Annotated in this window: 61 protein-coding genes (1 of these 61 cut by a window edge); 46 read left to right on the top strand and 15 right to left on the bottom strand. The window is 52.8% G+C overall.

Annotation, left to right across the window (positions count from 1 at the left end):
• Both CCE92_RS04450 and CCE92_RS04445 read left to right on the top strand, forming a co-directional pair.
• On the top strand, positions 1-2,684 hold the 3' portion of the coding sequence (locus tag CCE92_RS04450; RefSeq protein ID WP_088006318.1) for a dynamin family protein. The gene continues 898 nt to the left of window position 1, outside the view; the window shows 2,684 of its 3,582 coding nt (coding positions 899-3,582); its start codon lies off the left edge, out of view; the stop codon is at positions 2,682-2,684.
• Positions 2,633-3,616, top strand: coding sequence for a sulfurtransferase (locus tag CCE92_RS04445; protein WP_241535872.1), 984 nt, complete (start codon positions 2,633-2,635; stop codon positions 3,614-3,616). Before CCE92_RS04450 ends, CCE92_RS04445 begins: the two co-directional genes overlap by 52 nt.
• Positions 3,617-3,686: 70 nt before the next feature.
• Here the strand turns inward: CCE92_RS04445 and CCE92_RS04440 are convergent, their stop codons facing one another.
• Positions 3,687-4,991 (bottom strand): hemolysin family protein, encoded by a 1,305-nt coding sequence (locus tag CCE92_RS04440; protein WP_277621513.1) that lies wholly within the window; start codon positions 4,989-4,991, stop codon positions 3,687-3,689.
• A 252-nt stretch (positions 4,992-5,243) separates the two neighbouring features.
• Here CCE92_RS04440 and CCE92_RS04435 point away from each other — a divergent pair, with 252 nt between their 5' ends.
• From CCE92_RS04435 to CCE92_RS04425, 3 genes are read left to right on the top strand one after another with little or no spacing between them, the layout of a single operon-like run.
• Positions 5,244-6,782: an amidohydrolase gene (locus tag CCE92_RS04435; RefSeq protein ID WP_088006334.1), complete on the top strand. Its 1,539-nt coding sequence runs from the start codon at positions 5,244-5,246 to the stop codon at positions 6,780-6,782.
• Positions 6,782-6,988 carry a hypothetical protein gene (locus tag CCE92_RS04430; RefSeq protein ID WP_241535870.1) on the top strand — a complete coding sequence of 69 codons (207 nt, stop codon included), beginning with the start codon at positions 6,782-6,784 and terminating at the stop codon, positions 6,986-6,988. Before CCE92_RS04435 ends, CCE92_RS04430 begins: the two co-directional genes overlap by 1 nt.
• Positions 6,985-7,485, top strand: coding sequence for a cupin domain-containing protein (locus CCE92_RS04425; protein ID WP_088006315.1), 501 nt, complete (start codon positions 6,985-6,987; stop codon positions 7,483-7,485). Before CCE92_RS04430 ends, CCE92_RS04425 begins: the two co-directional genes overlap by 4 nt.
• 42 nt (positions 7,486-7,527) lie before the next feature.
• On the opposite strand, the gene CCE92_RS04420 is transcribed toward CCE92_RS04425, so the two are convergent.
• Entirely contained in the window at positions 7,528-8,172 is a 645-nt protein-coding gene (locus CCE92_RS04420) for an SDR family oxidoreductase (protein ID WP_088006314.1), read from the bottom strand.
• 124 nt (positions 8,173-8,296) lie between these two features.
• Here CCE92_RS04420 and CCE92_RS04415 point away from each other — a divergent pair, with 124 nt between their 5' ends.
• Entirely contained in the window at positions 8,297-9,307 is a 1,011-nt protein-coding gene (locus CCE92_RS04415; protein WP_088006313.1) for a S66 family peptidase, read from the top strand.
• A 47-nt stretch (positions 9,308-9,354) separates the two neighbouring features.
• On the top strand, positions 9,355-9,849 hold the full coding sequence (locus CCE92_RS04410; RefSeq protein ID WP_162287808.1) for a GNAT family N-acetyltransferase: 495 nt from the start codon (positions 9,355-9,357) through the stop codon (positions 9,847-9,849).
• Positions 9,850-9,955: 106 nt separating this feature from the next.
• On the opposite strand, the gene CCE92_RS04405 is transcribed toward CCE92_RS04410, so the two are convergent.
• The 4 genes from CCE92_RS04405 to CCE92_RS04390 form a co-directional block, all read right to left on the bottom strand.
• Entirely contained in the window at positions 9,956-10,987 is a 1,032-nt protein-coding gene (locus tag CCE92_RS04405) for a PQQ-dependent sugar dehydrogenase (RefSeq protein ID WP_088006311.1), read from the bottom strand.
• A gap of 20 nt (positions 10,988-11,007) precedes the next feature.
• Positions 11,008-11,337, bottom strand: a complete 330-nt coding sequence (locus tag CCE92_RS04400) for a hypothetical protein (protein ID WP_088006310.1) — start codon at positions 11,335-11,337, stop codon at positions 11,008-11,010.
• A 97-nt stretch (positions 11,338-11,434) separates the two neighbouring features.
• Positions 11,435-11,824, bottom strand: coding sequence for a ribonuclease HI family protein (locus CCE92_RS04395; RefSeq protein ID WP_088006309.1), 390 nt, complete (start codon positions 11,822-11,824; stop codon positions 11,435-11,437).
• Complete coding sequence (locus tag CCE92_RS04390; protein WP_088006308.1) at positions 11,776-12,516, bottom strand: queuosine precursor transporter; 741 nt, start codon at positions 12,514-12,516, stop codon at positions 11,776-11,778. Before CCE92_RS04390 ends, CCE92_RS04395 begins: the two co-directional genes overlap by 49 nt.
• Before the next feature lie 142 nt (positions 12,517-12,658).
• On the opposite strand from CCE92_RS04390, the gene CCE92_RS04385 reads away from it, so the two are divergent.
• Positions 12,659-12,856 carry a zinc-finger domain-containing protein gene (locus tag CCE92_RS04385; protein WP_088006307.1) on the top strand — a complete coding sequence of 66 codons (198 nt, stop codon included), beginning with the start codon at positions 12,659-12,661 and terminating at the stop codon, positions 12,854-12,856.
• Between the two features lie 33 nt (positions 12,857-12,889).
• On the opposite strand, the gene CCE92_RS04380 is transcribed toward CCE92_RS04385, so the two are convergent.
• Positions 12,890-13,453 carry a GNAT family N-acetyltransferase gene (locus tag CCE92_RS04380; protein WP_088006306.1) on the bottom strand — a complete coding sequence of 188 codons (564 nt, stop codon included), beginning with the start codon at positions 13,451-13,453 and terminating at the stop codon, positions 12,890-12,892.
• Positions 13,454-13,630: 177 nt separating this feature from the next.
• Between CCE92_RS04380 and CCE92_RS04375 the strand changes: the two genes are divergently transcribed.
• Positions 13,631-14,857: an ATP-grasp domain-containing protein gene (locus tag CCE92_RS04375; RefSeq protein WP_088006305.1), complete on the top strand. Its 1,227-nt coding sequence runs from the start codon at positions 13,631-13,633 to the stop codon at positions 14,855-14,857.
• A gap of 20 nt (positions 14,858-14,877) precedes the next feature.
• A complete protein-coding gene (locus tag CCE92_RS04370) occupies positions 14,878-16,845 on the top strand; it encodes a hypothetical protein (protein ID WP_088006304.1) in 1,968 nt (655 codons plus the stop codon).
• A gap of 56 nt (positions 16,846-16,901) precedes the next feature.
• Here CCE92_RS04370 and CCE92_RS04365 read toward each other — a convergent pair whose 3' ends face one another.
• Complete coding sequence (locus CCE92_RS04365) at positions 16,902-17,108, bottom strand: cold-shock protein (protein ID WP_088006303.1); 207 nt, start codon at positions 17,106-17,108, stop codon at positions 16,902-16,904.
• A 245-nt stretch (positions 17,109-17,353) separates the two neighbouring features.
• Between CCE92_RS04365 and CCE92_RS04360 the strand changes: the two genes are divergently transcribed.
• From CCE92_RS04360 to murG, 21 genes are all read left to right on the top strand, one after another.
• On the top strand, positions 17,354-17,989 hold the full coding sequence (locus tag CCE92_RS04360; protein ID WP_088006302.1) for an HD domain-containing protein: 636 nt from the start codon (positions 17,354-17,356) through the stop codon (positions 17,987-17,989).
• On the top strand, positions 17,986-19,860 hold the full coding sequence (locus CCE92_RS04355) for an ABC-F family ATP-binding cassette domain-containing protein (RefSeq protein ID WP_088006301.1): 1,875 nt from the start codon (positions 17,986-17,988) through the stop codon (positions 19,858-19,860). The genes CCE92_RS04360 and CCE92_RS04355 overlap by 4 nt, the downstream gene beginning before the upstream one ends.
• A gap of 23 nt (positions 19,861-19,883) precedes the next feature.
• On the top strand, positions 19,884-21,011 hold the full coding sequence (locus CCE92_RS04350; protein ID WP_088006300.1) for a conserved virulence factor C family protein: 1,128 nt from the start codon (positions 19,884-19,886) through the stop codon (positions 21,009-21,011).
• 143 nt (positions 21,012-21,154) lie between these two features.
• The gene (locus CCE92_RS04345) at positions 21,155-21,457 is read left to right on the top strand and encodes a hypothetical protein (RefSeq protein WP_088006299.1); all 303 of its coding nucleotides are present in this window, start codon (positions 21,155-21,157) and stop codon (positions 21,455-21,457) included.
• Between the two features lie 123 nt (positions 21,458-21,580).
• Positions 21,581-21,778: a hypothetical protein gene (locus CCE92_RS04340; protein ID WP_088006298.1), complete on the top strand. Its 198-nt coding sequence runs from the start codon at positions 21,581-21,583 to the stop codon at positions 21,776-21,778.
• A 44-nt stretch (positions 21,779-21,822) separates the two neighbouring features.
• Positions 21,823-22,242 (top strand): hypothetical protein, encoded by a 420-nt coding sequence (locus CCE92_RS04335; protein WP_088006297.1) that lies wholly within the window; start codon positions 21,823-21,825, stop codon positions 22,240-22,242.
• A 94-nt stretch (positions 22,243-22,336) separates the two neighbouring features.
• A complete protein-coding gene (locus CCE92_RS04330) occupies positions 22,337-22,774 on the top strand; it encodes a BrxA/BrxB family bacilliredoxin (protein WP_088006333.1) in 438 nt (145 codons plus the stop codon).
• A complete protein-coding gene (locus CCE92_RS04325; protein ID WP_088006296.1) occupies positions 22,771-23,541 on the top strand; it encodes a class I SAM-dependent methyltransferase in 771 nt (256 codons plus the stop codon). Before CCE92_RS04330 ends, CCE92_RS04325 begins: the two co-directional genes overlap by 4 nt.
• Before the next feature lie 247 nt (positions 23,542-23,788).
• Positions 23,789-24,388: a YpjP family protein gene (locus CCE92_RS04320; RefSeq protein WP_338152456.1), complete on the top strand. Its 600-nt coding sequence runs from the start codon at positions 23,789-23,791 to the stop codon at positions 24,386-24,388.
• Positions 24,389-24,446: 58 nt separating this feature from the next.
• A complete protein-coding gene (locus tag CCE92_RS04315) occupies positions 24,447-25,391 on the top strand; it encodes a thymidylate synthase (protein WP_088006294.1) in 945 nt (314 codons plus the stop codon).
• 11 nt (positions 25,392-25,402) lie between these two features.
• Positions 25,403-25,909 (top strand): dihydrofolate reductase, encoded by a 507-nt coding sequence (locus tag CCE92_RS04310; protein WP_088006293.1) that lies wholly within the window; start codon positions 25,403-25,405, stop codon positions 25,907-25,909.
• Positions 25,910-26,001: 92 nt separating this feature from the next.
• Positions 26,002-26,841, top strand: coding sequence for a fatty acid kinase binding subunit FakB (gene fakB, locus CCE92_RS04305; protein ID WP_088006292.1), 840 nt, complete (start codon positions 26,002-26,004; stop codon positions 26,839-26,841).
• Between the two features lie 12 nt (positions 26,842-26,853).
• Positions 26,854-27,660 (top strand): GDSL-type esterase/lipase family protein, encoded by an 807-nt coding sequence (locus CCE92_RS04300; protein WP_241535869.1) that lies wholly within the window; start codon positions 26,854-26,856, stop codon positions 27,658-27,660.
• Positions 27,660-28,235, top strand: a complete 576-nt coding sequence (locus CCE92_RS04295) for a YpmS family protein (protein WP_088006291.1) — start codon at positions 27,660-27,662, stop codon at positions 28,233-28,235. Before CCE92_RS04300 ends, CCE92_RS04295 begins: the two co-directional genes overlap by 1 nt.
• Positions 28,236-28,251: 16 nt before the next feature.
• Positions 28,252-28,782 (top strand): peptide-methionine (S)-S-oxide reductase MsrA, encoded by a 531-nt coding sequence (gene msrA, locus CCE92_RS04290; RefSeq protein ID WP_088006290.1) that lies wholly within the window; start codon positions 28,252-28,254, stop codon positions 28,780-28,782.
• Entirely contained in the window at positions 28,779-29,204 is a 426-nt protein-coding gene (msrB, locus tag CCE92_RS04285; RefSeq protein WP_088006289.1) for a peptide-methionine (R)-S-oxide reductase MsrB, read from the top strand. The genes msrA (CCE92_RS04290) and msrB overlap by 4 nt, the downstream gene beginning before the upstream one ends.
• 51 nt (positions 29,205-29,255) lie before the next feature.
• Positions 29,256-29,471 carry a YozE family protein gene (locus CCE92_RS04280; protein ID WP_088006288.1) on the top strand — a complete coding sequence of 72 codons (216 nt, stop codon included), beginning with the start codon at positions 29,256-29,258 and terminating at the stop codon, positions 29,469-29,471.
• A 68-nt stretch (positions 29,472-29,539) separates the two neighbouring features.
• Entirely contained in the window at positions 29,540-30,244 is a 705-nt protein-coding gene (gene deoD, locus CCE92_RS04275) for a purine-nucleoside phosphorylase (protein ID WP_088006287.1), read from the top strand.
• 48 nt (positions 30,245-30,292) lie between these two features.
• A complete protein-coding gene (locus CCE92_RS04270; RefSeq protein ID WP_088006286.1) occupies positions 30,293-31,873 on the top strand; it encodes a lmo1851 family serine protease in 1,581 nt (526 codons plus the stop codon).
• A gap of 100 nt (positions 31,874-31,973) precedes the next feature.
• Positions 31,974-32,237, top strand: a complete 264-nt coding sequence (gene yoyC / locus CCE92_RS04265) for a protein YoyC (RefSeq protein WP_088006285.1) — start codon at positions 31,974-31,976, stop codon at positions 32,235-32,237.
• 76 nt (positions 32,238-32,313) lie between these two features.
• Complete coding sequence (gene murG / locus CCE92_RS04260; RefSeq protein WP_088006284.1) at positions 32,314-33,396, top strand: undecaprenyldiphospho-muramoylpentapeptide beta-N-acetylglucosaminyltransferase; 1,083 nt, start codon at positions 32,314-32,316, stop codon at positions 33,394-33,396.
• Between the two features lie 17 nt (positions 33,397-33,413).
• On the opposite strand, the gene CCE92_RS04255 is transcribed toward murG, so the two are convergent.
• Positions 33,414-33,962, bottom strand: a complete 549-nt coding sequence (locus tag CCE92_RS04255) for a GNAT family N-acetyltransferase (RefSeq protein ID WP_088006283.1) — start codon at positions 33,960-33,962, stop codon at positions 33,414-33,416.
• Positions 33,963-34,524: 562 nt separating this feature from the next.
• Here CCE92_RS04255 and CCE92_RS04250 point away from each other — a divergent pair.
• From CCE92_RS04250 to CCE92_RS04225, 6 genes are all read left to right on the top strand, one after another.
• Positions 34,525-37,320, top strand: a complete 2,796-nt coding sequence (locus tag CCE92_RS04250) for a 2-oxoglutarate dehydrogenase E1 component (protein ID WP_088006282.1) — start codon at positions 34,525-34,527, stop codon at positions 37,318-37,320.
• An 81-nt stretch (positions 37,321-37,401) separates the two neighbouring features.
• Positions 37,402-38,667 (top strand): 2-oxoglutarate dehydrogenase complex dihydrolipoyllysine-residue succinyltransferase, encoded by a 1,266-nt coding sequence (odhB, locus tag CCE92_RS04245; protein ID WP_088006281.1) that lies wholly within the window; start codon positions 37,402-37,404, stop codon positions 38,665-38,667.
• A gap of 332 nt (positions 38,668-38,999) precedes the next feature.
• Positions 39,000-39,590 carry a DedA family protein gene (locus CCE92_RS04240; RefSeq protein WP_088006280.1) on the top strand — a complete coding sequence of 197 codons (591 nt, stop codon included), beginning with the start codon at positions 39,000-39,002 and terminating at the stop codon, positions 39,588-39,590.
• A 54-nt stretch (positions 39,591-39,644) separates the two neighbouring features.
• Positions 39,645-39,842, top strand: a complete 198-nt coding sequence (locus tag CCE92_RS04235) for a DUF6501 family protein (RefSeq protein ID WP_088006279.1) — start codon at positions 39,645-39,647, stop codon at positions 39,840-39,842.
• A 61-nt stretch (positions 39,843-39,903) separates the two neighbouring features.
• Positions 39,904-40,761, top strand: coding sequence for an ATP-binding protein (locus CCE92_RS04230; RefSeq protein WP_088006278.1), 858 nt, complete (start codon positions 39,904-39,906; stop codon positions 40,759-40,761).
• 9 nt (positions 40,762-40,770) lie between these two features.
• Positions 40,771-42,624, top strand: coding sequence for a vWA domain-containing protein (locus CCE92_RS04225; RefSeq protein ID WP_088006277.1), 1,854 nt, complete (start codon positions 40,771-40,773; stop codon positions 42,622-42,624).
• Between the two features lie 66 nt (positions 42,625-42,690).
• On the opposite strand, the gene CCE92_RS04220 is transcribed toward CCE92_RS04225, so the two are convergent.
• A complete protein-coding gene (locus tag CCE92_RS04220; protein WP_088006276.1) occupies positions 42,691-43,869 on the bottom strand; it encodes a toxic anion resistance protein in 1,179 nt (392 codons plus the stop codon).
• A complete protein-coding gene (locus tag CCE92_RS04215; RefSeq protein ID WP_088006275.1) occupies positions 43,847-44,539 on the bottom strand; it encodes a 5-bromo-4-chloroindolyl phosphate hydrolysis family protein in 693 nt (230 codons plus the stop codon). The genes CCE92_RS04220 and CCE92_RS04215 overlap by 23 nt, the downstream gene beginning before the upstream one ends.
• A 176-nt stretch (positions 44,540-44,715) precedes the next feature.
• Between CCE92_RS04215 and CCE92_RS04210 the strand changes: the two genes are divergently transcribed.
• The 3 genes from CCE92_RS04210 (at position 44,716) to CCE92_RS04200 (ending at position 46,024) form a co-directional block, all read left to right on the top strand.
• On the top strand, positions 44,716-45,012 hold the full coding sequence (locus CCE92_RS04210) for a DUF1033 family protein (protein WP_088006274.1): 297 nt from the start codon (positions 44,716-44,718) through the stop codon (positions 45,010-45,012).
• A gap of 204 nt (positions 45,013-45,216) precedes the next feature.
• Positions 45,217-45,417, top strand: coding sequence for a cold-shock protein (locus CCE92_RS04205; protein ID WP_077589397.1), 201 nt, complete (start codon positions 45,217-45,219; stop codon positions 45,415-45,417).
• Positions 45,418-45,547: 130 nt separating this feature from the next.
• Positions 45,548-46,024, top strand: coding sequence for a YkvA family protein (locus CCE92_RS04200; RefSeq protein WP_088006273.1), 477 nt, complete (start codon positions 45,548-45,550; stop codon positions 46,022-46,024).
• A gap of 51 nt (positions 46,025-46,075) precedes the next feature.
• Here the strand turns inward: CCE92_RS04200 and CCE92_RS04195 are convergent, their stop codons facing one another.
• The 4 genes from CCE92_RS04195 to msrA (CCE92_RS04180) all read right to left on the bottom strand — a co-directional run bounded on the left by CCE92_RS04195 (position 46,076) and on the right by msrA (CCE92_RS04180) (position 48,932).
• Complete coding sequence (locus CCE92_RS04195) at positions 46,076-46,354, bottom strand: hypothetical protein (RefSeq protein WP_144390973.1); 279 nt, start codon at positions 46,352-46,354, stop codon at positions 46,076-46,078.
• 3 nt (positions 46,355-46,357) lie between these two features.
• Positions 46,358-47,959 carry an ABC-F family ATP-binding cassette domain-containing protein gene (locus tag CCE92_RS04190; RefSeq protein WP_088006271.1) on the bottom strand — a complete coding sequence of 534 codons (1,602 nt, stop codon included), beginning with the start codon at positions 47,957-47,959 and terminating at the stop codon, positions 46,358-46,360.
• Positions 47,960-48,081: 122 nt separating this feature from the next.
• The gene (locus CCE92_RS04185; RefSeq protein ID WP_088006270.1) at positions 48,082-48,315 is read right to left on the bottom strand and encodes a protein YuzH; all 234 of its coding nucleotides are present in this window, start codon (positions 48,313-48,315) and stop codon (positions 48,082-48,084) included.
• Positions 48,316-48,401: 86 nt separating this feature from the next.
• Positions 48,402-48,932: a peptide-methionine (S)-S-oxide reductase MsrA gene (gene msrA / locus CCE92_RS04180; protein ID WP_088006269.1), complete on the bottom strand. Its 531-nt coding sequence runs from the start codon at positions 48,930-48,932 to the stop codon at positions 48,402-48,404.
• Positions 48,933-49,069: 137 nt separating this feature from the next.
• Between msrA (CCE92_RS04180) and CCE92_RS04175 the strand changes: the two genes are divergently transcribed.
• The 6 genes from CCE92_RS04175 (at position 49,070) to CCE92_RS04150 (ending at position 55,934) form a co-directional block, all read left to right on the top strand.
• On the top strand, positions 49,070-50,008 hold the full coding sequence (locus tag CCE92_RS04175; protein WP_088006268.1) for an LCP family protein: 939 nt from the start codon (positions 49,070-49,072) through the stop codon (positions 50,006-50,008).
• Between the two features lie 17 nt (positions 50,009-50,025).
• Positions 50,026-51,213, top strand: coding sequence for an AI-2E family transporter (locus CCE92_RS04170; protein WP_088006267.1), 1,188 nt, complete (start codon positions 50,026-50,028; stop codon positions 51,211-51,213).
• A gap of 58 nt (positions 51,214-51,271) precedes the next feature.
• Positions 51,272-51,691 (top strand): sporulation protein, encoded by a 420-nt coding sequence (locus tag CCE92_RS04165; protein ID WP_088006266.1) that lies wholly within the window; start codon positions 51,272-51,274, stop codon positions 51,689-51,691.
• Between the two features lie 142 nt (positions 51,692-51,833).
• Entirely contained in the window at positions 51,834-53,171 is a 1,338-nt protein-coding gene (locus CCE92_RS04160; RefSeq protein WP_088006265.1) for an MATE family efflux transporter, read from the top strand.
• A gap of 218 nt (positions 53,172-53,389) precedes the next feature.
• Positions 53,390-54,937, top strand: coding sequence for a collagenase (locus tag CCE92_RS04155; protein WP_088006264.1), 1,548 nt, complete (start codon positions 53,390-53,392; stop codon positions 54,935-54,937).
• A 277-nt stretch (positions 54,938-55,214) separates the two neighbouring features.
• Positions 55,215-55,934: a 3-ketoacyl-ACP reductase gene (locus CCE92_RS04150; RefSeq protein ID WP_088006263.1), complete on the top strand. Its 720-nt coding sequence runs from the start codon at positions 55,215-55,217 to the stop codon at positions 55,932-55,934.
• Positions 55,935-56,089 lie beyond the last annotated feature (155 nt).

Below are 56,089 nucleotides of genomic sequence, written 5' to 3'. Positions count from 1 at the left end.
CGGACGAGTGGGAGCGGCGGGACGAGATCCGCCAGAAACAGGAGCGGCTCCGGGACAGCCGTGAACTTGCTGATTTCAGCGAATGGCAAGCTTCTTTCGCTAAAAAAAGGAATGAATTGCTCAATAATGCGACGATCACGCCTTACGAAGTGCGGGAAGCGCTGGAAAGTGTATTGGAGGCAAGGCAGCCTGATTTCAAGGTGGGCGTCCTGTTCGCCGGGAAAAAAACAGAAGAAGAACGGCAGCGCAGACAGCGTGTGCTGTCCGAAAAACTGCAGTCGGAAGTCAAGAAGCAGATCGAACCCCATATGAGGACGCTCATGAAGCGGCAGCTGAAGAATGTGGGGCTCTTGACGGACGACAGGGCGCTGGCCATCGAAGAGATGGATTTTGAGGTTCCTGGAGACACGATGGAAGAAGCGATCCCTGACCAGGCGGCTGTAAACGGGACGGCTGTTTTGAATACCGGCAGGCAAATCACCGAGAACATCCGGAGGTGGTTCCGGAAACAGACGGACCGGTGGGCGTCCGGTCAGGAAACAGCGTTCAGCGCGCTGCCGGCAGACAGTGTGGAAACGGAAGTCCAACAGCAGCTGCTGGAGCAGAAAACGCTGGCCATCGCGACCCTGGAAGAGACCGAGGCACGGAACACGGCCGTCGAGCGTTCCCTGCGGGCTCCTCAGCCGTCGGAACTGAAAGAGGCTGAACACCGGTCGGCAGAATGGCGGCGTGAATTCACCGGAATGGAAACCGGAGCAGTGGAGTTCCAGCCATCAATGCTGGAGCAGAAGCTTCAGGAAGCGGTGCCGGAAGAAGCCGGTCAGCAGGCGGAAGAGAAATATGATGAGAAGAAAATCATCAGGAAAGCACAGGAAACGGCGGAATCGGTGTCGGAAATCAAAGGCTTTGCTGAGGCCGCCCGCTATCTCGAGCGGAAGGCCGAGGGGCTGCGGGACAAGGAATTCACCGTTGCGCTGTTCGGCGCGTTCAGCGCGGGGAAATCCTCATTTGCCAATGCCTTGTTAGGGGATAAGGTACTTCCGGTATCCCCGAATCCGACCACTGCCGCCATCAATAGGATCCGTCCTGTTACGGATAAAGACAAACATGAAACGGCCAGCGTCCATTTAAAGACGGAAGCCATGCTCACTGAAGATGTCCGGCGTTCGTTCTCAGCCCTCGGCCGGGAAGTCGGGACGCTGGATGAAGCTTATGAACTCGCAGGGTCGGACTGGTTTGCGGAAGCTGATCAGCATAGTGTCCATCAGTCGTTCATCAGTGCGTTCAGGGAAGGGTACAGCCGTTTCAAAGGGGAACTCGGTGAAACTGTGACGGTCGGCCGCCCGGAATTTGTGAAATTCGTCTCGGAAGAAGCCCGAAGCTGCTTCGTCGAATCCGTCGATTTCTATTACGATTCACCGCTGACCCGGAGCGGCGTCACGCTCGTCGATACGCCGGGAGCCGACTCCATCAATGCCCGGCATACCGGCGTAGCGTTCAATTACATCAAGAATGCCGATGCCATTCTTTTCATCACCTACTATAATCATGCATTCGCGCGCGCAGACCGCGAGTTCCTCATCCAGCTCGGGCGAGTCAAAGACGCCTTCGAAATGGATAAAATGTTCTTTTTGGTGAACGCCATCGACCTGGCTGAAGATGAGGAAGAAAAGGAAGCCGTCCTAACCTATGTCAGGAACGAACTGCAGCGGTTCGGTATCCGGTTTCCGCGGCTTTCCGGTGTTTCGAGCAAAGGGGCACTGGAAGACAGAAACGCTTCAGGTTTTCCTGAATTTGAAACCGATTTCCATCAATTCCTGGATGGTGAACTGAAAGGTCTTGCACTGCGGGCCCTTCAAGAAGCCACCGGCAATACCATCAGCCGTCTGAAAAACTTGATCCGGCAGACCGAACGCAATGCTTTGAGAAAAGATGAGCGGCTGGCGGAACTCCGGGAAATGGAACAGGCGGTCCGGAAGCAGCTGAGTTCTTCGGCCGCACCAGCCATGACAAAAGAAGCGGAAAGGGAACTGTCAGAGCTGCTCACTTATGTAAAACAGCGGGTGTTTTACCGGTTCGGTGACTTCTTTAAAGAAGCGTACAACCCTTCGACGTTCAACGGAAAGCCTTCGAACGAAGCGCTGCGCATCGCTTTGGAGGAGCTGATCGGGATGACCGCTTTCGATCTGCGGCAGGAGGTCCGGGCGACGGCGCTCCGGATGCTCCGTTTCGCCGGCCAGCGATTCGATGATAGATTCCGGGAAGAAGCGGAAAAGCTGCAGGCGGTGAACAATGATTTTTCATACACGCCGTATGAGACGTCCGATGCCGATGTGCCGGAGCCGGGCTGGCCGTTCCGGAATGCGGATTATTCCGGAGCGAACCGGCTGTTCCGCGGAACGAAAGACTTCTTTGAACGCAATGGCAAAGAAAAAGTCAAAACCGCGCTGCTGGAGAAACTGGAGCCGGATACCGGCAAGTTCCTTGTAGAGGAAAAGCGGCTGCTTCAGAACTGGATCGCCAACTGGATCGATCATGAAGCGGAAGGTCTCCGGCATCATCTTCTCAGGCAGTCGGTGGAGGCGATAGAAGCGGAACGCTCGCTGCTGAACGAGCAGGAGAAATTAACAGAATGGAAGAAGATCCTGGCGCAGCTGGATCAGGAAAGGGTGATGCAGTCATGACAGTTTGGACCGATTCACTTGGAAATAACAGGACGAAATGGATCGATGCACGGTTCGATCTGTCAGAACCGGATGCCGGCCGGCGGATGTTCGAAAAAGAACATATTAAAGGCGCGGTGTTCTGGGATCTCGAGAAAGATTTGTCGGATATGGCAGCTGAAGGCGGCCGCCATCCGATGCCATCGGATGACCAGCTGACCGCTCTTATCCGGCGGAGCGGATTAAACGAAGAAGATGAAATCATCATCTATGATCAGGGCGGCGCTCCGTATGCCGCCCGCGCCTGGTGGCTCCTGAAGTATGCCGGGTTCCCGAATGCGGCCATCAGCCGCAATGGTTTTGAAAAACTGAAAGCGCTGGGTGCGGAGACGACTTCGGAAATGACGGTTCCGCAGCCTTCGGAAACTGTGCCGGTTTTCAACAGAGCGATCGAGGCTGACCGGGAAGATGTGAAAGAAGCGGTTGCCGGCAGGGAGGAGACGGCCCTGATCGATGCCCGTTCAGAAGAACGGTACCGGGGCTTCCATGAGCCGATCGATCCCGTAGCCGGAAGGATTCCGGGAGCGAGGAACTTTGACTGGTCCCGGCTTGTTGAAGAAGGGGAATTCCGGGAGAATCCGGATTTCACAGGTGTGATCGTGCCGCATGAAAAGGCGATCCTTTATTGCGGCAGCGGCGTGACGGCCGCCGCTTTGTTCGCTGCAATGACAGAAGCCGGGCATGACAACATTAAGCTTTATGCGGGCAGCTATTCGGACTGGATTTCAGACGAAACGAACACGGTTGAATTTGACCGGCCTGCCCATCCGGAAGCGGCGGATGACGAAACAAAAGCCCTGCTCGGCCGGCTGATCGCTGAAGGTTACAGCGGTGAAATGCTGATGAAGAAGTTCGAATATGAAAAAACGCAGCTTAATAAAGAGGAAGATTAGGCTTGGCAAGCGGGATGCTTGCAGGCTATCCATAAAAAAACCGGCTTCCCGCGGAGGGAGCCGGCTTTTTCTAATCGGTTTCGTGATCATCAGCAGGATTCAGATCCTGTTCAGTCCGCATCATGAGCACCTGGATGATGGTATGGTTGTCCTTTTCCTGGACGGTGAAGGTGTGGGTACCCGTCGTGATGGATTCGCCTTCAGAGATTTCTGTATCATAAGCCTGCATCCAGCCGCCGATGGTGTCGATATCTTCACTTTCCTCGAATTCCACACCGAAACGCTCTTCCAGTTCTTCAAGGAGCACACGGCCGCTCAGCATGTAACGGAAAGAATCGATCTCGCGGATGTCCTCGATTTCATCATCATCGAATTCATCGCGGATATCCCCGACGATCTCTTCCAGAATATCCTCCATTGTAATCATCCCCGCCGTGCCTCCGTACTCATCGATGATGATTGCGACATGGACCCGGTTCTGCTGCATCGTCAAAAGGACGTCCTGGATGGGGGCATTATCATGAATGAATGGCAGATCGTGCACGACCAGGCAGGCAGTGAGATCCTCGCGGTACGTATAAAGCGTCAGCATTTCTTTGACGTTCACGAAACCGATGATGTCATCCTTATCCCCTTTTTCAGTCACCGGATAGCGGGTGAACTGGTGTTCCCGCAGCTCTTCCAGCAATTCATCATGCGTCATATCGAGCGAGATGACCTCCATTTGTGTGCGCGGCAGCATGATATCTTTGGCCACCCGTTCATCGAAGGAGAAAATGTTCTGCATATATGAAAGCTCTGTCTGGTTGATTTCCCCACTGTTGTAGCTCTGCGTCATGATGATTTTCAATTCTTCTTCCGAATGGGCTTTGCCGTGCCCTGCCGGTTCAACGCCGAACGCCCGAAGGACGATGCGGGCAGAACCGGACAAAATCCAGACAAAGGGCGCCATCAGTTTCCCCGTCACGTAAAGGGGGCGGGCAAGGGCGAGTGTGACCCGCTCGGCGTGCTGCACGGCCATAGACCGCGGGGCAAGTTCACCGAACACCACGAAAAAGAACGCGACGCATACGAATGAAATCAGGAAGGCCAGCCATTCTGCCGCTGAATCACTGAAAGCCAGATCCTCGAAGAAAGAAAAGAGGAGGACTTCCACCGCTTCAGCACCGATCCAGCCAAGGCCCAGCGCTGTAATCGTGATGCCGAGCTGGCAGGTGGATAAGTAATGGTCCAGATCCGCCATGATTTTCTGCACGAGCCGAGCCGGTTTGCTGCCTTCGGAAGCAAGCTGCTCAATCCGTGACATCCGAACTTTGACGACTGCGAATTCCGCGCCGACAAAAAAAGCTGCAAGCATGATAAGAAAAATAACCAATACAATGTTCCATATCTGTATACTGTCCAATCGGGTCCCCGGTCAGCCGGGGTTCACCTCCGCAAATTCGTAATGAAACCAGTATACCGTATTCGTGAAAACGTTGCCAATGGAGGAACGGATTTTCTGGCAGAACCGGGTTTGGAAGAATAGCCAGGTTGTATAAAAAGCCGGATGGCCGTATAGTAAAACGTGAAGAAGAAGTAGGAGGGAACTGCATTGGAACTGTGGCACAACGGAACGATTTATACTATGAATAAAGAAGGCGAAACCTCGGAGGCGGTCCTTGTCAATGACGGAGTCATTGCGGCAATCGGTTCATACAGCGAGCTGAAGCCGCAGGCCGACAGAGAAATCGACCTGGAAGGGAACGTCCTGTATCCCGGATTTGTGGACAGCCATCTCCACCTGATCGGCCACGGCCAAAAACTGCTGCAGCTCGACTTGTCAAAAGTGCAGAGTTCGGCTGATATGAGAGATCGGCTCGTACAGGAGGCAGGGAAACTGGCGCCGGGTGAGTGGCTGATCGGCGACGGCTGGGATGAGAATAATTTTCCGGACCGGAAAATTTTCCACAGGCAGGAACTCGACGAAATCACAGAATCGCCGATGGTGCTCCGTCGTGTCTGCAGACATGCGCTTTTGGCGAACTCCGCCGCGCTCGAACTGGCGGGTATTACGGATCACACAGAAAATCCGGATGGCGGCCTGATCGTGAAAGATGCCGATGGCCAGCCGACAGGCTATCTGCATGACGCAGCACAGGAAATCATGCTCGCGGCAATGCCGGAACCGAGCCTGAACGAATTGACCCGAGCGGTCGACACAGCGGTGAAGGACATGCTATCGCTCGGTCTGACAGGTGCCCATACGGAAGACATGGCCTATTATGGCGCATATTCCCGTCCGCTGGAAGCGTTCAAGAATGTCATCGGGGAGAATTTGAAATTCCGGGCTCATCTCCTGCGCCATCACGCGGTTTTCGAGGAAATGGAACAGCATGCGGTCTACAAAGAGCCTTTCATCGATCCAGGCCCGATGAAAATATTCGCGGACGGTGCACTCGGCGGCCGGACAGCGCTGCTGACAACCCCTTACACGGACGATCCATCTGCAAGCGGAGTGGCGATCCATTCACCGGACGGATTGCGGGAACTCGTGGCCAAAGCACGCCGGTATCAGGAAGCGGTCGCAATCCATGTAATCGGTGATCTGGCACTCGAAATGGCGCTGGATGCACTGGAAGCGCATCCGGTGCCTGCAGGAAAGCGGGACCGGCTCATCCATACGGTCGTGGTGCGGGAAGATCTCGTCCAGAGGATGCAGAAGCTTGATTTGGCTCTTGATCTGCAGCCCCAGTTCGTTTCATCGGACTTCCCATGGGTCATGGAACGGCTCGGCAATGAACGGCTCGAATGGTCCTATGCTTGGAACCGGCTGATCAACAGCGGGCTCATCTGTGCCGGCGGATCGGATGCGCCCGTCGAAGACGTGGATCCGCTGCTCGGCATCCATGCCGCTGTCACCCGGCGGAGAGCAGGAGAATTGCACGAGGGATATATGCCGCAGGAAAAATTGTCCCGGTTCGAGGCGATCAGGCTTTATACGGCCGGAAGTGCCGGTGCGATCAGGAAAGAGGACTCCAGAGGGAAAGTCGCACCCGGATTCGATGCGGATTTTACCGTTCTGGACCGGGATCTGTTCAAAGTTGAAGAGGATGATATCCTGAAGGCGGAAACTATCCTAACGGTCGTCGACGGGGATGTCATGTACCGGAAAGGAGAAAAATGATGGAGACACCTGAACAGATCATCACCCTGCTGCGGAAGGCGGAAAAACATGGGGCGGATTTGAAAAGTCCAAAGTCGGTCGTCTCATACTGGCTGACGCTTGGCGAGAAAGAGAACATTCTCTGGTTTTACAAGCCAGGGACGATTGAATTCGATTTCGATAAATACGAGCAGGCTGTCAAAGACATGAAAGCGGTCGGGGAATGATAAGGGAAAGTGCGCCGACGGCCAAGGACTGGATCCGTCACCTCGGAATGGAACGTCATCCGGAAGGCGGCTACTACAGCGCGTCATTCGCCGCTGAAGATTTTATTCATCCGAAAACTCATGGCGGCAGCCGGAAGCTGTACACGAGCATTTATTTTCTTCTGGAGCAAGGCGATGTCTCCCGTTTCCATCGGCTGAAGTCGGACGAACTGTGGTATTTTCACGCGGGAAGTGCGCTGACTGTGCACAGGATCTCACCGGATGGCAGGCTTCTTTCGGAAGCGCTCGGACTGGATATCCAAAGCGGCGAGCGGCCGCAGCTTCTTGTCCCGGCAGGAGACATTTTCGGCTCTGAACTGTCAGATGATGGTGCTTATGCGCTCGTCGGCTGCATGGTGTCGCCCGGCTTTGACTTTGCGGATTTCGAACTGTTCAATCAGCAAGAGCTGCTTACCAAGTTCCCGCAGCACGGGCCGGTCATCCGGCGGCTGACATAAATAGAGGCTGACTCCGATTTCAGGAGTCAGCCTCTATTTTGCTTATAGTTTCGCCAGCGCGTTTTCGATGCTGTCGTTGCCGGTGAGGAGATCGAATGATTTATTGTACGTTTTTTCGTTCTCCAGCGAGTGGAGCAGGACGCGTGCCACATCCTCACGCGGAATCACACCGCGGTCAAGATGATAAGCGGCGGACACTTTCCCTGTGCCTTCGTCGTCTGTCAGACCGCCGGGCCGGACAATCGTATAATTGAGGCCGCTCGCCCGAAGGATGTTATCCGCGTGGTGCTTTGCCACGTAGTATGGCGCCATCTCTTCTGTCCAGTGTTCGCGCCGGTCCGCAAATATGGCACTGACCATGATGAACCGCCCAGTGTTAAGACGGCCGGCAGCCTCGATCGCTTTCGCGGCTCCGTCCAAATCGATGAGGAGGGTTTTATCCGGTCCGGTATGGCCGCCGCTTCCTGCAGTGAAAACGACCGCATCCATCCCTTCCATTGCAGAAGCGAGATCTTCCACGCTTCCTTCCAGGCTGGCGACCACCGATTCCACGCCCAGTTTGTCGAACTTCTCTTTCTGTTCTTTTTTCCGGATCAGCGCTTTCGGCGTATGCCGTCCGTCTTCAGCGAGCATTCTGACGAATTGCCTGCCGATTTTGCCGTTGGCCCCGATAACTAGAACTTTCATTTCCCATCAGACTCCTCTCCATTGAATTCCCCTGTACTTTACCCTTCAAAATTCGAAGATAACCTTCCGGAATTCTGTCCGTTCTGTATAATGGAGAGAAAACCGAAACAGGCGGGTGACAATAATGATCAAGTATCCGGACAGACGGCTGCAGACGGTCGGGGTGACCGCTCCTTCTTCAGGGGTGCCTGAAGCGCTCCATCATTTGATCCATGACTCGGCTGTCCGTCAAAATAAAAGAGGCCTGGCTGTTGTGGCAGGAGAGACGGTGTGGACACAAAAACATGCAAAATCAGCAGCAGCCCGAAAACGGGCAACGGAACTCCATACCATGCTCAGCGATGACTCCATCGATTTCATCATGCCGCCATGGGGCGACGAATTGCTTCTGGAAATGCTGGAGTTTTTGGATTTCAGCAGCATTCCGAAGAAATGGATCCTCGGCTACTCCGATGTCAGCGCGCTTTTACTGGCAATTACACTCCGCACAGGCATCGCGACCGCCCATGGAACAAATTTCGTGGATATCCGGGGAGAGAAGATGGACGAAACGACCGCCCGGTTTCTGGACGTGCTGCAGACAGCTCCGGGAGAAACAGTCGGGCAGGTCTCTTCCGCACGGTATCAAAAGGAATGGCGGCACGACGCACCGTCGGATTCCGTGTTTCATTTAACTGAAAAGACCGAATGGAAGACAATTTCCGGCAAAAAGGAGGTTTTCGAAGGACGGCTTTTGGGCGGCTGCATCGATGTGATCCGTCATCTGGTCGGAACTCCTTTCGGCGGCGTCGACGCATTCAGGAACAGGCATATTCCGGGAGACCCGGTAGTCTGGTATTTGGAGAATTGCGAGCTGACGACCACTGATCTGAAACGTTCACTTGTCCAGATGAAGTATGCCGGCTGGTTCGAAAACTGCACCGGGATTTTGTTCGGCCGCAGCGCGGCAAATATGCCGGTGGGAGACTATACGTCGCGGGTGGTTTATGAAGAATTGGCTGAGGATTTGGATATACCCGTCGTATTCGACATTGATTGCGGCCACCAGCCGCCGCAGTTGACGTTCGTCAACGGGGCATGGGCGGAAATCGATGTGGCAGACGGGAAAGGGATTGTACACCAGACGTTCCGCTGACTGTTCTGTTTTGGAACGGATATTTTTGGAGAAAGGCAGGGGGGAATATGCAAATAAGAATGCTGGGACCGGATGATGCGGAACGGTACTTCGCTCTGCGGCTTGAAGCGCTCGAAAACAATCCTGAAGCGTTTGCGACAACTCTGGAAGACGCAAAGAAGACCACTTTTGAAAAATACCGGGACCGCTTGTCCTCACCGTCTTCCGCGACGATCGGCCTGTTCGACGGCGCGGATCTGGTCGGCAATGTCACGGTGCGCAAAGAGACGATACCGAAAATGGCGCACCGGGCAACCTTGCTGGCCATGTATGTAACACCACGGAAACGGGGGAACGGTTCCGGTCGGAAGCTCGTGGAAGCGGCGGTCGCACTTGCTTTGGAAATGGAAGCTGAACAGTTGTATCTTGCTGTCGTTTCAACGAACGAAGCGGCAAAACAGCTGTACCGCAGAAGCGGCTTCGAGAAATTCGGAACGGACCGGCGGGCGATGAAACATGAAGGCCGCTATATCGATGAAGACCTGATGGTGAAGTTTTTATAGAAAAAGAGCGCCGGAAACTGTTCCGGCGCTCTTTATTGCCCGTTTACTGCCGAAAAGGATCTGTTTACTACCCAACCTTCCTTATTTACTACCGAATCTCACTTGTTTACTGCCAAACCATCGGAACAGCGATCAGTTTATCGTCATCCGGCGATGGATGGCCGCGCCCGTCCGTGTTGTTCGTGATGAAGTACAGCGTATCACCGGAAATCAGCACATCGCGGTCCCTGCCGAACCCTTTGATGGATGCCGTCACTTCTTTGCCGTCGAGGTTCAGGAAATGGATGGCGCCGCCGCGCAGTGTCGCGATGATCAGTTGCCCGTCAGCGGCGGCCATACCGCTCGGTGCCCATGTCTCGTCGGGGCCGGTCGTGAAAAAGGGAGTCTCATATCCATCTTTTGTCTCTTTTCCTTCAATCACCGGCCAGCCGTAATTCCGGCCTTCAAGGATCCGATTGATTTCGTCATTGGCGGACTGTCCGTGTTCGGATGCATACAAGGCTCCTTCGTGCCAGGCGAATCCTTGCGGGTTCCGATGGTCGGCGGAATAAATGCTGAATCCGCCTTCCGGATCCATTTTAAGGATCTTGCCGTTCAGGACATCCGGATCCTGGGCAAGGCCTGCCGATGAAGCATCCCCGATGGAAGCGAAAAGTGTGCCGTCCGGGCTGATGGCAAGCCGCCCGCCGTGATGGACTGGACCGGTCGCCACACCGTCCAGATGGACGTCCGTTTCATGCCAGGTACCGTCCTTCAACGTGAGGGTGACGATTTTGTTGAATGACCGGCCGTCCTGTTCATACACATAATAGGCGAATGCTTCCCGATTTTCATCGAACCCCGGCTTCAGGACGAAGCCGAGGAAGCCTGCTTCTGCCGCATCGGATAGCGGATTGGCGAAGCGGACCGGCTGACGGACAGCAGAACCGTTTTCTTCCACAAAAACGACAGCGCCTGTGCGTTCCGAAATAAAGAAGCCTTCATCATTTTTATTGAGTTGCCAAGGCACTTCAAGGTTTTCGGCCAAGACGGCAGCTCCCGGTCCTGCAGCTGGATCTTCTGGATTTTCCGCTGGTCCGGACGGCTGCATGGTACAGGATGACAGCAGCAGAGCGATCGCCATAGCGGCAGTTCTCATCGCTTTTCTCCTCCCGGAAATCAGTCTTTTTGGGCTTTTTTCGCCGGCATGGCAAGATCGAGTATGACGAACAAGAGCGTGACGGCCAGCAGGCCATTCACCAAGGCTTCGCTGAAGAGCCGGTCCCGGAGCATGAGGGCGACAGTCAGCGCATAAAAGGAAACGTGAGCCGCGCGTGCCGTCCATGGATAGACGTTTCGCGGATAGCGGAGGCGCGACAGCCGGAACGCAAAGAAGGCTGACAGGATGATGATATACGTGATCAGGCTGAACGTTTCCGTATAAACATTCAGCAGCAAATAAATGACAAGAGGGATTACATACAGCAGCGAGAATTTCACTTTCAGCACCTCAAATTCATTCCAATGGATTTCTATTTCATTTTATCAGACTGAGAGCGGCATACGAATGAAAAACCCGAACCACGAGGTCCGGGCGGGTGTTCTGTTACTTATGGGCGCGGAGTGCTTCTTTTGCCAGCGCATCCGCCGCGCGATTCTCAGAATCCGGGATCCACTTGATGAAACAGTAGTCGAACGTTTCCGCCAGCGCGAGCGCTTCCGCGAGATAAGGCTGGAATTTCGGGTTTTTCACACGGCCGCGTTCGAATGCATCCACGGCGACTTTTGAATCCGATTTGATGGAAACCATGCCGGTGGTCAGCTTTGCGGCTTTCCGCAGTCCGAGAACGAGCGCCTTGAATTCTGCTTCATGGTTGTCCATCTCACCGAGATATTCGCCCATTTTCAGTTGGTGGCCTTCCCCGCGGATGAAAATTCCGGCAGCGCTTACTTGCGGAGTTCCGGCTGTCGCTGCATCGGTGAAGAGTTCAAGCATTTGTCCACCTGCTTTTCTTCTTGCGGCGTGATTTTTTTCGCCAAGTATCCGAACGGCGTGTCAAGTGCCGCCACGATGAATTTCAAGATATAGGTCGAGATGAAAATCTGGAGCCAGACATTGAACGGAAAAGTCCCATAGAACGCGATGACTGTGAAAATGAGGGTATCCAGCAGCTGGCTGATCATGGTCGATCCGTTGTTGCGGATCCAGAATTGGCTGTCTTTCGGAAAAAGTTTTTTCAGGAGCGTGAAGATGTGGACATCCAGCAGCTGGCTCGCGATATAGGCGATCATGCTGCCGAGCGCAATCCGCGGGATGAGTCCGAATATCGTTGCCAGTGCTCCCTGGGCAAAGTCGCTTTCCGCCGGCTGGAACTGCAAGGCGAACTGCATGGCGATCATCATGATGACAAGCGATGAAAAACCGAGCCAAACCGCTTTCTGCGCGTCTTTCCGGCCGTACTTCTCGTTAAGGATATCCGTCGCCAGAAACGTCGATGCATACAGGCTGTTCCCCAATGTGGCGGTAAGGCCGATGATTTCGATGGTTTTGGTCACTTGGATGTTCGCAAGAATGGTCGAAATGGCCACCCAGGCGAACAGTCCGGTGCGCCCGAATAACCTGTACATGACGAGCAGCGCCGTGAAATTGAGCAGGGCAAAACCAAGCCCCCAGAACTCATTGAACATAAAAAAAGCCTCCTGTAGTTTTGATAACGCGGGAGTTTGCGAACCGCGGCGAACCGTTCTAAAGTGTATAGAATGTTGGAATGAAAGTCAATCTTGTAGTAGAATGACAACATTATACTTTTTTCGCTTTAGGGGTGAAGGGTTGAATAAACGATCGATTATCGCTGAAATAGATGAAATGATGGAAATGTATTGTGATGGCTGTTTCGTCAAGCGGCAGCTGCGGGAAGATGAAGGGAAGAAAGCTGCTCACCGGTTCTGCATCGAATCCTGCACCGTCGGGCGTCAGCTCCAGTTCCTCGGCGGCGAACTGAACAAGGCCACCTCAGATAACCGATGAAAAAAGCCTGGACTTAACTGTCCAGGCTTTTCATCATCTCGGTTTTTCGGCGTTTTCCAGTACACGGAGAACTTCTTCGGCCGTCTGCGGTTTTTTCCCATAGTGGCGCTCGGATTCATAAGCATGCACTTCTTCGTATGCATCCCGCATTTTTTCAAGTACAAACTCCTCCGATACCGGCTCGGGCGCCCAATAAAAGATGTCCATTTCGCTCCGCTCTTCTGTCTGCGGGTGTTGTCTCACATAACTGATGGACGGAGCTTTCTGGAAACCGTTGTTTTCATAGAAACGCACCCGTTTCGCGGAGGCCGGGTCGTTTTCAGAAATCGGATCCACTTCGGCAAGCACAAGTTTCCCTTTTTTCTTCATTTTGTGGATCAGCCGGCTCCCGAGTCCGCTGCCGCGGGCCGAGCTGTCGATCAGGACATAGTCGATGAACACGTAATCCGGCTTTTCAAAATAAACCATCGTATGCTGGTCACTTTTATCCAATTTATACTCACCGGATTTATCCTCGAATAGTCCTTCCATATGGCTTTCTTTTTTCATTTCACGTGCAGGGAAATAGCCTCTGAGGTGTTCAAACCAAGTATTCATGTTTCTTTTTCATCTCCTTTCGAGAGAATGAAGTCTGAAAATGCTCTCTATTTATTTTATAACCGATTTTGGGAAGGGGGAAACACGGTCCTTCCATGTTTGAACCCGGCGGTGCGAGGCTATAGGAATAAGGATAACTAAATTTCGAAAAATTCGATTAAGAAAAGGGGAATGGAAATGGCTCAGACAAATGATAATCAGCAAAAAATCGCGATTCTCGGCTGGAGCCTGCAGGCGATTGAAGCGGCTGACAAACTCGGCCAGCCGTTTGTCGTTGTCAGCACGCCGGAATTCCAGACGTTCGCGGATGAAAACGATATCACTTTCGTCGCGTGGGATTTCGACCGGCTGAATGAAGGATCGGATGAGTTGTACGAAAAACTGAACGCGCTGAACACGAAAGTCGCCGTACCGATTTATGAAGAAACGGTGGAATGGGCAGGTGCGCTGAATGCCCGGTTCTTCGATGATCCGCGGATATTCAACCGCTCTCTGCTCCTGCGTGATAAAGGGCTCATGAAACGGAAAGCCCAAATGGCAGGAATCAAAGTTGGGGTATTCGAGGAAGCCCACGATAAAGATGACATTTACCGTTTCATGAAGCGGGTAAATGAAGCACTCATCAAAGTGCACGGGGACCCGAATGACCCGATTCACATCAAGCCGCTCAACAAAGCGGGAACGGTCGGTCATATGGTGATCCGCGACGCTTCGGACATCGACAAAATCAATGAATCCGATTTTCCGTATTTGATGGAAAGCCACTTGGATGGCCAGGAATTTTCAGTGGAAGCCTTCATTTTTAATGGCAAAATCAAGTTTTTGAATATCACGGAATATGTCCGGCTCGGCTATTCGAACTTCGTGCCGGCGTCCCCGGAACTTGAGAAATACCGGCCGCAAATACACCGGGAAGTGCAGCGGCTCGTCGACGCGTTCGAGATCCAGTACGGTGTCATCCACCCCGAATACTTCATCTCTCCGGACGGCACGCTGAACTTCGGCGAGGTGGCGGCGCGGGTGCCGGGCGGCCATATCTTTGAACTGATTGAACGGTCGTACGGTTTCAGTCCGTTCCAGGCACAGATCCTGTGCAGCGATCCGACCACACCGGAAGAAGAAATCGATGCATTCTTCCCAGAGGAAGTCACATCGTCGAAAGGCTATTCCGGAAGTCTGATGGTGTATCCGCGGGTGCGGCTTATAGAACGGCTGGAAGTGCCGGATGAGCTGAAGAACGATCCGTACTTCCTCAAACATGACCTGTTCCTGCCGAATACGTCGAAAGTCGCCGATCGGGTCGGCTTCGGAAACCATTACGGCACGCTATTCTTTTTCGGGGATGACAGCAAGCGGATGCACGACCTTCTGAAAAAATACGAGGAATACGATTTCTATCATTAAACCGGTTTGGAGGTAATTGAATGGAGACGGAAGAAAAAACAGTTATCGAGAAAAAATTCCAGCAGGCACTCCAGACGCTGAGTGAAGCCCGGCCATTCGCAAAAAGCATGTACCAGACCGAAGTGTTCCAGCTGGCGACCGAACTGGCGGCGACTGAGGAGGGGATTGCGGCGCTCTCCGCCTATGCGGACCGCTTTGATAAAGCGGGCGTATTCCACAGCGGGCCTTGGGCCGATGCCTCCAAACTGGAGCCTCAGTTCGTCGGCGGTTCTCTCCGCGTTCGGGGCGTCAACTCGATCGTGGAACTGATGAGCGAATTGCGGATGCTGTCCATCGCGGAAGGGCGTTACAGCCATCCGGATATCCCGGCCGATGATGCGGCGGATTTCCTGAATGAAGTGCTGGCGCTCAATTTGGATCTGCTATTCCCGGCGGAGACGGAAGAAGCGAGAGTTTCAGGCGGGGAGCATATCGAGCGGGCCGAGCGGCTGTTCCGCTTCCTCGGCAGCAAGCTGTCCTACAAGGCGGTAGCCGAGCAGATCGTCGATGAAATCGAACGGCTGTCGGTCCAGAGGCCGATCATGGTCGAGCGGATCCTCACGATGATTTCCACGGCGTCTCAAATGCTGGATGAGAACATTGATGAGGCCACCAAGGCGAAACTCCTCGCGTTCGAAACGGCGAGCCGGACCCCGACACCGCTCAGCGAAAAGCATCCGGAACCGAAAGAATACAGGCGTCATCTGATGGAAGCGGATGAAACGATGCTGCGGGAAGAAGCGGCCGCTTTCGCTTCCTCCATGGAAAAGTATGGACTGGTTGCGCCATCGGCTGCGGTGTTCATCCGCTATTTAAATCGGAAGCACCCGGACCTCATCCCGGAAATGCTGGGACTAAATGACGTCGGTTCGGCAAGCTATGAAGCGAATCAGGAGCTCATCAGGGATTTGATCCAGCTGGCGGTGCACCCGCAGACGAGCAAAGTGATTTATGGGCTGTCCCGCATGCTCGACCGCGGTGTGCTGACTCAGGAGACACTTTTACCGGCCATCCGCCGGTTGCTGGAAATCGATATCCTGCCTGAAGTGAAGAAGACGCTTATGAAACCCGAATTCCGTAAAGGAGGCATCACCGCGAACGGCATCCTTGTCGGCGGGGTCATCAGCGTCCTCGGCCAGCCGCTCGGCATCGGTCAGGGGATGAATCCGACGTGCCAGTCGGCAAGAGGCATTTCCCTATGGGCGCAGTTCGGCATCGGCCAGCTTCTTGAATATATCGCACGTGCGGTACGGGATAACGACATTGATATGGTCTTCGAAGGTGAGCCGGTCCACTCCAGCACGATTGAAGGCGGTGTCGCCGAACAGATCCACCAGGATCTGGATCCAGTCTCGAGTGTCCTTGTCCCCCATCTGGATAAAATCTATAACGAGATGATGAAGCGGACGCTTCTCCGGGGAGAGGACGGCCATAAATGGGTCAATCCCGAATTCTACGGGGAATGGATCAATCGGGGCTTTGTCAACATCATCGATCCGCTGACCGGCTATGTGACAGATTATGAATCGTTTGTCCGGCTGTTCTATGCAACCCACCATCCGGATTACAACGAAGGTTACGAGATGATCTACCCGAACCCGGTCGGCATTTACATCACGAATGTCCATGGACGCCTTCTCGGACTGCACGCTGTTTCCATCCAGCGCATTGCGCAGGACCCGGCGGGCGACTACCGGGTTTATTTCTATAATCCGAATAACGACAGCGGCCAGAACTGGGGTCAGGGAATTGAAACGAGCGTACAGGGCAACGGTGAGATGGAAGGCGAATCGTCCCTGCCGTTCAATCAGTTCTTGTCTCGGATGTACGCGTTCCATTACAATCAGTACGAGATGGGCGATACGATTATGGTGGAAGAAGCCGATATTGAAGAAGTGGAAAAACTGGCCAGGGAAAGCTGGGGCAAAGCCTATACCTGGACAGAGTGATATGGAAAAAGGCAGTCCGGAATTTCCGGACTGCCTTTATTTTCGATGGATTCCGCTTATGCTTCCACTCTGTTGACATGTGCCGCCTGAGGGCCTCGGTTGCCTTCAACAATTTCGAATGTAACGGACTGGCCTTCGTCCAGGCTCCGGTATCCTTCGCCTTGAATGCCGGTAAAGTGGACAAACACATCATTGCCGTCCGGACACTCAATGAATCCGTAGCCTTTTTCATTGTTGAACCATTTCACTTTTCCTTGGTGCATGACCGTCCCCCCAAAATGTAGCGATTTCGAGTCTTGCAGTCAGAAGCAAAGCAATGTTTACTAATCAACTATACAGAATTGGAACGACACCGTCAATAAGTTATCAGAAACTTTTAACAAATATCCGACACAGACCTGTGCGGCCCGGTATTCCGCCTGACAGGTCTGTTCCTGTGCGGCCGGATACCCGCGGAAGGGGATAATTTGCTACTATGGAAGTTGGAAAACGAAGGAGAGATGTTGTCATGGATAACAGCAAGTTAATGCAATGTGAACAGCTTGTAAGAAGAATTTATGATTCATTCGATGCCAGCCATGACTGGCAGCATATCGAGCGGGTCCGGCACAACGCTTGGGCGCTTTTGGAAAAGGAAGAAGGCGATCCGTTCATCATCGAATTGGCCGTCCTGCTGCATGATGTCTCGGATAAGAAGTATGTAAAAGAAGGAGAAGATCCGGAAACGGAAATTTTGTCAAAGCTTGAACTTCCGCGGGAATCGGAAGAGAAGGTCCGCGCAGTCATCCGGTCGGTCTCGTTCAGCGGCGGAAATGAAAAAGAGGCGGATTCCGCAGAAGCGAAAATCGTGCGCGATGCTGACCGGCTGGATGCGATCGGCGCTATCGGCATCGCACGAACATTCGCATTCGGCGGTGCGAAAGACCGGAAACTGTACGATGCGGGAGAAGTTCCGCGGACCGAAATGTCGGAAGAGGAATACCGGACGAAGAAAACAGCGAGCGTCACCCATTTCCATGAAAAGCTGCTTCTTCTGAAAGACCGCATGCTCACAGACACCGGTAAGCGTCTCGCTGAAGGCCGCCACCGGTTTATGTTATCCTATTTAGAGCAACTACAAAATGAATTGGACGGGAATGCATGAATCAATTATCGATTTCAGCACTGACAAAAACAGTCGGTGCGAAAACTCTTTTTTCAGGGATTGGTTTCACTCTTTCCTCTGGTGAGCGCGCAGGGCTGATCGGTGTGAACGGGACGGGGAAATCGACACTTCTTGCGATATTGGCGGGATCCGCTGATGCGGACGCCATGGTGATGGACCATCCGAAACAGTACCGGATCACTTATTTGCCGCAAGAACCGGAATTCGATGGTTCTAAAAGTGTATTGGAAAGTGTCTTTTCGGGCGACTCTCCGATCCTTGCGCTCAACAGAGCGTACGAAAAGGCGCTTGAGAAGCTGGCGGCGGATCCTGAATCGGGTAGGGTTCAGGCTGAATTGCTGCGGCTGCAGGACGAGATGGAAGCGAAACAGGCGTGGGATGTGAATGCGGTTGCCAAGACCGCCCTGACCAAACTTGGAATCAGCCAGTTCGACCGGCCCATCGGTGAATTGTCGGGCGGCCAGAAGAAACGGGTGGCGCTTGCCAAAGCGCTTGTCGAGCCGGCTGATCTGCTCCTGCTGGATGAACCGACGAACCACCTGGATGCCGCTTCAGCTGAATGGCTGCAGGATGCGCTGACCAGGATGGGGGCGGCCATGATTTTCGTCACGCACGACCGTTATTTCCTGGATGCGGTTTCCACTCATATTTTCGAATTGGCGGATAAGACCCTGTACACCCATCGCGGAAATTACGGGGATTACCTCGAAGCGAAAGCGGTCCGCGAGGAAGCGGCGAATGCAACGAAAAAGAAACAGGAAAACCGGTACCGGGCGGAACTTAAATGGGTCCGCCGGGGAGCGAAAGCGCGATCGACGAAACAGAAAGCCCGCCTCCAGCGTTTTGAGGGACTCGAGGAGCAGGTGAAGGAGAAAACGGACACGGCTTCGCTTGAAATGGGCCTGGCTGGGAGCCGTTTAGGAAAAAAAGTAATTGAAGGGGAGAACCTCCATGTTGCGTACGGTGACCGCGTTGTGCTTTCTGATTTTAGTTTTCTTCTCCAAGCCGGCGACCGTGTCGGGATCGTCGGCGCGAACGGAGCGGGAAAGTCGACGCTGATGAAAATCATGGCCGGCGAATTGGAACCGGACAGCGGACGGCTTGAGACCGGATCAACGGTGAAAATCGCCCACTTTACTCAGCACTTGCCTGAAATGGACGGGAACGTGCGGGTGATCGACTATATCCGGGAAGTTTCAAACGACATCGAAACAGCGGATGGCCAGCGGGTGAGCGCTGCTCAGATGCTGGAGCGGTTCCTGTTTGCACCGAATGCTCACGGGACATTGGTCGGCAAGTTGTCCGGCGGTGAACGGAAACGCCTGCATCTGTTGCGGCTTTTGATGGGGCAGCCGAATGTCCTGCTCCTTGATGAGCCGACGAATGATTTGGATATCCAGACGCTTGCGGTACTGGAAGAATTTTTGGAGCAGTTTCCCGGAGTGGTCGCCGCCATCTCCCACGACCGGTTTTTCCTGGATCGGGTTGCCCGGAAGCTCTGGTCGGTCAGCGAAGGGACCGTGGAGGAAGTGTTCGCGCTATACTCCGATTTTATTCAGCGGGAGGCTGCACCGCCCGATGTGCCGAAAAAACCGATAGCGGAGCCGGCCGAGGTGAAATCAAAGAAAAAGAAGAAAGTTTCCTTTTCCGAACAGAAGGAATGGGAAGCGATCCATGAGCGGATTGCGGAAACAGAAAACGAAATTGAACGGGCCGAGAATGAAATGGCTTCACTCGGGTCCGATTTTGAAGCGCTCCAGAGTTTGCAGGAAAAACTGGACCAGCTGAACAGTGAGTATGAAGAATTGATCGCCCGGTGGGACTACCTCGCCGATTTGATGGAGACATGAGCTTACAGACTGGAGGAATGGTCATGAAAATTACAGCAATTGAACCGACACCGAGCCCGAACACGATGAAAGTCATCATCGACCAGGAACTGCCGTTCGGGAAAAGTCATAATTACAAGCCGGATAATTTGGACGGCGCACCGGAACAGGTGCGGGCGCTTTTCGAAATTGACGGCGTGAAAGGTGTATACCATGTAGCGGATTTCCTGGCTGTCGAACGGAACGCAAAGTATGACTGGGAAGGGATTCTGGCGGAGGTCCGGCGCGTGTTCGGCGAAGGGGACGGCTCAGAAGAACAAGTGGAAATGGACGAGCATTACGGCGAAGTCTATGTCCATGTCCAGCAATTCAAAGGGATTCCGATCCAAGTAAAAGTGTTTGACAGCCAGTCCGAAGAGCGTTTCGGGATGCCGGCGCGCTTTTTGGAGGCCATGAAGGCGGTCATGAAGGAAGAAGATGAAAATTACATTTTCCAGCGGAAATGGGCCGATTATGGCGTCCGGTATGGCGAAAAAGCCGAAATCGGAGAAAACGTCTTGCGGGAGATCGAGGCTGCTTATCCGCAGGACCGGCTGGACAGCCTCATTGAACGGGACCAGGGCGGCCAGCAGCCTGCCGCGCCGCGAGGACATAAAGTCACCGTGGAAGAATTCGACGTGCCGGATTGGAAGGTCCGCTTCCAGCTGCTCGACCAGCTTCCGGATCCGGATGCAACCGATCTTCCGCTCCTGGCGAAAGCCCTTGAAGATGAACAGATGTCCATCCGCCGCTTGGCTGCGGTGTATCTGGGCATGATCGAACAACCCGAGGTCGTTCCTTATTTGGAGCGGGCGCTGCAGGATAAAAGTGCGGCCGTGAGAAGAACGGCAGGGGACTGCATGAGTGATCTCGGGTTCCAGGAATTCGAGGATGCCATGATCGAAGCCCTGTCCGACCGCAATAAACTTGTCCGCTGGCGTGCTGCCATGTTCCTGTATGAAACAGGAACGGAAAAAGCGCTCCCGGCCTTGAAGGAAGCTTCGGAGGATAAGGAATTCGAAGTGAAACTTCAGGCGAAAATGGCAGTGGCCCGCATCGAAGGCGGAGAGGAAGCGAAAGGTTCCGTCTGGAAGCAAATGACAGAAGCGAGACAGGCAGCCAAAAAAGAATAATACGTGATGTGGATCTGTGCAAATTCGGCACAGATCTTTTTTTGTCACAGACCGAATTTTTGGGCTTTCTGCCGCTTTGCCGCCTTTCGATGTTTAACAGAGAGGGAAGAACAGGAATTACAGGGGGAAAGGAGGACGAAGTGATGGGTGAAAAAATATATACGATTGAACTTCTTTACCAAGGGAAGTATGAGTCATGGAATTTCGAGGATCCGGTTATCCGCAACGAAGTGTACAACAAGGCGCGGGAAAAATTCAGGGAGTATACGGTCGCTGAAGAAGATGACCAGGTGGATGACTTGGCCATCGCCCAGCTTTCAGCGAGCAGTCTCCGGATCAAAGAAGACGGCGATGTGGCCCAGCGGGTTCCTTATGAATGGTTTGACGGACGGATATTCCGGGAACTGCTGTCGTTTATCAATGAAGAATACAACAGAGTCAAGTGAACGGATAGCAAAAAGGTTTTCGAAGGCTGAATTCGGGAAAAACGAAAGTAACCTTGTATAAGCCGCTCATGCCGGGTTTTCTTTAGTGAACTGCTAAGGAGAATCTGGCGGGAGGGGATTATAATGAGGAGAATCGATGGAATCGACAGCCTGCTCGAGTATTTGGAAAATGCGGGTTACCCGCTGACAAACAGGCAAGTCGAAAAGCTGCTGGCAGAAAAAGCGCTGCCCCATGTCCGATCCGGGAAAGCGGTCAGTTTTTACGAAAGCCAGATCGATTGGTGGATCCGCCGGCAGCACAAAAAGGAAATAAGCGAGTAGCCCTGCGGAAGCGGGGCTTTTCGCACATGCGGAGGCGAGAAGATATGATTGACAGGCTGAAGGAACACGTGCCGAATAAAGATGGAATGACACTCGATAAATACCTGGCCGAACGGCATACCCGCGGTAAGTGGGAAACTGCCGGGGAGGATATTCTATTTATTGAAGAAACGTCCGGGATGCCCGTGAAATATAAATGGACGGTCACGGGTTCTAAAGTGGAAGCGGCGAACGGACATGCGGCAGCCGTGGCGCCGGATCTCCATACGAGAAAACGGACGGTTGAAGAGGAACGGGAAAAACTGCCGCCGGAAGCACGGGAACTGTATGATTTTATTCAGGAGCAATTCGGGATGCATGGAGATATGTCTTTGACACTGAAGGAAGCGGCTTATAAGTTCCAGGTCACACCCGAACAGGCAAGGGAAATCTACTTAGAAACGGATGAACGGCTGTACAGGTAAATCGCGAAAGGAAGAAATGGACATGCCGGTATGATAAAATAGAGCTGTCGGCAATCAGCCAAGGAAATATAGAGAAAGGCGGGGTATTATGAGTATGAATGCTTACGAAGAATACATGAAAGGCATCGTTGGGCCGATGCGGGAAGAACTGACTTCCAACGGCTTTACAGAACTGACGACTGCGGAAGAAGTCAACCGGCACATGAGCGAGGCAAAGGGGACAAGTCTGGTCGTAATCAATTCGATCTGTGGCTGTGCTGCAGGTCTTGCCCGGCCGGCGGTGATCGAAGCGCTTGATGCAACAGCCCATAAACCGGACCACCTCGTGACGGTGTTCGCCGGACAGGATAAAGAAGCGACTGCGCAAATGCGTAATTATTTCGAGGATACCCCTCCCTCTTCACCATCGATTGCGGTGCTGAAAGACGGGGAACTCGCCGCATTCATTCCGCGTGAACAGATTGAAGGCTACACGATGGAAGATGTACGTGATAAACTCCGATTTGCCTTGGAGGAGAACGCCTCCGGGTGAAGACGATTGTGACGACAGCCATCCGGTGCACGCCTGAAACGATCGGTACGGCTAAACAGATTGCCGCTGAACTCGGGCTGTCTTTTGTCGAGCGCGGCAAAACATCGGTCTCCCGTATTCAGGAGGAGCACGATTCTGGCGTCGTAGCGGTTACGAAAGAACGGCTCGAATATTACACGAAAGGTTCGGCAAAGCCGTTCTTTTTCCACCCGAGTTCTTCAGCGTTCCGCACGAGGCGGCCGCTTTTAGAGGATCCGCTCATTTCCGTCTCGGATCTGGAGCCGGGAGATGTCTTCATCGATTGCACACTTGGCATGGGATCGGATGCCATCGTCGCTTCCGCCCGGACCGGTCCTTCCGGAAAAGTGATCGGCTGCGAAGCGGATCCGGTCATCGCCTTCATTGTCGGACGCGGCCTTAAAACCTATTCGGAACTGGAACACTTGAAGGCCCCGATGGAACGAATCGAAGTCATCCGGGAAGATGCCGCAGGATTTCTGCAGCAGCTCCCCGATCGGTGGGCTGATGTCGTCTATATGGATCCGATGTTCGACGAACCGATCAAAGGCGCGGTCAATTTTGATGTGTTCCGGGATGCTGCCGCTGGTCACCAGCTGGACGACCGCTGGGTGAGCGAAGCAATAAGGGTCGCCCGGAAATCGGTTGTCCTGAAAGCGCATTTCCGGTCCGCGGACTTCGAGAAGTACGGCTTCGAGCGGCGGGTCCGGCCGAACACGAAATTCCACTACGGAGTCATCCGGAAATAAAAAAACTCCCGCAGTGGCGGGAGTTTTTTTTAATGGCTGAAGTTCAGTGATGTCAAATAAAGCAGCAATCCGATAAATCCGATTTCGATAAGAAGTGACGAATCCATGAAATTTTCCTCCTTTTCTAAAAAAACAGGGCTTATATCATGACTTTATTGTACAATGAAAGCATCGAAGATGAAACCGTCAGCCGATTTATTTGTGCTGGCCGCATGACCAGGTTTGCGAAAATGTTCATAATAAGCAGGTGGAAGACTTGAAAAATGGATGGCATAAACTGCTCGTCATCGCAGTCGCTCTTGCAACGTTCGGCGCTATTTCCCCGAATCATGTCATTTGGGAGCATTTGCTTGAAGATAAGGGCCAGGCGAAAGCGGAGAGCGAAAATTTCACAGAAGCATATGAAGCGGTGTGGACCGATCCGTCGGAATATTGGATTACGGATGAATTGGTGCTGGAAAATTTATACCAATCAGCTGAACAGCAGGCCCATATTAAATTTGGATCCAGAATCGGGCCTGTCATCGGGCCGGACTTCGATCGGCAGATCTTTCCGAAAATGCAGGAAGTGATCCAGGAGCAGCTGACGTTTTTAGACAGTGAAAGCCTGAAACGGCTCGCAGTCAGCGAGAATCCGTCCGGCAACTATTCTGAAAAGATCTTCCATATTTTCGATGAAGAGACCGGTGATGATGTCATCAGGTTCCATGTCCGGACAGAGAAGAGACCGCTGGAAGGCTATTCGTTCAATTTCCATTACCATACAGCAGAAGACGGGTTCCAGACGCACTACACAGTCGGAGATATTTTCTGGTCCAAAAATACACCGCCGAAATGGCTTTCCTGAGCTTCCGCCCTGCGGGAGCTTTTGTGTTATCATAAATCAACAATGGAGGGAACTACAGATGAAACAATATTTGGACATGTGCCGCCATATCTTGGAACACGGCACAGAAAAAGGTGACCGGACAGGAACCGGCACCATCAGTGTTTTCGGTTACCAGAACCGCTATGACCTTCAAGAGGGTTTTCCGCTCGTCACAACAAAAAAGACGGCTTTCCGGCTGATTGTGTCGGAACTCCTATGGTTTTTGAAAGGCGATACGAATATCCGGACCCTTTTGCAGGAAAACAATCATATTTGGGATGAATGGGCTTTTGCCCAATGGGTGGAAAGCGAGGACTATGACGGACCGGATATGACGGATTTCGGACGCAGGTCGCAGAAAGAGCCCGTTTTTGCGGAACAGTATAATCAGCAGATGGCTGAATTCCGTCAGCGGGTGCTGGATGACCCGGAATTCGCGGAAACTTATGCGGACCTCGGTCCGGTATACGGAGAGCAATGGCGATCTTGGCCCACCAGCACAGGAGGTTCCATCGATCAGCTGAAAAACGTCATTGAATCGATCCGGAACAATCCGGATTCCCGACGCCACATTGTGACAGCATGGAATCCTGAATTCGTGGATGAAATGGCACTTCCGCCATGCCATACGTTTTTTCAGTTCTATGTCGCGGATGGCAAACTTTCCTGCCAGCTCTACCAGCGGAGCGCTGATGTGTTCCTGGGGGTTCCGTTCAATATCGCTTCTTATGCTCTTTTGACGCACCTTGTCGCCAGGGAGTGCGGTCTTGAACCAGGTGAATTCATCCATACATTCGGAGATGCCCATATTTATCAGAACCACATGGAGCAGGTGAAGGAGCAGCTTTCCCGTAAACCGAAACCGCTCCCGTCGCTTGTCATCAGTGACAGTAAGGATTCCATCTTCCAGCTTGAAACGGAGGATATTACAATTGAAGGCTATTATCCGGACCCGCGCATAAAGGCGCCGGTCGCAGTCTGAGGAGGGGGAACATGATATCACTTTTAGTGGCACACGACAGTAACAGAGTGATCGGAAAGGATAATCAGCTGCCTTGGCACATTCCTGAAGATTTGAAATACTTCAAGGAAAAGACCATGGGGAAAGGGATTGTGATGGGCCGAAAAACGTTCGAATCGATCGGCAGGCCGCTGCCCGGCAGAAAAAACATTGTATTGACCCGCAAAAAAGACTACGAAGCTCCCGGCGCGGAAGTGGTCCATTCACTGGATGACGGGATCCGGTCGGCGGCTGAGCAGCATCAGGAAATTATGATCATCGGCGGGGCTGAACTATTCAAAGAAACGCTGCCCATCGCTGATCGGCTTTATGTGACTTATATTGACCGGCCGTTTGAAGGGGATACGTATTTTCCGCCGTATGGAAAGGAAGAATGGACACTCGTTTCTTCTTCAGAAAAGCATCAGACTTCCGGGATTCCCTACTCGTTCCTCGTTTACGAACGGCAGGAGGGACAGAAAGCCCGCGGCAGCGAATGATGATCCGTCCGGCCAGCACGGAGAACCTTTTCGTCCGATCCGGGTTTCAGGTCTCCAGTCAGCAGGAATAGTATAACGAAGGAAGTGTATTCATGGGCAATGTTCATATCGTTACAGACTCGACAGCTGATTTGAGCTGGGATGAAATCGACCGCTACAATCTTCACGTCGTACCGCTTACCATTCAGGCAGGCGGTGAACTTTATCAGGACCGGGTGGACCTCGAGCCGGAAACGTTTCTGGAAATTATGGCTAAGTCGGACGAACTTCCGAAAAGTTCGCAGCCGGCGCCTGGAGTTTTGTCGGACCTGTACAGCCGTCTCGGCAAAGAGGGCGATCAGATTGTTTCCATCCACATGACTGGGGGAATGAGTGGGACCGCAGATGCTGCACGGCAGGCGGCTGCAATGACAGAAGCGGACGTGACAGTCATCGACTCACGGTTCATTTCCCGTGCGCTCGCTTTTCAAGTGCTCGAAGCTGCCGGGCTTTCCGCAGAAGGGGCGACCGCTTCGGAAATCGCTTCGCGTCTTGCGGAAGTCCGGAAAGCGACGTCGCTGTTCGTCGTAGTCGATACGCTGGAAAACCTCGTGAAAGGCGGAAGGATCGGGAAAGGCCGCGCACTGCTCGGCTCTTTTCTTAAAATAAAACCCATCGCTTCCCTCGAAGGCGGGGAGTATACACCTGTCCACAAAGCGAGAAGCCACCGTCAGGCCGTATCATACCTTTTTGACCGGTTCAAAGAAGAGACGGCCGGCAAAACGGTGAAAGGGATCGGCATCGTCCATGCGGGCGGACAGGCGATGGCGGAACCGCTGGAACGGATGCTGGCCGATGCCGGATTCCCGGGTGCAGGAAAAGGATACACCTCCCCGGTCATTGCCACTCATACCGGCCCCGGTGCCATCGGATTCATGTATTTCGCGGAATGAGGCAGGAATTCTATGATGAAAAAGCTGATGTTCATTGCCGGACTCCTGCTGGTCCTTTCGGGATGCAGCGGTCCGTTCCGGTTTCTTCAAAATGAAGCGGTTCCGCGGGAGTCGCCGGAATTCTCTGAGTACACTGTAGCGCCGAACTTCATTCCTCATACGATTGTCCTGACGGCCCTTGGGGATTCTCTGTCGCAAGGTGTCGGAGACGAAGACAGCTTGAGCGGCTATGTCGGCCGGTTAGCAGTGGATATGGCCGCGTGGCCGGGCGTCGAAGGCGTGATGGTGAAGAACACGGCGAAACGGGGCAGGCGGAGCGACCAGCTGCTGGCCATGTTCCATGAAGGGAAACTGACCGGGCCTGTCACCCGCGCCGATTACATCGTAATGACCATCGGAGGCAATGACGTGATGAAGGTGGTCAAGAACAATTTGTTCAATTTGACGCCCGAAGCATTTTATGAAGAATTGGAGCTGTTTGAAACCCGCTACCGCAACATCATCGGACAGATACGGGAACTGAACGGGAATTCACCGATCATTATGGTCGGTATATACAATCCCTTGTCCGTCTTCACGGATGAAGCGACGGAATTCAACGAAATCATTGAAGCGTTCAATGATGAAATCCGGGAAGTAGTGGAAGCGGATCCGCAAGGTTGTTTCGTTCCCGTCAGCGAATTCTTTTTCAAGAATGAAAACCTCGTGTATCACACCGATTTCTTTCACCCAAACGCGAAAGGGTACGATCTGATTGCAGAGCGTGTCCTTGACAGAATGGAAGAGTGCGGCGTGGCGCCAGGAGAGGAGGCTGTTTGATGAACCGTTGGAAAATCGCTTTTTTCACCCTCTTTTCTGCAGTGATCGCCGGGTTGCTGCTCCTGGTTTTCGCCGCGGTCAGCCCCTCTGACGATTTCGTTTCCTATGAATCCGGAGCGAAAGCCACTGCAGATGGGAATTCACTGGTGATCCGCACAACGAAAGAGGATTTCGAAGGAATTGCGAATACCTTGATCCGGAAGGAAATGGGCAATCAGAAATTTCCTCTGACGCTTTCAGTCGATGATGATGTCAGTCTGTCGACGGAGCTCGATGTGTTTTCGGTGACCTTGCCGATCCTTCTAACCTTCGAGCCGGTTGTTCAGCCCGACGGCAGCCTGCTGCTTGAGCAGAAGTCCGTGAAAGTCGGCATGCTGGATATTCCGCCGTCGCAGGCACTTAAGCTGCTGGAAGATTCAGTGGACCTGCCGGAATTCATGGAAGTCCGCACGGGCGATGAAGAGATTTTGCTCCAGCTTCCGGAAATCCCGCTCGAGAGCGGCATGACGGTTGAAGCGATGAAGTTCAACCTTCAGGAAAATGACATCCGGCTCAGGGTGACTATACAGAATTAATGAACGGAGGGACAGCATGAATACCGAAAAAGCGACATTTGCAGGCGGATGCTTCTGGTGCATGGTCAAACCGTTCGATTCATTGCCCGGCATTGAATCGGTCGTTTCCGGCTATACGGGCGGCGATATGCCGAATCCGACATACGAACAGGTCTGCTCGAACAGGACCGGCCATGTCGAAGCCGTGCAGATCACGTATCAGCCGGACCTGTTCCCATACGAAAAACTGCTGGACGTGTTCTGGACCCAAATCGATCCGACCGATGCGGGCGGACAGTTCTTCGATCGGGGATCTTCTTACCAGCCGGTCATTTTCGTCCATGACGAAAAGCAGCGGGAAGCAGCGGAAAAATCGAAGCGCGAACTGGATGCTTCAGGGCGCTTCAGTAAACCGATCGCTGTCGAAATCCGGGACGCGAAGCCGTTTTACCCGGCAGAGGACTATCATCAGGATTATTACAAGAAGAACCCGGCTCATTATAACCGCTATAATCAAGGATCCGGCCGCGCATCTTTTATTGAAAAAAATTGGGGGGATCAGCTATGAAGGAGAATCTCAAGGAAAAACTGACACCGATGCAGTACCATGTGACGCAGGAGAATGGCACGGAGCCGCCGCATCAGAATGAGTTCGACCAGCATTTTGAACAAGGCATTTATGTCGATATCGTGTCGGGCAAGCCACTGTTCTCATCAGCCGACAAGTACGATGCCGGATGTGGCTGGCCAAGTTTCACAAAGCCGATCGACTCGCCGGAAGTGACAGAGCACTTCGATACGAGTTTCGGCATGAGGCGGACGGAGGTCCGGAGCAAGACCGCCGATTCCCATCTCGGACATGTGTTTCCGGATGGTCCGCAGGAAGCGGGCGGCCTCCGTTATTGCATCAACTCAGCGGCCCTGCGGTTCGTCCCGAAAGACCAATTGGATGAGCAGGGGTACGGCGAGTATAAAAAATTGTTTGATTGAAAACCGGCCCGGCGCTGCCCGGGCTTTTTGCTGTGTCCGAGGGGGATAGAATTGAAAAAGTCGTTTTACCAGTTTGCGCTTGCCTACCGGGGCGGCGGAAAAGGAGATCGTCATGCCCGTTTTGCGGAAGCGATGTTCCATGACCATAGCTTTCCGAAAACGTCAGGGGATTTCGATGAAATTTCCCGTTACCTGGAAGAGAAGGCGGATGCTGATATGCCCGCTGCCATTTTCGATGAATTATGGAATGCATACGAGGAACGGTAAGGTCTTCATTGCATCGCTAAATAAAAAACAGTATGATAGTACAGACTATAGCAAAGTGAGGTTTTATGATGAGCGTACACATTAATGCCCAAAAAAATGAGATCGCGGATACAATCCTCCTTCCTGGAGATCCGCTCCGCGCAAAGTATATAGCGGAAACGTTTCTTGAAGATGTCACGCAGTACAACGAAGTCCGCAACATGTTCGGCTACACCGGAACATACAAAGGAAAGCGCATTTCGGTCCAGGGGACTGGAATGGGTGTACCTTCCATTTCCATTTATATCACCGAACTGATGAATGAATATGATGTGAAGAAATTGATCCGTGTCGGAACATGCGGCTCCATCCACCAGGATGTCAAAGTGCGGGACGTCATCCTTGCCCAGAGCGCATCTTCGAACGCCAGCCTGAACAGCATCATTTTCGGCGGCGTCAATTATGCGCCGACCGGAGACTTTGATCTGCTCCTCAAAGCATATCAGGCCGGTCAGGAAAAAGGGCTGAATCTCCGTGTGGGTAACGTCTTCACGGAAGACTTGTTCTACAACGATAACGCGGACCATGAAAAATGGGCACAGTACGGCATTCTCGGCCTTGAAATGGAAACTGCGGCCCTTTACACACTGGCGGCGAAATTCGGCCGCCAGGCACTTTCAGTGCTTACCGTCAGCGACCATCTGCTGACAGGGGAAGTGACGACAGCAGAAGAACGCCAACTGACATTCAACGACATGATCGTCGTTGCGCTTGAAGCAGCTATCCAGGAATAACAGCAGCGCGTCCGAACGGCGTGCGGCGCATTGAAAGTAGGGAAAGGTATGAACGAACAGCGGCCTGAACAGGAACAGTCGCCCGCGACGGAAGAAAACCGGGTGCACCACATCCGGATGAAGACTTTTCAGTTCATTATGCTGATATTCTTCCTTGTACTCGCAACCGCCGGACTGACGATTTTCGCTCTGACCTTCGGTGAGGAAAAAGCGGTGGAAGTCGGCGCTCCGGTTCGGCAGGAGTTCGAGAAGTTATACAATGCCTATGACCAGCTCCAGAGCGAGTACTACTCGGAGCTCGAAAGCGAAGCGCTCATCAACGGAGCGATCAACGGCATGGTGGAATCGCTGGATGATCCCTATTCGGATTATTTGAGCGAGGAGGAAGCGGCTCAGTTCATGGACAGCATTTCTTCGAGTTTTGAAGGAATCGGCGCAGAGATCCAGGAACGCAACGGGCTTATTACCGTCGTCTCACCGATTGCCAATTCCCCGGCTGAACGGGCGGGAATCCTTCCTGGCGACCAGATCATTGCCGTGAACGGTGAGAACATTCAAGGGATGAGCGTCACAGACGCCGTCCTGCTGATCCGTGGAGAGAAAGGCACCGAAGTGACATTGACCATCCAGCGCGGCGACAGCGGAAAAACGATCGACATAACGGTGGAGAGAGATGAAATTCCGCTGGAGACGGTTTATGCGGAAATGGTCAGTGATAAAGTGGCACACATCCACATCACCAGCTTTTCTCAGGATACCTATGAGGAACTCCTGACCGCTCTTGAAGAGATGGAAGCGGCAGGGATGGAAGCCCTTGTGCTGGATGTCCGGCAAAATCCTGGCGGTCTTCTCGGGACAGCACAAGATATCGCCAACTTGTTTGTAGAAGAAGGGGAAATCCTGTTCCAAGTGGAAGGACGGGGGATGGAACCGGAAATCTACAGAGCAACCGGCGGTGAAAAAGTCGATGTGCCCGTGACACTTCTGATCGATGAAGGCAGTGCCTCGGCTTCGGAAATTCTGGCCGGCGCGCTTAGCGAGTCCGCCGATGTCCAGCTGGTCGGCAAAAAGACATTCGGGAAAGGGACCGTGCAGACGGCCAATGACCTCCCGGACGGTTCGAATCTGAAGTTCACAACGGCCAAGTGGCTGACACCGGACGGAAACTGGATCCATGAGAAAGGCATCGAGCCTGATGTGGAAATCGGATATCCGACTTACATGACGTTGCCGGTGTTCGATACGGAAGCGGAATTCAAAGAAGGCACTGTTTCCGAGGAAGTGGAGGTAGCGGAGCAGATGCTGAAAGCCCTCGGTTATGATGTCGGCGAAGTGGACGGTCTCTTCGATGACCAGCTGACGGAAGCCGTCAAACAGTTCCAAGAGGAACAGGAGCTCGAAGTGACAGGCATCCTGTCAGGGGACACTTCCTACGCAGTCATCGATGCGATCCGCCAGAAGATCGAAAATGATGATCCGATGGTTCAAAAGGCGGCGGAACTGATCCGGAAAGAGGCAGGCATCACGGAAGAACTTCCGGAAGAAAGCACAGCTTCAGAAAACGGAGCAGAAACTGAATCGCCTTCAGAAGAGACTGGATCAGACAGCGAAGCGGAAGAGGGACAATGAAAAAGGGCGGATGGCTGTGGCTGTCCGCCTTTTTCTGATTTCCTTCCTCTCTAGGATCTGCCTTGAACATTGGAATCATCCAGGGAAAGGAGTCGGACGGATGCTGACAGATGCCTACAGGAAATTGTGGCAGGATCGGAAAGCTATTGAAAATATCCGCTCTGAAGAGGAATTGGAAGCGTGGATTGCGATGGAACTGAATGATGAATTGACGCATCCGCGGCTTAGGCGGAAAAGAAGTGAAAAATTCAGGATGGCGATGGAGCGCATAGAACAGTCAGGGCTGACAGGAGCGGAAAAATCCGCGCTTGAAGACCTGTACCGTCGCGTGCTGGAGCGGCAGGAAGGTACGCGACTCCGCTGATGGCCCAGCTCCAATCCACCATTCGGGTATCTGCATGTATATGGATTGCGAAAAGACAGAGAGAGTAGGCTAACGAATGACGAAACAAACGATTTTATTGACAGGCGGCGGCACTGCCGGACATGTATCCCTCAATCAGGCGGTGCTCCCGGAGCTCGTTGAATTGGGGTTCCACATCGAATACGTCGGTTCGAAAGGCGGCATTGAAGAATCAATCATTAAAGAGGCATTTCCGGAAACACCGTATCATGCAATATCCAGCGGAAAGCTGCGGCGTTATTTTTCCCGGAAGAATTTCACTGATCCGTTCCGTGTCGGTCGCGGATTGCTGCAGTCGATGCAGATTATCCGCCGGACGAAACCGGCTGCAATCTTCTCAAAAGGCGGGTTCGTATCGGTTCCTGTCGTCATGGCGGGGAAAATGATGAATATTCCGGTCATCATCCACGAATCCGATGTGACGCCTGGACTTGCGAACAAACTGGCGATGCCGTTTGCTGACCACATCTACACCGTGTTCCATGAGACGCTTCAGCATGTCCCGAAAGAAAAAGCGACAGCTTCCGGTGCGGTCATCCGACAAGAGCTGCTTCAGGGAACTGCAGAAGCAGGGAAAAGGTTCTGCGGCTTTCAGCGGACATTACCGGTACTGCTGATCATGGGCGGCAGCCAGGGGTCCGCCGTGATCAACGAGGCGGTCCGTGACCGGCTTGGCGATCTGACGGAGGTTTTCAATATTATTCATTTATGTGGGAAAGGGAACCTCGATCCTGCTTTAGAGGGGGCCGATGGATATGTCCAATTCGAGTTCGTCACGGGAGAACTTCCGGATCTGCTCCACTATGCGGATCTGGTGCTGTCGCGGGCGGGCTCCAACTCGATTTTCGAATTCCTTGCGCTCCGTAAACCGATGCTGCTCATCCCGTTGTCGAAAGAGCGGAGCCGGGGCGACCAGTTGTTGAACGCGTCACTTTTCAAGGAACAGGGCTACGCGTTTGTCCTTGAAGAGGAGATGCTGATGGCCGACACACTGATCGGGAAGCTGCGGGAGCTGGAGGCACAAAGAAGCACAATGACAGAACGGATGGCTGCTGCCCCAGAGCCGAAAACAGCGGCGGAAATGGCGGCATTGATAGCTGGCCACATAAAAAAACGGTGACATGACTGTCACCGTTTTTACATGGCCTGCTCGTCTGCTGTATGCGGCTGTTTGGCCTGAGTCATATAGTACAGATCTTTAGGGATCCGGAACAGCTCATAAATATCCCCGTCGGCGTTCAGCTCCTGCAAAAGCTGCGGATGAGTTTCGGAAGCTTCTGCTACATACGGGAGTTTGCGTGCAGCCCGGAGGGATTTGGCATTCACTTTCCGGATCCGGAGAAAGACATTCTGGATATCGTGGACAAAGAATAATTCATCAAGAAACTGCTGTTTCGCCTTCTGGTTATAACCCATTCCCTGGAATGGCTGGCCGATCCAAGTTCCTAAAAATCCTGCACCGTCCTGGATATCAAATAGATTGATGGTGCCGATCGGCATGCCGTAATCATCCAGGATCGTGCGGGAAATCAATTCACCGCGTTCTTCCGCTTCGATTGTCTGTTTTGTGACAAACAAGTACTCCTCAGCGGAGTCCGCTTTTTGCCGGACATAGGGATATACAGCGGGATGGGAAAGTAATTCGAATAGATGACCGCTTTCATGCAGGTCGCGCTTTTTCAGCATAATGCCGCCTCCTGGCCTGGACAGCCGATGACTGTCCTCGAAATTTTTCATTTAGAGTTGCATAAAAAATTCCGGGGTGGGAATCGAACCCACTAGAACCAGTAAAGCTGGTGGCGCACCATTTGCCTTCCCATATGAAATTGTCTGCTCTATTACTATACGGATTTTTCCTTGAATTGCAAAGGTTTTTTTCTCGGGACAGGAACAGGGTGAAGAGAGCGGTGTGTCAGGGTTTGCATCCCTTTTCTGAGGGAATAGTAAGGTCAGCGGCTGCCGTGCCGATCCGGAGTGCGGGAGTGCTTATCCGGACGGGGCGGGAAGAGCGGAAAACGCGGCTCATCCTGTCTTCGCGGAAAAACCCGCCATCCCAGTGGGGCTCGATTTAGAAATTGCAGCAAAAGCATTGTTTTTTTCATGAATAGTAGTAAGATTGATATGGAAAAAAATTATCATCCGACGCTGATTGCCTTCAGCTTTCAGCCGCCGGATGGGCATGATAAAATTTTGAATGGATAACGTGCAAGAAGCGGATGCCGCCTTGCAAAAAGTTGGAGGGTTTGTTATGTCTAACAGTTTTGCCCGAACAGAATCTCCATGGCGTTCCATCTCCGGAGTGAACGCCGGCTACATTATGGAGCAGTATGAGCTTTACCAGGAATCTCCGGATTCAGTTGAACCGGAACTGGCGTCTTTATTCCGGACATACGGCCCGCCGCTGCCTGCCCCACAGCAGGCAGCGGAAGTCCCTGCAGGCAATACCGAAAAAGTGCTTGCGGCTGTCAGACTGGCGGAGTCCATCCGGACATACGGCCATTTGGCGGCGGATATTTACCCGCTCAATGACCACGACCGGGAAACAAGAAGGCTGGACCTCGATGCGTATGGCTTGTCCGAACAGGATCTGCGCGACGTGCCGGCTTCCCTGATTCTGGGGCCAGAATCAGATGCGCGTGACGGTCTGGAAGCGATTGAACAGCTGAAATCCTTCTATACCGGAAAAGCCGCATACGAATTCTCCCAAGTGGCGAACGAAGAAGAACGGAGCTGGATCCAGTCCAAAATCGAATCCGGCGCTGCCCTTCCTTCATTATCTGCGGACGAAAAAAAGGAACTCCTGAACCGGATCACCCATGTGGAAGGCTTCGAAAAATTCATACACCGCACATTCGTCGGTCAGAAACGATTCTCCATCGAAGGGCTGGATACACTTGTGGTCCTCATGGATGAATTGGTGCGTCAAGCAGGCGGATTCGGTGCGAAGAACATGATGATCGGGATGGCACATCGCGGTCGTTTGAACGTGCTTACACATATCCTCCACAAGCCTTACGAGATGATGTTTGCCGATTTCGCCCATGTCCCGAACGACTCGTTCCTTCCTGAAGACGGATCGCTGTCGCTGTCGAAAGGCTGGTACGGCGATGTGAAGTACCACATGGGCGCTTCTTATCAGTCTCCGGATGGCCTGAAGATCAAAATGGCTTATAATCCGTCCCATCTTGAAGTCGTTAGTCCGATCGTCACCGGAAAGACCCGGGCGGCACAGGAAGACACCGGGCAGCTAGGGAAGCCGAAACAGGATACGCAGAAAGCTTTCGCGGTCCTCGTCCATGGAGATGCTGCTTTTCCCGGCCAGGGCATCGTCACAGAAACGATGAACTACAGCGGGGTGGACGCTTACAAAACGGGCGGATCCATCCACATCATCGCCAACAACACGATCGGATTCACGACCGAGCAGTATGACTCGCGCACGACCCGTTACGCTTCGGATCCTGCGAAAGGGTTTGAAATGCCGATCATCCACGTCAATGCGGATGATCCGGAAGCGGTCGTCGCGGTCGCCCGGCTGGCGTTCGAATACCGTCAGAAATTCAATAAGGATATCCTGATCGACCTGATCGGTTATCGCCGGTATGGCCACAACGAAATGGATGAGCCGCTGGTGACGAACCCGCTGATGTACCACAACGTCCATAGCCATCCGACTGTCCGGGAACTCTACGGCAGCCGCCTTGCCGACGCAGGTGTTTTATCAGCGGATGACGTCGACAAAACCGATAAGGAAGTCCTGGCTGAAATGCAGGCCGCTTATGACCGGGTGAAGGAATCAAACCTGGAAGAAGCGAAAAAAGGTGACATTCCGCAGGCTGTCCTCGCAGGATTCCCGGAGACAGATACAGGCGTCGGAGAGGAAACGCTCCGCAAACTGAATGAAGACCTTCTGAACTGGCCGGAAGAATTCTCGCCTTTCAAGAAACTGGCGCGCATCCTGAAACGCCGTGAGGAGCCATTCAACGGAAAAGGGAAAATCGATTGGGCCCATGCGGAAACGCTCGCTTTCGGCACCATCCTGCAGGAAGGCAATCCGATCAGGATGTCCGGGCAGGATACGCAGCGCGGCACATTCGCCCATCGGCATCTCGTACTCCATGATGAAAATACAGGGGAAGAACTGATTCCGCTGCACCACATCGAGGGAGCGGAAGCGTCGTTCTCGGTTTATAACACCCCGCTTACAGAATCGGCTATTCTCGGGTATGAGTATGGCTACAATGTCGAAAACCCGGAAGCGCTGGTCATCTGGGAAGCACAGTACGGAGATTTCGCGAATATGGCGCAAGTGATGTTCGATAACTTCATTTCTTCCGCAAGAGCGAAATGGGGTCAAAAATCCGGGCTCGTCATGCTGCTGCCGCATGCGTATGAAGGGCAAGGGCCGGAACATTCCAGTGCCCGCCTGGAGCGCCATCTGCAGCTGGCAGCGGAAAATAACTGGACAGTGGCCAATCTTTCGAGCGCGGCGAACTATTTCCACATCCTCCGCCGTCAGGCAAAAATGCTGGGCGAGGAATCGATCCGGCCGCTGATCATCGTGACACCGAAGTCGCTTCTGCGCCATCCGCTCGTTTCTTCGGAGCCATCGGAACTGGCAGAGGGCCAATTCCAGACAGTCCTGGAAAATCCGACGACCGGCAAAGACGAAAGCAAAGTGGAACGCCTTCTTTTTGCCAGCGGAAAAATGGCGATCGATCTGGCGGAACGGACAAAGGACGGAGAAGGATTCGACAAACTCCATATCATCCGGATCGAGCAGCTGTATCCGTTCCCGGAAGAGAAAGTGAAAGGGATCCTCGAACGGTTCCCGAAAGTGAAGGAACTGGCCTGGGTTCAGGAAGAGCCGGAAAATATGGGATCCTGGTCATTCGCCGAGCCGTACCTGCGGGAACTCGCCGGCAAGAAAAAAGTGACCTACCATGGCCGCATCCGGCGCTCAAGTCCTGCTGAAGGAGACGGAGAAGCCCACAAAGCCGAACAGGAACGGATCTTGGATTCGGCACTCGGCAAGAAGAAGTAAGGTTATTCCCGGCGGGTTCGCCGGCAGCTGCCGGCGGCCGGACCGGATTCCAGAAAGAAAGACTCAAAGGAGGAACTGATTGTGGCGGAAATCAAAGTGCCTGAACTGGCAGAATCGATTACAGAAGGAACGATAGCACAATGGCTGAAACAGCCCGGCGATACGGTGGAGAAAGGGGAATTCATCGTTGAACTCGAGACGGATAAAGTGAACGTCGAAGTGATTTCCGAAGAGGCCGGTGTGGTCCAGGAACTGCTGGCGGCAGAAGGGGATACTGTGGAAGTCGGGCAAGTGATTGCGGTAGTCGGCGAAGGAAGCGGACAGAAAGCAGCGCCGGCGCCGAAACAGGAAGAGCCGAAACAGGAAGAGCCGAATGCCAAGGCTCAGCAGACGGAGGACAGCCCGGTGGCAGAAACGACGGGCGAACAGCCGTCCGTTTCCGATCCATCCTCGCCGGAAGACCGGATCATCGCAAGCCCGGCGGCACGCAAGCTTGCCCGTGAAAAGGGAATCGATTTGTCTGCCGTGCAGACAGCCGATCCGCTCGGACGAGTCCGTGTCCAGGATGTTGAAGCACATGGTTCACAGCCTGCTCCTCAAGCGAAGCAGGAAGCACCGAAATCTGCCGCCCAACCGCAGCAGGATGACCGGATTGTCCGTGAAAAAATGAGCCGGCGCCGCCAGACGATCGCCAACCGCCTTCTGGAAGTCCGTCAGAACACGGCAATGCTGACGACCTTCAACGAAATCGATATGACGAACATGATGGCGCTCCGGAGCCGCAAAAAAGATGAATTCGTTGAAAAGAATGATGTCAAACTCGGCTTTATGTCGTTCTTCACGAAAGCTGTGACTGCGGCGCTGAAGAAATATCCGAACGTCAATGCCGAAATCGACGGCAACGACCTGCTGCTCAAGAAGTTCTACGATATCGGCATCGCCGTTTCGACGGAAGAAGGCCTGGTCGTTCCGATCGTCCGTGATACGGACCGCAAAAACTTCGCGGAGATCGAGCGTGAAATCGGTGAACTCGCCAAGAAAGCACGCGACAAAAAGCTCCAGCTTTCCGATATGACCGGCGGTTCATTCACGATCACGAACGGCGGCGTCTTCGGATCCCTCATGTCGACACCGATCCTGAACGGTTCGCAGGCCGCGATTCTGGGCATGCACACGATTCAGCACCGCCCGATCGCCATCGACAAAGAAACGATGGAAATCCGTCCGATGATGTATGTGGCCCTGTCATATGACCACCGCATCATTGACGGTAAAGATTCCGTCGGATTCCTGAAAATGGTCAAAGATCTCATCGAGAACCCGGAAGACCTTCTTCTGGAATCGTAATAGACCAAATAAAAGCGGCTGTCCCGAAAGGTCATGAAAATGACCCGAGGGGCGGCCCTTTTTCTATTGTTGAAGAAGCAGCCTCTATTCGATTCGGCGGATGTAAAAAAGCCGGGAAGGAGGTCTGAATTCCTCTGATTACTTTTGTGAATAGCAAAGTTGATTTTGAAGACAGGGCCAATGAGAGCTAACGGAAATGCGAGAAACCTTTCTGCTCATGCGCAAGCTCGTGGCAAAGCTGCTGGCCTGCAGCTTGTGTGGAATCCGATTTTCTTGCGCGGTCCGCCGGTATTTGGCAAAATGATAAAAAGGGAAGAAAGCAGGCGCAGCGTATGGACGTTTCCTACTTAGTGGAGTGGGTGCAGGACTACGGTTATGTCGCAATGTTCCTCTTGAATTGGATCATGCTTCTTGGAGTTCCCCTGCCTGGTGAAACTGTCGCGATCCTGTCGGGTGCTGTCACTGAGACGGGATCATTTTATGCGCCGTTCGCTTTTCTGTGCGCGTATGCCGGCCTTATGACGAGCAATCTGTTTACTTATTATATCGGCCGGCTGTTCGCCGCCCAAGTCCTGGAACGGCTCGAGCGGCCAAAGTTCCGAAACAGCGCGAGGCGGTTCCGGAGTGCTTTCGACCGCTATGGCGGATGGGCTGTTTCTTTCAGCTTCTTCCTTCCGGGATTCCGGATGGTGATGCCTTACGTGACGGGGGCGAACCGTTATCCGCTGAACCGCTATCTCCTGTACGCCGGAACAGCCGGTTTCATCTGGTCGCTTCTTTTTTTCCAGGTCGGCCGGCTGTTTCCCGCCCTGTACGAAGAAATCCTCGGGGAGCTCCAGCGTTTCCTTGTCGTGACCGCCATCACTGTCGCCTTGGCGGGGATCGGGTTTTGCTTCTTCCGTCAGAAACGGCTGTCCCGTTGAAATGGTCCTTCAAATTCCTTATACTGAAGATGGATAAAGGAAAGGGTGAGAACGGTGAATCACTTGGAGTGGCTCGATCGGCCGACGTTACGGACAGTGACCTGCAAGCACACGGATGCGGAAAAATTTCTCGTTTCCAACGTGCTCACAGCCGGAAAAACGTATGAAGTGAAAAACGAAACCGATGAATTCCTGTTTGTGGTCGACAACACCGGGAAAATCGGCGGTTATTACAAAACGTATTTTGACTGAGTCTAAACCGATGAACCATCATCGGTTTTTTCATGTCCGGAATAAAGAAAGAAGGTAAAACATGGAATTGATTGCACAGGAAACAGAGCAGCGCCGCCGGCGGGACCACGGCGCATACAGCCGGCTGATCGGAACGGGCGGCTACATTTCGCCGGATGAGCGGTTATGGACCGATGTGCTGACGGCCGTAGCCCTTCGCCAGCCGGTTTTATTGAAAGGGCCGACGGGTGCCGGGAAAACGAAATTAGCGGAATCGGTATCCTCCGAATTCCAGCAGCCGATGCAGAGCATCAACTCTTCCGTGGATCTGGATGCGGAATCGCTCCTCGGATTCAAGACGCTCATCCAGCAGAACGGGACGAGCGTGATCGATTTCGTGGAAGGGCCAGTCGTCAAGGCAATGAAAGAAGGCCATCTCCTCTATATCGATGAAATCAATATGGCGCGTGCAGAAACGCTGCCGATCCTGCACGGCGTGCTCGATTACCGCCGGATGATGACGAACCCGTTCACAGGGGAAGTGATCAAGGCCCATCCGGACTTCGGGGTTATCGCCGCCATTAACGAAGGATATATCGGGACTTCTCCGATGAATGAGGCTTTGAAGAACCGTTTCGTGGCGGTTCCGGTCCCGTACTTGGGCGGCGGGGAACTGCGCCGCCTCTGGGAACGGGAATTTCCGGATGCGCCGGGTGAATTGAAGAAATTCATGCTGAATCTGGCGGCCGATCTGATGAAGCAAGTCGAAAACGGGTTGTTGTCGGACGAAGCCGCTTCAATCCGGAGTCTCCTGGATGCGACGGCCCTTGCCGTCCACATCGGGCCGGAACGGGCGGTCGGTTACGCCATTGCCGAGAAACTGGACGACGAAAGTGAGCGGCAGCTCGTAAGGGATTTGAGTTCAACTTGGTTAAAGTAGGTGGATATGATGACATCGGTCAACCGCTTCATCCAATTCAATAATGAGATGGTGGATGCGGCCGGTTTGAACCGGCTGGAAGTGCTGGCGCGGGCGCTTGCCGGATCACCGGAGCTGAGTCTCACTACACGGAAGCTCATCGAGTTCCGGGCTTCCGAACAGGCAATCTCCATCAGTGTCTTTTGGAAACACCGGGATCCCGATACAGTGCGGACCGGCCAGCTGTCGGATATCTACCTGCTGGCGGCCGGTTTCTGGAAGCATTTCAGTCTTTCTGCGTGGCGGCGCTTTCTGGAGCGGCCGTCGCCGCTGCCGGAACTCCGGCAGCAGCTTCTGCTTTGCGCTGAGGAATTCCGATTATCCGAAAAACTGAGGAAAGAACGGCCGGGGATGGCACGCGCCTTCAGTCTCCGGGAGTCGGTTTACGCTGATTTCCACCGGCAGCAGCGGACCATCAATGGCAATAAAGGATTTGTTGCCGATGCATTCCTGAATTCGGCGTATTTGGCACTCCGGGGTAGAACGGAGGCCGGCACAGAGATGGACGCCATGCTGTTCAATCAGTGGACTGGTTTATTTGATGCGGCAAGCACGGCGGATTCTGCGCGCATTGTCGACGCCATGATGCCGAGACTCGAGTATTTGGTTGAGGAAGACCTGGTCCATACCTTCTATACGTTCGGTGAATCGGCCGACAAACTGCCGAAACCCCGTGAGCATAAAGGGGCGGAGACGGACGGAGAAATCGAAGAGGAATTGGAGACGGTCGAAGAGTGGTTTCAGGCATGGCACCGCGCCATGGAACTGGAGAACGATACCGCGATGGAATTCGAGCTGGAAGACGGCCAGTCGGGTGAAGCCACAGGCGGCAGGGAAGAAGAAGGCGCTTCTAAGATCCATTTCACCGCCCAAGGAGAGTCCGGCGAAGGGGAGTTCAAGGAAAGCGGCGACCCCCTTGACCGGAAAACGGACGGAAACAAGAAAAAAGCCGGCAAGTCATTCGGCAAAGAAAACGGTCAAGTGGTCTTCGAAGAAAAAAGGATCGAAAGCAACTCCGCCTGGCGGCATGCGGTGCAGGAAACGAGAAGGCTGCAGGAGCCGAACGTGCGGGCAGTCGTAAAAGAATTGCGCAAGCGCATGCGGCAAAAAGAACAGAGCGACCGGAAGAACCTCATGAGCGGCCGGCTCTCCAAGCAAATGACCGGGGTTGTCACCGAAGACCGTCCAAAACCGTTTTATCGGAAATCGGCACCGTCCGGTAAGCTCGACGCAGTGTTCGGTCTGCTCGTCGACGGCTCCGCTTCCATGGCCGATAAGCTGGATGAAACGAAACAGGCGGTGCTCTTGTTCCACGATGTCCTTCGGAAACTGGCGATTTCCCATGAAATCGCATTGTTTTATGAAGATGCATTCGAGGCGGGGGAAGAACAGCAGCCGAATACCTTCGAGTGGATGCACCGTTTTGAAGACGGGTCTGCGGATCACGGGGCCGCCATTTTTTCAATGGAAGCCCATGAAGACAACCGGGACGGATTCGCTATCCGCTGGATGGCGGAAAGAATGAAAAGGCGGCAGGAGAAGCATAAATTCCTTCTGGTGTTTTCCGACGGCGAACCGTCGGCGTACAATTATGCGCAAAACGGGATTACAGATACCGCAGCAGCGGTCAGCGAGGCGAAAAAAGCAGGCATGGAAGTGCTGCACTTGTTTTTGAACATCGATTCGGTCTCAGAAGACCAGTCCGAGCTGTTCAAAGTCATGTACGGCAATAAATCCGTCAGCGCCGGTTCACTTGACCGTTTCACTGACCAGACGGTCCGGCTGCTGAAACGCACGCTCCATCTCGTTGTGCAATCCCAATAGGGACAGAGCGGCGCAAAAAAAGCGGGAGTTTCACGGGGATATACCCATGAAACTCCCGCTTTTATATTATCCCCGATTATCGCGGTTATCTGCGATGGCGAGCAGCCGGTGCTTGAGGTCCTCTTCCATTCTGGCAATTTCAATCTCCGCCGCTTTCCGCTTGGAGCGGCCATCGGCCTGGATTCGGAGCGTTTCTTCAATAGTTTCCAAGAGGTTTTCCTGCGTCTGTTTCAGCGTTTCGATTTCCACGATGCCCCGCTCGTTCTCTTTCGCGGTTTCGATGGAATTCATTTTCAGCATTTCAGAATTCTTAAGAAGCAGGTCATTGGTCGTCGATGTCACTTGCTTTTGCGCTTCCACCGCTTTCGCCTGACGGTTCAAGGTGAGGGCGATGGCGATCTGGTTTTTCCAGAGCGGAATCGACGTCATAATCGATGACTGGATTTTTTCGGCGAGCGTCTGGTTCGTCTGCTGGATCATCCGGATCTGCGGCGCGCTCTGTATCGTGATCTGCCGGGAGAGCTGAAGGTCATGGAGCCGTTTTTCGAGCCGGTCGACAAACTGCGCCATGTCATTCACTTCCTGGTAAGCCATTTGATCTTTCGAGGCTTCGGCTTTCCGCCGGAGCTCCGGAATCACTTCATTCAGGATTTCGTCCCGTTTGATTTCGGCTGCCGCGATATAGACGTTGAGCGCCTGGAAATATGTCTTGTTCTGTTCATAGAGCTGTTCGAGCATCTGGACATCTTCCAGCAGACCCCGCTTCGAATGCTCAAGCTGGATACTGATACGGTCCACTTGTGTGCTGAGCTTCTGGTATTTGGTCATCATTTCCTGAATGGAGACCTTCGCCTTATTGAATAGCTTCCGGATTCCCGTTTTCTTGCTGGCGGACAGTTCTTCCGGGTCCATTTCCTTCAGTTTCCGCATCAGGTCGTGAAGCACATCGCCGACCGGTCCGATGTCTTTTCCTTGGACATGGTCGAGCATTTTGTGCGAGAACTGGGAAAGCTGATTCTGGGCATTCGTGCCGTATGTCAGGATAGCCTCGTAATTGCCGGCAGGAATCTGTTTGGCCAGCGATTGCGCTTTTTCCTGCTCTTCCGGTGACAGGCGGTCCAACAGCGCGACCGGCCTCTCCTGCCCGCGTTCCAGGGCAGGAGAGGCGGCCGGAGACGGCTCCATTCCGAAAGGCGTTTCCAGAAGTGTATCCAAATCGCTTTTATTCTGCTGATTTTGAGTCATCACGCATTTCTCCTTTTTCATTGGATTGATCGGAAAGCGACAGTTCCGGACGTTCTTTCCGGCTCGTGGACAGCTGGGCGTAATCGAGTTCGACACGGAGCTGTTCCATATCATCAGCCAGCACGCGTTTCAAATCCCCTTGTATGGCCTGTGATAATGCGCTGAGCATTTCGCGGGTTTCCTGAAGGGCCAGTTTCATCTCCTTGTCCTTCACAGGCTGACTGGCGAGCAGCGCATATTTCGATGTCAGTTCCAAAGCGGAATCGAGATGGGAATAAAAGAAATCGCCCGCCTGGTAGAACTTCCGCGGATTTTGCTGGATGGAGGAAATGATCTTGTTCGCCGTCCTCGTCATTTCGATCTGCTGCTTGATCACAGTCAGGGAACGGAGACGGAACGACTGATTTTGCAGTTGTGCCACTTTATTCTTCGCTTCTTTGAGCTGTTGTTTAACGGATTTAAATTCCCGGCGGGTCATGCCGAGATGTTTTGAATCATTCGAGACCTGGAGCTGCTTCATCGCACCCGTGGAGGCGATATACGTACCGGCTGCGGCAGCGCCGGACAGCACGAAGCCGATTTCGGCCCCTAAGTAAAGAACCGGGAACATGACAGTCATCAGCGGCAGTCCGACAGTTTGGCGGACAACAAAATTCTCGAACGGTTTCATGCCGGTAACCTCCTCTGGTACCTATTATACGGCTGGATTCAAATAAAAGTTTCACCTTACCGCTATTTTACGCAATTCCAGCCGGATGTACAAAGGGGAAGCGTGAAGCAGATGGGTGGACAGAACCGGGTTTTTTTGGCAGAATGCTCAGTAAGACGAAAAAAGAGGGTTGTTGTATGCACGAAATCATTTATATGAAAGCTTTCTATGAGCCGTGGTGGCAGTTCGATGGCTGGGAAAAGGAAGTCGTGTCCCGCAAATTATTCAGCACAGCGGCGGAAGCGAAATCCTTTTTCATGGAAATGAAAGACGCCTTTGCGGTCCGCTACCCATACCAGTCGGCAAAAGGAGAAGCATTCATTGCGTTCTGGACCGAAGAAGAACAAGTTTTTTGTGAAGCGTGTGACGACGATTTACAGACGTACCATGGCCTGATATGGCTTGTCGATGGAAAACCGGTTCATTTTTCATAAATAAAGTTGTCATTTCTTTGACTTTTCCATTTTAACTGGTATAATGGAGGCAACAACAGAAACAAAGCAAGGCTACCAGAAACACAGCGATTCACGTATTCCAAAAAGTGATCGGTAAGTGACGGTACTTTTTGGAATATGTGAATTTTTTCGTCTAGCAAGAGATTCATGTATTGAACATTTTCATTACGGGAGGTTTTTCACGTGAAAGAAGGAACAGTTAAGTGGTTCAACTCAGAAAAGGGCTTTGGATTCATCGAAGTTGAAGGCGAGGACGATGTATTCGTACACTTCTCCGCTATTCAGAGCGAAGGATTCAAAACACTCGAAGAAGGCCAGCGCGTAGAGTTCGAAGTTGTTGAAGGCAACCGCGGACCTCAGGCTGCAAACGTAGTTAAACTGTAAGTCAAATTGCAGATTCAAGGGCAATCCCGCTGGCGGGGTTGTCCTTTTTTTATTTTCGGCTGTCCGCTCCAGTGTTTGATGAAGACAGGTTTCAGGTATAGTACGAGAAACAGGACAAGGGGGAAGACGGATGACGGACGAACACTTGACAAAGCCGCTGCCGAGCGGACAAGAACAGGAAGACTTTTATCAGAAACTCAGGGAGCGGGTCCAGGAGTGGGGCGAATCGAAAGGGGCACTCAGCAAAGCGCTGCCTTATGTGCTGCTGGCGCCGGACTTGTTCCATCTTTTGATGAAGCTCATGCTCGATGGCCGGATTGATACGAAAAGCAAGGCGCTGATCGGCAGCGGAATTCTCTACTTTTTCGTGCCGCTGGATTTTCTGCCGGAGTTCCTGATCGGTCCGGGCGGCTTTCTCGATGATGTCGTGGTTGCCGCTTTCATCTTGAATACGATTTTGAACACATATCCAAAAGAAATTGTAGAAGAACATTGGGCAGGGAAAGATGAACTGCTCACGACACTGCAGAAAGTGACGGGGAGCGGAAACAAGCTGATATCCAAAATCCCGGCGGGCGGCTTGGCGAGGAAGTTCCTGAAAACTTGAAAATAAACGATGGAATCCCGCATCGAGTGAGGTGCGGGGTTTGTTTTTTGTTTACATAATAAAATTATCGGCATTTAATTCTTTTTTGAAGCAGATGGCAGGGATAGGATGGAGCCGAACGCGCATAAATCGCGCCGAACGCGCATAAATCCGGCTGAACGCGCATAAATCGCGCTGAACGCGCATAAATTCGGCTGAACGCGCATAAATCCCGCCGAACGCGCATAAATCCCGCTGAACGCGCATAAATCCTGCCACAACTAAACTCTCTTCCAGCGAGAAACCTAGCAAAACAAAAACCTCCGGCACATCGCCGGAGGTTCGTTCCATCTATTAAACCGTTTGTGCGTCTTTCCACTCGAGGTATTCATCGTACGTCATCTGCTTATCGGTGATCGATCCGTCTTCATGGATTTCGATGATCCGGTTCGCGATCGTTTGGATGAATTGATGATCCTGGGAAGTGAAAACGAGTGCGCCTTTAAAGGCGATCAGCCCGTTGTTCAGTGCCTGGATGCTTTCAAGGTCGAGGTGGTTCGTCGGTTCATCCATCAACAGGACGTTCGCATTCGACAGCATCATGCGTGACAGCATGCAGCGGACTTTCTCGCCTCCGGACAGGACCGCCGGGCTCTTTTTGACTTCTTCACCCGAGAACAGCATGCGGCCGAGGAATCCACGCAGGAATGTTTCGCTCTCGTCTTCCGGCGAGTACTGGCGCAGCCAGTCGACGAGGGATTTTTCATTCCCTTCGAAATACGCCGCATTATCGATCGGCAAGTATGCGCGTGTGGTGGTCACGCCCCAGCGGATGGAGCCTTCTTTCGGTTCGTCTTCCTCGGCGAGAATACGGAGCAGCGCCGATTTGGCGATCGGATCGCCGAGCAGGACGATTTTATCATCTTTATTCATATTGAATTTGATGTCGCTGAACAGCGTCTGCCCGTCGATTTCCTGGGCCAGCCCTTGGGCGACAAGCACATCGTTGCCGATTTCACGGCCCATCTGGAAATTGATGTACGGGTACTTCCGGGATGATGGCTTGATGTCATCAAGTTCGATTTTATCCAGCATTTTTTTCCGTGAAGTCGCCTGCTTCGATTTGGAAGCATTCGCTGAGAAACGCGCGATGAACGCCTGCAGTTCTTTGATCTTTTCTTCCTTTTTCCGGTTTTGATCAGATGCCATTTTCTGGGCGAGCTGTGAAGATTCATACCAGAAATCGTAGTTCCCGACATACAGCTGGATTTTGCTGAAATCGAGGTCCGCGATGTGGGTGCAGACTTTATTCAGGAAATAACGGTCGTGGGAAACGACGATGACGGTGTTTTCGAAGTTGATCAGGAACTCTTCGAGCCAGCGGATCGCCTGCAGGTCCAAATGGTTCGTCGGCTCGTCGAGAAGCAGGACATCGGGCTTGCCGAACAGCGCCTGTGCGAGGAGCACTTTCACTTTGTCGGATCCCGATAGGTCCGCCATCTTCTTCTGGTGCAGCTCGTCCGGGATGCCGAGGCCCTGCAGGAGGATCGCCGCTTCCGATTCGGCTTCCCAGCCGTTCATTTCCGCGAATTCACCTTCCAGCTCGGCGGCGCGCATGCCGTCCTCATCCGAAAAATCCTCTTTCATGTAGATGGCGTTTTTTTCCTGCATCACTTCGTACAGCCGCTTATGGCCCATCATGACCGTATCGAGGACCGCATATTCCTCGTATTGGAAGTGATCTTGCTTCAGGACAGCCAGACGGTCGTCCGGCCCCATGGATATATTGCCGGTCTGCGGCTCGAGTTCGCCGGACAGGATTTTCAGGAACGTGGACTTGCCGGCCCCGTTCGCGCCGATGAGCCCGTAGCAGTTCCCTTCCGTGAATTTTATATTGACGTCTTCGAACAGTTTGCGGTCACCGAACCGAAGACTGACGTTGCTTGCTTGCAGCATGATTGTACCTCCTTAATTTCACAATACGAGTAGTATACCATGAATAAGCCGTCAGGGCACGGGACACAGCCGGACCCGGAGCTGCCGGAAAAAAGCCTTCCGCATAGAGAGGGAAGGCCGGTTCATCTGAATTTCCGCTGCCTGTACGCATCACGCAGGCCAAGCTCTTTGTTGAGCAAATACTCCATTTGCACATACTCTTTTCTCCCGGGCAAATGGTCCTTCGTCAAGCCTTTCATCGAATAAATGAAGTAATAGCTTCCGATCTGGCGAAACAGCACCGTCACGTGCGGATACACATCGAATATCGCCTTGATCTGGTAGCGTCTCGTATATGACCACGTTTCAAGCCTCATTCCGGAACCGCCTTTCTGAGGCTAGTCTATGCGAAAAGCGGGGCGAACGCAAGTTCCGGCTCCGGACAACAGAAAACGCGACGCTCTTATGCGTCGCGCTTCTGCCAGTTCGCTGCAATGAATTCATCCCTGCCGGATTGCGCACGATCTTCCGTGTAGGCATCAGGGCTTTTTTTATAGAAATCCTGATGGTAATCCTCTGCGGGATAAAACGTGACGGCATCCAGAATTTCTGTCACGATCGGCCGGGAGAACCGTCCGCTTTCACTGAGTGCCCGTCTTGATTGTTCCGCAAGTTCACGCTGCTGTCCGTTATGGACGAAAATCGCCGCCCGGTATTGGCTGCCCCGGTCCTGGAACTGCCCGCCATCATCTGTCGGATCGATCTGCGGCCAAAAAATGTCCAGCAGATCCCGGTAGGGGAACACATCCGGATCGAACGTGATTTCCACCGCTTCATAGTGGCCGGTCGTGCCTGTCTTGACCTCTTCATAAGTCGGATTCGGCACATGACCGCCGGTGTAGCCGGAGACGACTTTCTCGATGCCTTCATATGAATCGAACGGTTTGACCATACACCAGAAACAGCCGCCCGCGAATGTCGCTTTCTCGCTCATATCCCTCTGCTCCTCTCGTTTCATAAAGAGGATTTTATCACCAAAGCCGGTTGTTCCGCAATGAAATTCGATTATAATTGGAACAGGAACTTCCGCGCGCGGCATTGCGTCCCATAAAGCGGGAGGGAAGGGGTTTTATGATGGAACAAGAATTCGAATCACGGAGCGAAAGGCGCAGACGGCGAAAGTTCCGCTGGGGCCGGCTGTTTTTCCTGCTCCTGATCGTCACGCTGATCGTGACAGCTTACAGCTCGTTCCAGTACTGGAACGGGTACCATGCGACCGCAGCAGGCGGTACGGCAACTATGGAGTTCACCGGTGATCCCGTGACGGGGACGACCGAAAATATCCTGCTTCTCGGGTCTGATGCCCGCGGTGAAGAGAATGCACGGACCGATACAATTATGATTGCTTCATGGAATAAAGAGACGAATGACATCAAACTGATATCGCTCATGCGGGACATTTATGCGGATATTCCGGGTTATGAAGATTACAAGCTGAATACCGCGTATTACCTTGGCGGAGCGGATCTGCTGAAAGAAACGATCAGCGGGATGTTCGGCCTCGAGATCCACCATGCCGCCATCATCGATTTTCAGAGTTTCGAAAAATTGACCGATATCGCGGCGCCAGGCGGGGTGGAAATCAATGTCGAAAAGCCGATGTCCGAAAAGATCGGTGTAACGCTGGAACCTGGCGTGCAGAAGCTGTCAGGGAAAGAATTGCTCGGCTACGCCCGGTTCCGTGCGGATGAGAACGGTGATTTCGGCCGGGTGGAACGGCAGCAGCAAGTCATTGCGGCGCTTAAAGACGAACTGACGTCGCCACTCGCCGTTCTGCGGTATCCGAAGCTCGCCGGCGCTGTACAGGGAGCGATCGAGACGGATATGTCTGCTGCCGGCCAAGTGGAAAAAGCGCTCCGCTTCGCGCTGTTCGGCAATAAAGAAATCGGACGGCTGACGGTCCCGGTCGAAGGCTCTTACACTTTCGCATCTTATCCGCAAGCAGGATCTGTCCTGGAAATCGACCTGGAAGCGAACCGCCGGGCAATCGAGCAATTTCTGAGTGAATGACAGAAAGGGATGCAGCTATGAGACCGGAAAGACCTTCGTTTTTTGCCACAAAGTTCATCCGGTTCCTCGGAGGGCGGGATACGCTGTTCGCTATGGTCCTGCTCGTCCTCCTCGGACTGGTCATTTTCATTTTCAATGAAGTATCGTTCGTTTTCGATCCGCTTTTCATTTTCCTGGAGACCATTGTGCTCCCGGCCGTCATTTCGCTTGTCCTGTATTACCTGCTCCGTCCGGTCCTCCGGCTCTTCGAGAAGTGGCGGATTCCCCGCCTTTGGGGAATCCTGCTGATTTTTCTTGGGTTTTCCGGTCTGTTGGTGCTCCTGATCATTCTAGTGTTTCCGTTCCTGAGAGACCAGCTGCTCAATTTCGCGGAAGAATTCCCGGTCCTGTTCATGGAACTGCTCGCCGGTCTGGACACCTTCCTTGGTGAGTCGGTCATCGGCGCTTATTATACCGGATCGGGCCTTGATATCGACCGGCTGATCGCGACACTGCCGGAAAACATCGGTGATATGCTGCAGGAAACGGTGACCGGGCTGATCACCGGGGTGACAGGATTCATTTCGACGGTGACGAGCTTTATCATTTCCATTGTAATCGTGCCGTTTGTGTTGTTTTATTTGCTCAAGGATGGCGAGAAACTGCCGGAATTCATTCTCCATCTGCTGCCGCCGAGGTTCCGGCCAGGTCTGCGGTCCGTATTTTCGGAAGCGAACAAACAGCTAAGCGGCTACATACAAGGACAGCTTCTTGTGGCATTCTTCATCGGTGTGATGGCCACGATCGGCTTTTTGGTCATCGGACTGGATTATGCGCTCCTCCTCGGGTCCATCGCCATGGTGACCAGCATCATCCCTTATCTGGGGCCGGTCATCGGGATCACGCCTGCGGCAATCGTCGCGCTTGTCGTTTCCCCGTTCATGCTTGTCAAAGTGCTGGTGGTTTGGACAGTCATTCAGCTCGTCGAAGGGAACCTCATTTCCCCGCAAGTCATGGGGAAGCGGCTTTATATCCACCCTGTGACCATCATTTTCGTCCTTTTGACTGCGGGCGCTCTATTCGGCTTCGTCGGCGTCCTTCTCGGTGTGCCGATCTACGCGTTACTGCGTGTCGTCGTCGCTCATCTGTTCCTCCTGTTCAAGGCACGGTACAACGCGTTCGAACCGAAGGAAGAGAAGCGGTATGAGGAACGGCACCTCGGCTGACGGTTTAAAACGGGTGCTCGGGTGGTACACTATCTGTACATCAAAGGGAGGAAATAACATGGTTTTCAGGAAGTTCTTATCATCGATCGGGATCGGGACACTCACCGTCGATACGGTCGTCGAAACGCCGGATATTTCGGAAGGCGGCACACTGATCGGCGACATCTACATTGAAGACAACGAACACGGTCAGGAAATCGAATACATCGAACTGATCGTGCTGAAGCGGAAAGAGCGGTACAGCGAATACAGTGATTTTGAAGTAGTGGATAAAATCGTCACGAAACAGTCGCTGGAGGTGGCGGCTGGCTTCGTATCAAAAAATACACACATCCTCGAATTCCAGATGGAACCGGATGAGCGGTGGCAGACGGAGGGGGATGAAAAGCTCATTCTTAAAACAGTGGTCCACATCCTGAATGGGGTGGACGTTTCGGATGAAGATGAAATTACGTATGAACCTGAAGATGATTATTGAAGGGAGCCGGCGGTTGACGCCGGTTTTTAATTTAAAAAAGTAATGAATTACAAAAGGTTTTTTTAAAAAACAAACACGTTAACAAAACGCAATCGGTGGGTATGGTATTATTCGGAGAACGAAACAGTTTGGAGGCGATGACTTGGCGGCTCAGCATGACTTCACCGAAGGGGATTTGTTCAAACAGCTGCTGTGGTTTTCAGGGCCGATTATCCTGACGAACCTGCTGCAGATCTCATATCAGTTTATCGACAGCCTGTGGGTCGGCAATTTGATCGGTCCTGCTGCGCTCGGTGCGGTCTCACTGTCCGGAACGGTCATGTTCACTGTGCTGTCGTTCATCATCGGATTGAACAATGCCGCACTGACGATCCTTTCCCAGCAGAAAGGGAGGAGCAGCGAAGAAGGGCTCAGGCGTTATTTGAATGCATTCGTCGTCATGATGATCGTTTTGTCGTTGACACTCGGTGCGATCGGTTTTCTCCTGACAGAAGAAATTCTCCTGCTTTTAGGGACGCCTGAGGAAATGATGCCGCTTGCCGTATCCTACTTGAAGATCAACTTTATCGGGATTTTGTTTTTGTTCGGCTATAATTTCATCGGCACAGTGCTCCGCGCCGTTGGGGATTCCAAGACACCGCTGTATTTTGTTCTGGTTGCGACCGTTTTGAACGCGTTCCTCGATCCCTTATTCATTTCCGTTTTCGGGCTCGGCATCGAAGGGGTGGCAGTGGCGACCATCTTTTCACAGGGAATCGCTTTCCTTACCGGCCTGATCTATACATTGCGGAAGGATTTAGCGCCTTTCACCGCGCCAAGCATCCCTTCCCGGAAAGAAGTGACCGAAATTTCGAAGCTTGGGATTCCGGCCGGCTTGCAGATGAGTGTCATTGCAGCCGGCGTCACGGCGATCATGAGCGTAGTCGCCTCTTTCGGAACCGCTGTCGTAGCGGGCTATGGGGCGGCCCTCCGGCTCGATTCGCTCATTATGCTGCCGGCGATGGCGCTCGGTACAGCCGTCAACAGCATGGCAGGACAGAACATCGGGGCGGACAAATGGCGGCGCGTCCACCGGATCACGGTTTATGGGCTGCTGCTGAATTTCACTGTCATGGCCGCTATCGCCTGTCTGATCGTCCTTTTCGGCCGTTACGGAATCCGTCTCTTTCTGGACGAAGGACCGGCTTTCGCATTCGGGACGGATTATTTGACGACCATCGCATTTTTTTATCCGTTCCTCGGCATCAATTTCATCCTGAACGGAACAGTCCGGGCAGCCGGTGCCATGCTGCAGGTGCTCGTCCTTAACATCATTTCGTTCTGGGTCCTTCGGTATCCGGTCACCTACTTGTTTGCTGAATTATTCGGTTCGGAAGGGATTGCTTATGGAATCGGCACGAGTTTCGTCATCAGCAGCGCGGTGGCTTTCTGTTACTACCGGTTCGGCAAGTGGAAGGAATTGGAGGCGGTCACCGTTTGATCGGTTTCGTTCCTGTGCCGGATCCTGTCCCGTGTTTTTCAGCAGTTATAGAAAGAATCAGCAGCTTGAAGACAGTAAGAGATTTTTCCGTCCTAATCACGCTGCCAAAGGTGCTTTTTTCGCGGGCGAGCGACTGATAATAGGGCCATTGACACATTCCCTTCCGCTTGCCCGGTGCTATAATGAAACAACTTTTAACAGAAATGGCGGAGAATCGGTTGGCGATAATTAAAAAGTTCTTGTTGTTCCTTCTGCTGCTATCAGTTTTGTCTGTCACGGCATTCGGACTGGTTTTCAATCAGAATTTGGCTGGCGGCCTGATCGCATCCGGAATCATTTGTGTTTTTTCCCTCGTTCTGTTCGGCATCAGCTGCTGGGGGATTGGCCGCGGCGGGCTTCCGGAGCTCCGGCTCAAAAACCGGCTGGAAACAGTCGGACTTCTGATGTTCTCTCTGTACCTCGGCCTTATCGCAGGAATGATCGGCGCTGCCAATACTGCAGCTGAATTCATGAATGAAGGGGATCTCCATGCAGGAGATAAGCTGCTGTTGGTTGCACGGGATGTGCTGAAGCTCCCGATCCATGAAAAACGGATAACTCAAGAACTGAATGGTGTCCTTTATTTATTCCCGGCTGAAAGCAGAGAGGATGTCGCTAAATTCGATGCTCTTCTTCAGGCGGAACAAGACCGGCTGGAGTCGTTTTTCGGACTTGATGGGACCGATCCGCTTACAGTTGTGTTCCATGAAGACTATGAATCCTTGGAAGCCGAATCGATGATTCCGGATCCAGCGGGCTATTATGATTTCTACAGTCAATCCATCCATCTCGTACCGGATGATCCAGAGTGGGAATTGATTTTCCTCCATGAATATACGCATTTCCTGAGCCATGAATATTCGCAGGAGCAGAACATGTCGGCGACCCGGCTGCCGCAGTGGTTCGAAGAAGGAATAGCTGATTATTTCGGCGGGGAAAGCACCTACTGGATTGATCCGGCTTCGTTTGGAGCGATCGATTTCTATACACTGGATTCCTACTCGGGATTCCATGAATCCGCTTCCTATTCATTTGATCCTTACGTACAAGGTTTCCTTGCGGTGAACTCGATTGCAGACGATCATGGGGAAGCAGCGCTCCAGCAGCTTTTAGCTTCAGAGTCACCGATTTCATTTTACGAGGAGATGGAGTCGATCACCGGGAAGGACATCGAGGCGTTCCGGAAAACGTTCCTGGAAGATGAAATCGAGGCCGCCGCCGTCATAGCGGATCTGTTCGAGGAAGCCTATGACGCATTCGATAGGGAGCAGTTTGCAGATGCGAAGCTTCCGCTCGAAGAGATTGTCCGGACAGGCGGGAAATACGATGCAGACCAGGCACTCTGGATGCTCACGGATGTTCACTTGGAGCTGGGAGAGACAGGGGAAGCGGTCCGGCTCCTCGAGACCAAACTCGAAACAGGCGACAGCGAGTTCCGTACGGACGATTTGCTGCTGCTTGCGGAAGTTTATCTGCTGACCGATCCGGCTGAATCGCTTGAAATCGTAAAGAAGGTGAAAGAAGAGACGGGTGCGGAGACAGCGGATGATATGGGGGGGTACTACTACATGGATCCCGATTCGCTGATTAAAGCATATGGGATGATCAATTCCGGTCAAGAAGCAGAAGGATATACACTGCTGTTTGAAGAGGGCTTGCTCATGAATACAGTCATTTGGGAAAAACTCGAAGAACAGCTGAAGAAAAAATACCCGAATGAATTTTGAGACGGGACGCCTTTCCATCATGGAGAGGCGTTTTTAGTTTTTTCTGAACGGCAGCAGCGCTGGATTTAAAGAAGGGAACTCGTTTTTGAGTGACAGTGACTAGCAGACCGCTCCTTTCAATCCGGTGTCGTGAAGAGGATAAACGTCTGCATGGCAGTGAAGGCAGAGAACTTCTTTCCAGTTGACCCTTTCAGAACCGACTTTCTGTAAAATAATTCTTAAGGCGGGTAGAATTAAATAGGAATCATCTTAATTCAAGCGAAAGGCGGGAAGCGGATTGACACAATCATTAAATGGAAAAACAGCCATCATCACCGGGGCGGGCAGAGGAATCGGGCGTGCAGCAGCTCTGGCGTTATCTGAAGAAGGCGTCAGTGTCGGGCTCATAGCCCGGACGGCAGCCGATCTGGAAAAAGTGGCTGGGGAAATCAAAAATGCGGGAGGAAAGGCGGCTTTCGCCACCGCTGATATATCGTCACTCGAAGAAGTGGAATCGGCAGTCCGGAAGCTGACGGATGAACTTGGAACAGCCGATATTTTGATCAATAATGCTGCAACAAGTGCGTACGGACCATTTCTTGAAATCGATCCGGCAGACTGGCGGAAAGTGCTCGATGTCAATTTAACAGGCGCATTCTATGTGACACGCACGGTACTGCCGCAGCTGATCGATAAAAACGGCGGGGACATCATCAATGTTTCCTCGTCATCCGGTCTCCGGGGCACGGAAGGTTCCAGCGCGTACAGCGCTTCGAAATTCGGACTGCTCGGCATGACAGAAGCACTGATGCAGGAAGTTAGAAAGCACAATATCCGTGTGTTCGCGCTTACCCCAAGCCGTGTCATCACCGGGTTCAGTTCGTCTCCTGAACCTGAAAACAGCAAAGAGAAATTCATGCAGCCGGAAGACATTGCGGATTATATGGTCGCCCAGCTGAAACTGCACCCGCGAATTTTCATCCCGACATCCAGCCAGTGGGCGACCAACCCGTTCTAAGGGAATGAAAAAAGCTTCGGCGGCCGCCGAAGCTTTTTTTAATGGATGAGGACATGCAGGAATGTTACGATCAGGGTTCCGGCTGCAAAGAACCAGTAGTTCGACGCCCTCGTCGCTTTCACTTCTTCTTTGAACGTATTGAGGATCAAACCGCC

The organism is Indiicoccus explosivorum, assembly GCF_002167005.1.
GTDB lineage: Bacteria > Bacillota > Bacilli > Bacillales_A > Planococcaceae > Indiicoccus > Indiicoccus explosivorum.
Note: the sequence above shows the minus strand (reverse complement) of the source record. Positions and strands in the feature narration are given on the sequence as shown.

Excerpts from the sequence above, each read along its gene's own strand:
- CCE92_RS04295 (WP_088006291.1), top strand. The coding sequence starts at position 27,660 with ATGAACCGTTGGAAAATCGCTTTTTTCACCCTCTTTTCTGCAGTGATC.
- msrB (WP_088006289.1), top strand. The coding sequence starts at position 28,779 with ATGAAGGAGAATCTCAAGGAAAAACTGACACCGATGCAGTACCATGTG.
- CCE92_RS04200 (WP_088006273.1), top strand. The coding sequence starts at position 45,548 with ATGACGGACGAACACTTGACAAAGCCGCTGCCGAGCGGACAAGAACAG.
- CCE92_RS04165 (WP_088006266.1), top strand. The coding sequence starts at position 51,272 with ATGGTTTTCAGGAAGTTCTTATCATCGATCGGGATCGGGACACTCACC.
- CCE92_RS04355 (WP_088006301.1), top strand. The coding sequence starts at position 17,986 with ATGAATCAATTATCGATTTCAGCACTGACAAAAACAGTCGGTGCGAAA.
- CCE92_RS04175 (WP_088006268.1), top strand. The coding sequence starts at position 49,070 with ATGATGGAACAAGAATTCGAATCACGGAGCGAAAGGCGCAGACGGCGA.
- CCE92_RS04340 (WP_088006298.1), top strand. The coding sequence starts at position 21,581 with ATGAGGAGAATCGATGGAATCGACAGCCTGCTCGAGTATTTGGAAAAT.
- CCE92_RS04370 (WP_088006304.1), top strand. The coding sequence starts at position 14,878 with ATGGAGACGGAAGAAAAAACAGTTATCGAGAAAAAATTCCAGCAGGCA.
- CCE92_RS04240 (WP_088006280.1), top strand. The coding sequence starts at position 39,000 with ATGGACGTTTCCTACTTAGTGGAGTGGGTGCAGGACTACGGTTATGTC.
- CCE92_RS04430 (WP_241535870.1), top strand. The coding sequence starts at position 6,782 with ATGGAGACACCTGAACAGATCATCACCCTGCTGCGGAAGGCGGAAAAA.
- CCE92_RS04395 (WP_088006309.1), bottom strand. The coding sequence starts at position 11,824 with ATGCTTGAACTCTTCACCGATGCAGCGACAGCCGGAACTCCGCAAGTA.
- CCE92_RS04375 (WP_088006305.1), top strand. The coding sequence starts at position 13,631 with ATGGCTCAGACAAATGATAATCAGCAAAAAATCGCGATTCTCGGCTGG.
- CCE92_RS04310 (WP_088006293.1), top strand. The coding sequence starts at position 25,403 with ATGATATCACTTTTAGTGGCACACGACAGTAACAGAGTGATCGGAAAG.
- CCE92_RS04380 (WP_088006306.1), bottom strand. The coding sequence starts at position 13,453 with ATGAATACTTGGTTTGAACACCTCAGAGGCTATTTCCCTGCACGTGAA.
- CCE92_RS04300 (WP_241535869.1), top strand. The coding sequence starts at position 26,854 with ATGATGAAAAAGCTGATGTTCATTGCCGGACTCCTGCTGGTCCTTTCG.
- msrA (WP_088006290.1), top strand. The coding sequence starts at position 28,252 with ATGAATACCGAAAAAGCGACATTTGCAGGCGGATGCTTCTGGTGCATG.
- CCE92_RS04350 (WP_088006300.1), top strand. The coding sequence starts at position 19,884 with ATGAAAATTACAGCAATTGAACCGACACCGAGCCCGAACACGATGAAA.
- CCE92_RS04330 (WP_088006333.1), top strand. The coding sequence starts at position 22,337 with ATGAATGCTTACGAAGAATACATGAAAGGCATCGTTGGGCCGATGCGG.
- CCE92_RS04405 (WP_088006311.1), bottom strand. The coding sequence starts at position 10,987 with ATGAGAACTGCCGCTATGGCGATCGCTCTGCTGCTGTCATCCTGTACC.
- CCE92_RS04360 (WP_088006302.1), top strand. The coding sequence starts at position 17,354 with ATGGATAACAGCAAGTTAATGCAATGTGAACAGCTTGTAAGAAGAATT.
- CCE92_RS04415 (WP_088006313.1), top strand. The coding sequence starts at position 8,297 with ATGATCAAGTATCCGGACAGACGGCTGCAGACGGTCGGGGTGACCGCT.
- CCE92_RS04345 (WP_088006299.1), top strand. The coding sequence starts at position 21,155 with ATGGGTGAAAAAATATATACGATTGAACTTCTTTACCAAGGGAAGTAT.
- CCE92_RS04445 (WP_241535872.1), top strand. The coding sequence starts at position 2,633 with ATGGAAGAAGATCCTGGCGCAGCTGGATCAGGAAAGGGTGATGCAGTC.
- CCE92_RS04210 (WP_088006274.1), top strand. The coding sequence starts at position 44,716 with ATGCACGAAATCATTTATATGAAAGCTTTCTATGAGCCGTGGTGGCAG.
- yoyC (WP_088006285.1), top strand. The coding sequence starts at position 31,974 with ATGCTGACAGATGCCTACAGGAAATTGTGGCAGGATCGGAAAGCTATT.
- CCE92_RS04195 (WP_144390973.1), bottom strand. The coding sequence starts at position 46,354 with ATGGAACGAACCTCCGGCGATGTGCCGGAGGTTTTTGTTTTGCTAGGT.
- CCE92_RS04185 (WP_088006270.1), bottom strand. The coding sequence starts at position 48,315 with ATGAGGCTTGAAACGTGGTCATATACGAGACGCTACCAGATCAAGGCG.
- CCE92_RS04315 (WP_088006294.1), top strand. The coding sequence starts at position 24,447 with ATGAAACAATATTTGGACATGTGCCGCCATATCTTGGAACACGGCACA.
- CCE92_RS04390 (WP_088006308.1), bottom strand. The coding sequence starts at position 12,516 with ATGTTCAATGAGTTCTGGGGGCTTGGTTTTGCCCTGCTCAATTTCACG.
- CCE92_RS04250 (WP_088006282.1), top strand. The coding sequence starts at position 34,525 with ATGTCTAACAGTTTTGCCCGAACAGAATCTCCATGGCGTTCCATCTCC.
- CCE92_RS04230 (WP_088006278.1), top strand. The coding sequence starts at position 39,904 with ATGGAATTGATTGCACAGGAAACAGAGCAGCGCCGCCGGCGGGACCAC.
- CCE92_RS04410 (WP_162287808.1), top strand. The coding sequence starts at position 9,355 with ATGCAAATAAGAATGCTGGGACCGGATGATGCGGAACGGTACTTCGCT.
- CCE92_RS04435 (WP_088006334.1), top strand. The coding sequence starts at position 5,244 with ATGAATAAAGAAGGCGAAACCTCGGAGGCGGTCCTTGTCAATGACGGA.
- CCE92_RS04255 (WP_088006283.1), bottom strand. The coding sequence starts at position 33,962 with ATGCTGAAAAAGCGCGACCTGCATGAAAGCGGTCATCTATTCGAATTA.
- msrA (WP_088006269.1), bottom strand. The coding sequence starts at position 48,932 with ATGAGCGAGAAAGCGACATTCGCGGGCGGCTGTTTCTGGTGTATGGTC.
- CCE92_RS04420 (WP_088006314.1), bottom strand. The coding sequence starts at position 8,172 with ATGAAAGTTCTAGTTATCGGGGCCAACGGCAAAATCGGCAGGCAATTC.
- CCE92_RS04365 (WP_088006303.1), bottom strand. The coding sequence starts at position 17,108 with ATGCACCAAGGAAAAGTGAAATGGTTCAACAATGAAAAAGGCTACGGA.
- murG (WP_088006284.1), top strand. The coding sequence starts at position 32,314 with ATGACGAAACAAACGATTTTATTGACAGGCGGCGGCACTGCCGGACAT.
- CCE92_RS04335 (WP_088006297.1), top strand. The coding sequence starts at position 21,823 with ATGATTGACAGGCTGAAGGAACACGTGCCGAATAAAGATGGAATGACA.
- CCE92_RS04270 (WP_088006286.1), top strand. The coding sequence starts at position 30,293 with ATGAACGAACAGCGGCCTGAACAGGAACAGTCGCCCGCGACGGAAGAA.
- CCE92_RS04425 (WP_088006315.1), top strand. The coding sequence starts at position 6,985 with ATGATAAGGGAAAGTGCGCCGACGGCCAAGGACTGGATCCGTCACCTC.
- CCE92_RS04170 (WP_088006267.1), top strand. The coding sequence starts at position 50,026 with ATGAGACCGGAAAGACCTTCGTTTTTTGCCACAAAGTTCATCCGGTTC.
- CCE92_RS04225 (WP_088006277.1), top strand. The coding sequence starts at position 40,771 with ATGACATCGGTCAACCGCTTCATCCAATTCAATAATGAGATGGTGGAT.
- CCE92_RS04220 (WP_088006276.1), bottom strand. The coding sequence starts at position 43,869 with ATGACTCAAAATCAGCAGAATAAAAGCGATTTGGATACACTTCTGGAA.
- CCE92_RS04190 (WP_088006271.1), bottom strand. The coding sequence starts at position 47,959 with ATGCTGCAAGCAAGCAACGTCAGTCTTCGGTTCGGTGACCGCAAACTG.
- CCE92_RS04215 (WP_088006275.1), bottom strand. The coding sequence starts at position 44,539 with ATGAAACCGTTCGAGAATTTTGTTGTCCGCCAAACTGTCGGACTGCCG.
- deoD (WP_088006287.1), top strand. The coding sequence starts at position 29,540 with ATGAGCGTACACATTAATGCCCAAAAAAATGAGATCGCGGATACAATC.
- fakB (WP_088006292.1), top strand. The coding sequence starts at position 26,002 with ATGGGCAATGTTCATATCGTTACAGACTCGACAGCTGATTTGAGCTGG.